The organism is Kribbella pittospori, assembly GCF_004331465.1.
Taxonomy (GTDB): domain Bacteria; phylum Actinomycetota; class Actinomycetes; order Propionibacteriales; family Kribbellaceae; genus Kribbella; species Kribbella pittospori.
Genome location: NZ_SJKB01000019.1, coordinates 1 through 54,663 on the forward strand (window position 1 = coordinate 1; position 54,663 = coordinate 54,663).

Annotated in this window: 60 protein-coding genes (1 of these 60 only partly in view); 35 read left to right on the forward strand and 25 right to left on the reverse strand. The window is 67.0% G+C overall.

Going from position 1 to position 54,663, the window contains the following annotated elements; translation table 11 throughout:
* Positions 1-1,155: 1,155 nt before the first annotated feature.
* Positions 1,156-1,641, forward strand: coding sequence for a DUF2975 domain-containing protein (locus E0H73_RS38555; RefSeq protein WP_131365055.1), 486 nt, complete (start codon positions 1,156-1,158; stop codon positions 1,639-1,641).
* A gap of 465 nt (positions 1,642-2,106) precedes the next feature.
* Here E0H73_RS38555 and E0H73_RS38560 read toward each other — a convergent pair whose 3' ends face one another.
* Positions 2,107-3,018: a hypothetical protein gene (locus E0H73_RS38560; protein ID WP_131365057.1), complete on the reverse strand. Its 912-nt coding sequence runs from the start codon at positions 3,016-3,018 to the stop codon at positions 2,107-2,109.
* 206 nt (positions 3,019-3,224) lie between these two features.
* Here E0H73_RS38560 and E0H73_RS38565 point away from each other — a divergent pair, with 206 nt between their 5' ends.
* Positions 3,225-3,989 carry an IclR family transcriptional regulator gene (locus tag E0H73_RS38565; protein WP_131365059.1) on the forward strand — a complete coding sequence of 255 codons (765 nt, stop codon included), beginning with the start codon at positions 3,225-3,227 and terminating at the stop codon, positions 3,987-3,989.
* Here the strand turns inward: E0H73_RS38565 and E0H73_RS38570 are convergent.
* From E0H73_RS38570 to E0H73_RS38600, 7 genes are all read right to left on the reverse strand, one after another.
* Positions 3,979-4,605 (reverse strand): NUDIX hydrolase, encoded by a 627-nt coding sequence (locus tag E0H73_RS38570; protein WP_131365061.1) that lies wholly within the window; start codon positions 4,603-4,605, stop codon positions 3,979-3,981. The genes E0H73_RS38565 and E0H73_RS38570 overlap by 11 nt on opposite strands.
* The gene (locus E0H73_RS38575; protein WP_202867773.1) at positions 4,605-4,898 is read right to left on the reverse strand and encodes a hypothetical protein; all 294 of its coding nucleotides are present in this window, start codon (positions 4,896-4,898) and stop codon (positions 4,605-4,607) included. The genes E0H73_RS38570 and E0H73_RS38575 overlap by 1 nt, the downstream gene beginning before the upstream one ends.
* A 427-nt stretch (positions 4,899-5,325) precedes the next feature.
* Positions 5,326-5,727, reverse strand: a complete 402-nt coding sequence (locus tag E0H73_RS38580; protein ID WP_420323448.1) for an arsenate reductase ArsC — start codon at positions 5,725-5,727, stop codon at positions 5,326-5,328.
* Positions 5,724-6,461, reverse strand: coding sequence for an aquaporin (locus E0H73_RS38585; RefSeq protein ID WP_131365063.1), 738 nt, complete (start codon positions 6,459-6,461; stop codon positions 5,724-5,726). Before E0H73_RS38585 ends, E0H73_RS38580 begins: the two co-directional genes overlap by 4 nt.
* Complete coding sequence (locus tag E0H73_RS38590) at positions 6,458-7,123, reverse strand: arsenate reductase ArsC (RefSeq protein WP_131365065.1); 666 nt, start codon at positions 7,121-7,123, stop codon at positions 6,458-6,460. Before E0H73_RS38590 ends, E0H73_RS38585 begins: the two co-directional genes overlap by 4 nt.
* A complete protein-coding gene (locus E0H73_RS38595; RefSeq protein ID WP_131365067.1) occupies positions 7,120-7,824 on the reverse strand; it encodes an arsenate reductase/protein-tyrosine-phosphatase family protein in 705 nt (234 codons plus the stop codon). The genes E0H73_RS38590 and E0H73_RS38595 overlap by 4 nt, the downstream gene beginning before the upstream one ends.
* Before the next feature lie 71 nt (positions 7,825-7,895).
* On the reverse strand, positions 7,896-8,264 hold the full coding sequence (locus E0H73_RS38600; protein WP_131365068.1) for an ArsR/SmtB family transcription factor: 369 nt from the start codon (positions 8,262-8,264) through the stop codon (positions 7,896-7,898).
* A 91-nt stretch (positions 8,265-8,355) separates the two neighbouring features.
* On the opposite strand from E0H73_RS38600, the gene E0H73_RS38605 reads away from it, so the two are divergent.
* From E0H73_RS38605 to E0H73_RS38640, 8 genes are all read left to right on the forward strand, one after another.
* Positions 8,356-9,753 (forward strand): FAD-dependent oxidoreductase, encoded by a 1,398-nt coding sequence (locus E0H73_RS38605; protein ID WP_131365070.1) that lies wholly within the window; start codon positions 8,356-8,358, stop codon positions 9,751-9,753.
* 281 nt (positions 9,754-10,034) lie between these two features.
* Positions 10,035-10,862: an LLM class flavin-dependent oxidoreductase gene (locus tag E0H73_RS38610; RefSeq protein WP_165555983.1), complete on the forward strand. Its 828-nt coding sequence runs from the start codon at positions 10,035-10,037 to the stop codon at positions 10,860-10,862.
* Between the two features lie 579 nt (positions 10,863-11,441).
* Positions 11,442-11,939 carry a Dps family protein gene (locus E0H73_RS38615; protein ID WP_165555984.1) on the forward strand — a complete coding sequence of 166 codons (498 nt, stop codon included), beginning with the start codon at positions 11,442-11,444 and terminating at the stop codon, positions 11,937-11,939.
* Positions 11,939-12,535, forward strand: a complete 597-nt coding sequence (locus tag E0H73_RS38620) for a sulfite oxidase-like oxidoreductase (RefSeq protein ID WP_131365075.1) — start codon at positions 11,939-11,941, stop codon at positions 12,533-12,535. The genes E0H73_RS38615 and E0H73_RS38620 overlap by 1 nt, the downstream gene beginning before the upstream one ends.
* Before the next feature lie 26 nt (positions 12,536-12,561).
* Entirely contained in the window at positions 12,562-13,257 is a 696-nt protein-coding gene (locus E0H73_RS38625; protein ID WP_238164556.1) for a ferredoxin reductase, read from the forward strand.
* A 5-nt stretch (positions 13,258-13,262) separates the two neighbouring features.
* On the forward strand, positions 13,263-13,520 hold the full coding sequence (locus tag E0H73_RS38630) for a DUF6510 family protein (protein WP_131365079.1): 258 nt from the start codon (positions 13,263-13,265) through the stop codon (positions 13,518-13,520).
* Positions 13,521-13,569: 49 nt separating this feature from the next.
* On the forward strand, positions 13,570-13,950 hold the full coding sequence (locus E0H73_RS38635) for a nuclear transport factor 2 family protein (RefSeq protein ID WP_202867774.1): 381 nt from the start codon (positions 13,570-13,572) through the stop codon (positions 13,948-13,950).
* Between the two features lie 46 nt (positions 13,951-13,996).
* Positions 13,997-14,767 (forward strand): SDR family NAD(P)-dependent oxidoreductase, encoded by a 771-nt coding sequence (locus tag E0H73_RS38640; protein ID WP_131365080.1) that lies wholly within the window; start codon positions 13,997-13,999, stop codon positions 14,765-14,767.
* A gap of 335 nt (positions 14,768-15,102) precedes the next feature.
* Here the strand turns inward: E0H73_RS38640 and E0H73_RS38645 are convergent, their stop codons facing one another.
* Positions 15,103-16,020, reverse strand: coding sequence for an NADP-dependent oxidoreductase (locus tag E0H73_RS38645; RefSeq protein ID WP_131365082.1), 918 nt, complete (start codon positions 16,018-16,020; stop codon positions 15,103-15,105).
* 489 nt (positions 16,021-16,509) lie between these two features.
* Between E0H73_RS38645 and E0H73_RS38650 the strand changes: the two genes are divergently transcribed.
* The 7 genes from E0H73_RS38650 to E0H73_RS46220 all read left to right on the forward strand — a co-directional run bounded on the left by E0H73_RS38650 (position 16,510) and on the right by E0H73_RS46220 (position 21,509).
* Positions 16,510-17,115, forward strand: coding sequence for an NADPH-dependent F420 reductase (locus E0H73_RS38650; protein WP_131365084.1), 606 nt, complete (start codon positions 16,510-16,512; stop codon positions 17,113-17,115).
* 250 nt (positions 17,116-17,365) lie between these two features.
* The gene (locus E0H73_RS38655) at positions 17,366-17,965 is read left to right on the forward strand and encodes a sulfite oxidase-like oxidoreductase (protein ID WP_131365086.1); all 600 of its coding nucleotides are present in this window, start codon (positions 17,366-17,368) and stop codon (positions 17,963-17,965) included.
* A 244-nt stretch (positions 17,966-18,209) separates the two neighbouring features.
* On the forward strand, positions 18,210-18,914 hold the full coding sequence (locus tag E0H73_RS38660; protein WP_131365087.1) for a VOC family protein: 705 nt from the start codon (positions 18,210-18,212) through the stop codon (positions 18,912-18,914).
* 466 nt (positions 18,915-19,380) lie between these two features.
* A complete protein-coding gene (locus E0H73_RS38665) occupies positions 19,381-19,587 on the forward strand; it encodes a hypothetical protein (protein ID WP_131365089.1) in 207 nt (68 codons plus the stop codon).
* Between the two features lie 342 nt (positions 19,588-19,929).
* Positions 19,930-20,529, forward strand: coding sequence for a hypothetical protein (locus tag E0H73_RS38670; protein WP_131365091.1), 600 nt, complete (start codon positions 19,930-19,932; stop codon positions 20,527-20,529).
* 502 nt (positions 20,530-21,031) lie between these two features.
* Entirely contained in the window at positions 21,032-21,298 is a 267-nt protein-coding gene (locus tag E0H73_RS38675; protein ID WP_131365093.1) for a hypothetical protein, read from the forward strand.
* 37 nt (positions 21,299-21,335) lie between these two features.
* Complete coding sequence (locus tag E0H73_RS46220) at positions 21,336-21,509, forward strand: hypothetical protein (protein WP_165555985.1); 174 nt, start codon at positions 21,336-21,338, stop codon at positions 21,507-21,509.
* Here E0H73_RS46220 and E0H73_RS48120 read toward each other — a convergent pair.
* The gene (locus tag E0H73_RS48120) at positions 21,496-24,483 is read right to left on the reverse strand and encodes a helix-turn-helix transcriptional regulator (protein ID WP_165555986.1); all 2,988 of its coding nucleotides are present in this window, start codon (positions 24,481-24,483) and stop codon (positions 21,496-21,498) included. The genes E0H73_RS46220 and E0H73_RS48120 overlap by 14 nt on opposite strands.
* Positions 24,484-25,085: 602 nt before the next feature.
* Between E0H73_RS48120 and E0H73_RS38685 the strand changes: the two genes are divergently transcribed.
* On the forward strand, positions 25,086-25,778 hold the full coding sequence (locus E0H73_RS38685) for a class I SAM-dependent methyltransferase (protein WP_165555987.1): 693 nt from the start codon (positions 25,086-25,088) through the stop codon (positions 25,776-25,778).
* An 81-nt stretch (positions 25,779-25,859) separates the two neighbouring features.
* Positions 25,860-27,005: a DnaB-like helicase N-terminal domain-containing protein gene (locus E0H73_RS47610; protein ID WP_420323450.1), complete on the forward strand. Its 1,146-nt coding sequence runs from the start codon at positions 25,860-25,862 to the stop codon at positions 27,003-27,005.
* Here the strand turns inward: E0H73_RS47610 and E0H73_RS46225 are convergent.
* Positions 27,002-27,175, reverse strand: coding sequence for a hypothetical protein (locus tag E0H73_RS46225; protein WP_165555988.1), 174 nt, complete (start codon positions 27,173-27,175; stop codon positions 27,002-27,004). The two genes, E0H73_RS47610 and E0H73_RS46225, sit on opposite strands and share 4 nt — an antisense overlap.
* 216 nt (positions 27,176-27,391) lie before the next feature.
* On the opposite strand from E0H73_RS46225, the gene E0H73_RS38695 reads away from it, so the two are divergent.
* Positions 27,392-27,802, forward strand: a complete 411-nt coding sequence (locus tag E0H73_RS38695) for a hypothetical protein (protein WP_131365098.1) — start codon at positions 27,392-27,394, stop codon at positions 27,800-27,802.
* A gap of 486 nt (positions 27,803-28,288) precedes the next feature.
* Here E0H73_RS38695 and E0H73_RS38700 read toward each other — a convergent pair whose 3' ends face one another.
* Entirely contained in the window at positions 28,289-28,933 is a 645-nt protein-coding gene (locus tag E0H73_RS38700) for a hypothetical protein (RefSeq protein ID WP_131365100.1), read from the reverse strand.
* Positions 28,934-30,021: 1,088 nt separating this feature from the next.
* A complete protein-coding gene (locus tag E0H73_RS38705) occupies positions 30,022-31,107 on the reverse strand; it encodes a serine hydrolase domain-containing protein (RefSeq protein WP_165555989.1) in 1,086 nt (361 codons plus the stop codon).
* Positions 31,108-31,445: 338 nt separating this feature from the next.
* Between E0H73_RS38705 and E0H73_RS38710 the strand changes: the two genes are divergently transcribed.
* Positions 31,446-32,282 carry a methyltransferase gene (locus tag E0H73_RS38710; RefSeq protein ID WP_202867775.1) on the forward strand — a complete coding sequence of 279 codons (837 nt, stop codon included), beginning with the start codon at positions 31,446-31,448 and terminating at the stop codon, positions 32,280-32,282.
* 195 nt (positions 32,283-32,477) lie between these two features.
* Here the strand turns inward: E0H73_RS38710 and E0H73_RS38715 are convergent, their stop codons facing one another.
* Entirely contained in the window at positions 32,478-33,428 is a 951-nt protein-coding gene (locus E0H73_RS38715) for an AraC-like ligand-binding domain-containing protein (protein WP_165555990.1), read from the reverse strand.
* Between the two features lie 168 nt (positions 33,429-33,596).
* Between E0H73_RS38715 and asnB the strand changes: the two genes are divergently transcribed.
* The 3 genes from asnB (at position 33,597) to E0H73_RS38730 (ending at position 38,138) form a co-directional block, all read left to right on the forward strand.
* Positions 33,597-35,411 (forward strand): asparagine synthase (glutamine-hydrolyzing), encoded by a 1,815-nt coding sequence (gene asnB, locus E0H73_RS38720; protein ID WP_131365108.1) that lies wholly within the window; start codon positions 33,597-33,599, stop codon positions 35,409-35,411.
* Positions 35,412-35,551: 140 nt separating this feature from the next.
* Positions 35,552-36,244 carry a zf-HC2 domain-containing protein gene (locus E0H73_RS38725; protein WP_165555991.1) on the forward strand — a complete coding sequence of 231 codons (693 nt, stop codon included), beginning with the start codon at positions 35,552-35,554 and terminating at the stop codon, positions 36,242-36,244.
* Between the two features lie 13 nt (positions 36,245-36,257).
* Entirely contained in the window at positions 36,258-38,138 is a 1,881-nt protein-coding gene (locus E0H73_RS38730) for a copper resistance CopC/CopD family protein (protein WP_238164558.1), read from the forward strand.
* A 9-nt stretch (positions 38,139-38,147) separates the two neighbouring features.
* Here E0H73_RS38730 and E0H73_RS38735 read toward each other — a convergent pair whose 3' ends face one another.
* From E0H73_RS38735 to E0H73_RS38750, 4 genes are read right to left on the reverse strand one after another with little or no spacing between them, the layout of a single operon-like run.
* Positions 38,148-38,798 (reverse strand): anti-sigma factor family protein, encoded by a 651-nt coding sequence (locus E0H73_RS38735; RefSeq protein ID WP_131365111.1) that lies wholly within the window; start codon positions 38,796-38,798, stop codon positions 38,148-38,150.
* Positions 38,795-39,316, reverse strand: a complete 522-nt coding sequence (locus E0H73_RS38740) for a sigma-70 family RNA polymerase sigma factor (RefSeq protein WP_165555992.1) — start codon at positions 39,314-39,316, stop codon at positions 38,795-38,797. Before E0H73_RS38740 ends, E0H73_RS38735 begins: the two co-directional genes overlap by 4 nt.
* A gap of 32 nt (positions 39,317-39,348) precedes the next feature.
* Entirely contained in the window at positions 39,349-40,056 is a 708-nt protein-coding gene (locus E0H73_RS38745) for a cytochrome b/b6 domain-containing protein (protein ID WP_202867776.1), read from the reverse strand.
* Between the two features lie 4 nt (positions 40,057-40,060).
* A complete protein-coding gene (locus tag E0H73_RS38750) occupies positions 40,061-40,576 on the reverse strand; it encodes a hypothetical protein (RefSeq protein WP_131365113.1) in 516 nt (171 codons plus the stop codon).
* Positions 40,577-40,680: 104 nt separating this feature from the next.
* Here E0H73_RS38750 and E0H73_RS38755 point away from each other — a divergent pair, with 104 nt between their 5' ends.
* Positions 40,681-41,238: an RNA polymerase sigma factor gene (locus tag E0H73_RS38755; RefSeq protein ID WP_202867784.1), complete on the forward strand. Its 558-nt coding sequence runs from the start codon at positions 40,681-40,683 to the stop codon at positions 41,236-41,238.
* The gene (locus E0H73_RS38760; RefSeq protein WP_131365115.1) at positions 41,222-41,932 is read left to right on the forward strand and encodes an anti-sigma factor; all 711 of its coding nucleotides are present in this window, start codon (positions 41,222-41,224) and stop codon (positions 41,930-41,932) included. The genes E0H73_RS38755 and E0H73_RS38760 overlap by 17 nt, the downstream gene beginning before the upstream one ends.
* Before the next feature lie 24 nt (positions 41,933-41,956).
* Here E0H73_RS38760 and E0H73_RS38765 read toward each other — a convergent pair whose 3' ends face one another.
* Positions 41,957-44,320: a family 43 glycosylhydrolase gene (locus tag E0H73_RS38765; protein ID WP_165555993.1), complete on the reverse strand. Its 2,364-nt coding sequence runs from the start codon at positions 44,318-44,320 to the stop codon at positions 41,957-41,959.
* A gap of 206 nt (positions 44,321-44,526) precedes the next feature.
* On the opposite strand from E0H73_RS38765, the gene E0H73_RS38770 reads away from it, so the two are divergent.
* Positions 44,527-45,126, forward strand: coding sequence for a YrhK family protein (locus E0H73_RS38770; protein ID WP_131365119.1), 600 nt, complete (start codon positions 44,527-44,529; stop codon positions 45,124-45,126).
* 90 nt (positions 45,127-45,216) lie between these two features.
* Positions 45,217-45,657 (forward strand): VOC family protein, encoded by a 441-nt coding sequence (locus tag E0H73_RS38775; protein WP_131365120.1) that lies wholly within the window; start codon positions 45,217-45,219, stop codon positions 45,655-45,657.
* Between the two features lie 19 nt (positions 45,658-45,676).
* Here the strand turns inward: E0H73_RS38775 and E0H73_RS38780 are convergent, their stop codons facing one another.
* On the reverse strand, positions 45,677-46,246 hold the full coding sequence (locus E0H73_RS38780) for a TetR/AcrR family transcriptional regulator (protein WP_131365122.1): 570 nt from the start codon (positions 46,244-46,246) through the stop codon (positions 45,677-45,679).
* Positions 46,247-46,510: 264 nt separating this feature from the next.
* Between E0H73_RS38780 and E0H73_RS38785 the strand changes: the two genes are divergently transcribed.
* Positions 46,511-47,092, forward strand: coding sequence for a hypothetical protein (locus tag E0H73_RS38785; protein WP_202867777.1), 582 nt, complete (start codon positions 46,511-46,513; stop codon positions 47,090-47,092).
* Positions 47,093-47,100: 8 nt separating this feature from the next.
* Here the strand turns inward: E0H73_RS38785 and E0H73_RS38790 are convergent, their stop codons facing one another.
* Together E0H73_RS38790 and E0H73_RS38795 are read right to left on the reverse strand one after the other, a co-directional pair.
* A complete protein-coding gene (locus tag E0H73_RS38790; protein WP_131365124.1) occupies positions 47,101-48,294 on the reverse strand; it encodes a sensor histidine kinase in 1,194 nt (397 codons plus the stop codon).
* Positions 48,291-48,956, reverse strand: a complete 666-nt coding sequence (locus E0H73_RS38795) for a response regulator (protein ID WP_131365125.1) — start codon at positions 48,954-48,956, stop codon at positions 48,291-48,293. Before E0H73_RS38795 ends, E0H73_RS38790 begins: the two co-directional genes overlap by 4 nt.
* A gap of 234 nt (positions 48,957-49,190) precedes the next feature.
* Here E0H73_RS38795 and E0H73_RS38800 point away from each other — a divergent pair, with 234 nt between their 5' ends.
* The 5 genes from E0H73_RS38800 (at position 49,191) to E0H73_RS38820 (ending at position 51,930) form a co-directional block, all read left to right on the forward strand.
* Positions 49,191-49,370 carry a hypothetical protein gene (locus tag E0H73_RS38800; protein WP_131365127.1) on the forward strand — a complete coding sequence of 60 codons (180 nt, stop codon included), beginning with the start codon at positions 49,191-49,193 and terminating at the stop codon, positions 49,368-49,370.
* Between the two features lie 65 nt (positions 49,371-49,435).
* On the forward strand, positions 49,436-50,374 hold the full coding sequence (locus tag E0H73_RS38805) for a GNAT family N-acetyltransferase (RefSeq protein WP_131365129.1): 939 nt from the start codon (positions 49,436-49,438) through the stop codon (positions 50,372-50,374).
* 38 nt (positions 50,375-50,412) lie between these two features.
* Entirely contained in the window at positions 50,413-50,775 is a 363-nt protein-coding gene (locus E0H73_RS38810) for an ArsR/SmtB family transcription factor (protein WP_131365131.1), read from the forward strand.
* The gene (locus E0H73_RS38815; protein ID WP_131365133.1) at positions 50,759-51,265 is read left to right on the forward strand and encodes an SRPBCC family protein; all 507 of its coding nucleotides are present in this window, start codon (positions 50,759-50,761) and stop codon (positions 51,263-51,265) included. The genes E0H73_RS38810 and E0H73_RS38815 overlap by 17 nt, the downstream gene beginning before the upstream one ends.
* Positions 51,265-51,930, forward strand: coding sequence for a dihydrofolate reductase family protein (locus tag E0H73_RS38820; RefSeq protein WP_131365135.1), 666 nt, complete (start codon positions 51,265-51,267; stop codon positions 51,928-51,930). The genes E0H73_RS38815 and E0H73_RS38820 overlap by 1 nt, the downstream gene beginning before the upstream one ends.
* On the opposite strand, the gene E0H73_RS38825 is transcribed toward E0H73_RS38820, so the two are convergent.
* Positions 51,927-52,721, reverse strand: a complete 795-nt coding sequence (locus E0H73_RS38825; RefSeq protein WP_131365136.1) for a GNAT family N-acetyltransferase — start codon at positions 52,719-52,721, stop codon at positions 51,927-51,929. The two genes, E0H73_RS38820 and E0H73_RS38825, sit on opposite strands and share 4 nt — an antisense overlap.
* A gap of 242 nt (positions 52,722-52,963) precedes the next feature.
* On the opposite strand from E0H73_RS38825, the gene E0H73_RS38830 reads away from it, so the two are divergent.
* Positions 52,964-53,887 (forward strand): GNAT family N-acetyltransferase, encoded by a 924-nt coding sequence (locus tag E0H73_RS38830; protein ID WP_131365138.1) that lies wholly within the window; start codon positions 52,964-52,966, stop codon positions 53,885-53,887.
* A gap of 13 nt (positions 53,888-53,900) precedes the next feature.
* Here E0H73_RS38830 and E0H73_RS38835 read toward each other — a convergent pair whose 3' ends face one another.
* Both E0H73_RS38835 and E0H73_RS38840 read right to left on the reverse strand, forming a co-directional pair.
* Positions 53,901-54,518 (reverse strand): TetR/AcrR family transcriptional regulator, encoded by a 618-nt coding sequence (locus E0H73_RS38835; protein WP_202867778.1) that lies wholly within the window; start codon positions 54,516-54,518, stop codon positions 53,901-53,903.
* Positions 54,519-54,541: 23 nt separating this feature from the next.
* Positions 54,542-54,663 carry the 3' end of a RidA family protein gene (locus E0H73_RS38840; RefSeq protein WP_131365141.1) on the reverse strand. It continues 247 nt past the right edge of the window, so the window shows 122 of its 369 coding nt (coding positions 248-369); its start codon lies off the right edge, out of view — the gene reads right to left on this strand; it ends in the stop codon at positions 54,542-54,544.

Sequence of the window (54,663 nt, forward strand, 5' to 3'; positions counted from 1 at the left end):
TCTTCGACAACCCCTCCATCAAGAACCGCACGAACTGCATCGAGGCGTTGCTCCACAACGGACAACACAACCAGCACCAATCCCGGCCTCCTCGAGTCCAACGCCCCACGGAGACGTCGTACTCAGGCTGCCGAAACATGCCCACGTTGCACATCAACCGGCGCACGAATGTCGCGCATCACCCGGCACAGGACACGGGCTTGCATCGCCAGACTGCCGAACTTGGCTCAGGTAGATCAAGGGTGCGCTGCCTCGATGACCCAAAAGCTCGGCGACATCATCGTCAAGTAGAAGTCGAGTGGCGCTGGTCAGATGGGCGCGGTGCAGCCGGTCGACGGGGGATCGGACGCACCCGTAATGAGCAGGTCAACCGGCTGCTTGCTAACGGATTTGCTAACAGGCGGTGTGGATCGCGGCGCACGGGCATGGACGAGGGAGCCGGGTTCCACGCTCAGCGCGGGCTCGCAGGTAGGTGGCATGGAGCCGGATGGACGGGCGGTCGGCAACTTTCAATCTCAGGGATCGGTCCCCCGGGGTGCCCCCTGAGTTGCCCCGAGGAGGACGATGAACAGCCGTCAAGGGCCCGCGCCACTGAACACCATCCGTGGTCCGGCTACGGGATCGTCGGGCTGTTGTCCCAGCACAATGGACTCGTAATGAGTCGCTCATGGCCGTGAGGCCAGGCCGGCGAGCATGGTCATGTCGGCCGCCACTTCGGCCTGCTGATGTGCTGACACACGACCGAAATTAAAGGGGCACTGATGCCCTAGTAAACAGCCTCTCTAGGCCTCAGAAGTCCCTGTTCGAAGGGACTCTGGCCCCACGAACCGACCCTTTCCGACTCCATTTCGCACCACGAATGATCCCACGGCGGGGATGGATCGCAGGCCCACGTCGTCGACGGGCCACGCTGTGGCGAGGCACAGTCGAGGCTGATGTGTTGACCGGACGAGCCTCCTAGGTCCGCGTGACCCACGTGACGGTGCCACTGACCAAGGCGATGGCGAATCCGATCATAGTCAAGGTCGTCATCGCCGACGGGAACGCGAGGCGCTCATCAACCTTGTGCGAAACCGCCATCCGCGCTGATCCCAGCCTTGCTACACCTATCGAAGGTCGATATATTCCCATCGCAAGCCGATGGGAGGACGGGCCATGGGAAAGCTGACGGTGCGTGCGCTGCGCGGCGTGCTCGTGGTGGTGCTCGCCGGCACCGTGTTCGTACAGGCATCGATGGTGTGGGCGTTGGCCACCGACCCTGAGGAGGGGTCGGTCCCGCTGACCCCGCTGCGCGTGATCACGATCCTGGGCATGGTGTCGGTCCAGGTCGCCCTGGTCTGTGTATGGCGGCTGGTGACGATGGTGCGGCGCGGAACTGTGTTCTCCAATGCCGCCTTCCGGTACGTGGACGTCATGATCGGCGCGATCGTGGCGGCTGCCCTCGTGTGGTTCGCGGTCACGATCCTCAATGCGCCGGGCCAGCGTGCCGACCCCGGCGTGACCGTCATCATGGGCGGGGTTGGCGTGGCCATTCTGGGGGTCGCGCTCATCGTGCTCGTGCTGCGGCTACTGCTCGCCCAGGCCGTCGCGCGCGACGTCGAAGCGGCGCAGCTGCGGGCCGAGTTGAACGAGGTGATCTGATGCCGACGCCCGACATCGCGCAGGCTGAAGTAGGGCTTCCACCCGGGAGCCGCACTTGCACCCCATCTGACCTTTCTGCCAACGCTGTTTGACTCCAGTTGGTCACGACTGGCCCCACGCCGTCGACGCATCGGAGGAGCTGCTAACCGACCTGACCTGGGCGTTCAGATAGCGGTCGTGATGGTGGACGTCGTGCGCAGACTCAACACTGCCAGATCGCCCGGCCTGTCTTCACATAGATCGTCTTGCCGGTGGTCATGTCAGGTTGTGTGACCTGTGCCGCAGGTACTGCCATGTCGTTGGGACCGCCCTGGAGCCGGATGACCGGTCCCCGGTCGGCGGGCGCCGAATCTTGTATCTCCACCGGCGTCGAGGATGTCCTTCACCGCCGGCGCTCCTTCTCCACTTAGGCGGTAAGGGCGTTGTCACCCGCGGGAGGCCGCCGCAGGTTGCCGGTGTCTTGGGCTAGCTCGCAGAGCGTTCGGAGCTCTTGGCGTTCTGTTGCGCGGCTTCGTCTCGCTCCGTTGGCGTGACGCAGATGTGGTCGACCGAGGTGGCCTCGCGCCAGACGAATCCCTCGACGCAGGAGCCGTCGCCCCGGTCTCGGTGCTCATCCTGGTGTGCCTGGTTCTGCTGCAGCGCTTGCTCGTGCTCAACCGACGTGACGCAGACGTTGTCGTCGGCCGTCGCGCGACGCGGTTCGAAACCGTCTCGGCACCCGTTCGAGCTGCCGGCGATGCCTTGGCCGACGAGCCCGACGACTCGGGAACCGTTCGGGAGCTTGACGATCACCTCGGCGCTCCGGTCGCCTTCGGCCGATGGGGTGAACTTCAGCCGGATCGAGCAGGCTGTGCCAGGTTTGAGTGTGCCCTTGCATTGTTTGGTGATCCGGAAGTCGTCCTGATCACGGCCGTCGAGGGTGGCTCCGCTGACGCTGACGGTTGTGGTGCCTGCGGGTTCCAGTCCGAAGCGGCAATCCGACGTGCTGTGCACCTCTGTCGCTTTGCACTCCACCTGGTCTGGTGCCGAGAGCGAGGAGGTGTTCCCGGACCTCGAGCCCGAGCTCGATCCGGGAGCCTTCCAGAAGGTGCCGTCCCGGTCGGCGACGGGTGACTCGCCGTCCCGGAGTACGTCGGAGATGGTGAAGCCGCTGACGGTGAGCAGAAGGGCGAGCGCTGTCAGAAGGACGATGCTCAAGCCCCGGCTCGCGCCTCTGCCTCTGGTGGTGAACACGGCCGTGATCAACGGTGCGATTCCTGCGCCGACCAGTGTGCCCGGACGCCCGGCGTCGAAGAAGCCGGTGAGCACGGTGCCGACAACAGACGCCAGTACTGCGAGCATCAGTTGGATCGCGCCGAGGGCTCGTGAATCCCTCATCTGCTGACCAGACGGCCGATCGGTCGACGTTCGCATCGCCATAGTTCCCCCCAGCTCACAGCCCTACGTTGAGATTCACAGCTGCACTCAGGGGTTGCCAGCCCTGCGAGTCACTGAGTGACACAGCGGTTACGTTTCGGCTGGAACGATCCGCGGGGACATGTCATCCTGTCGTCGCACGGTCCTGCAGTGACTGGGGGAAGCACATGGACGATCGCACTGTCGCGGGCCGCGTCGCCGCGATTCTCGACGCTGTCGCCGGTGGGCAGGACCACACACCACTCGCGAAACTCGCGGCCGAGACGGGCATCCCCAAGCCGACCGTCCGGCGGATTGCCAACCAGCTTGTCGATCTCGGGATCCTCGCTCGTACGCCGAACGGCTACCGCCTCGGCCTGCACCTGATCGAGCTTGGCCTTGCGGCGGCGTCACAGCTCGGTACGGCGGAGGTCGCGGCACCCTATGTCCACGAACTGCATCAACGGACGCGCCAGATCGCCTGGGTAGGTACGGTCAACTCGGACTCTTTGGTCTTCATCGACACGGCCTTCGCTCGCGAACACGCCTCAGCCGTCGCCGCCGGCGATCTCGGCCGGATGCCGATTCCCATGACGACGGCGACCGCCGGCGGGCAGCTCATCCTTGCGGCGCGGCCTGACAGCCTCGGGCCGATCCTGCGCCGGGGACTGACCCGATTCACTCGCTACACCGTCACCAACCCGCGGGCGTTCTTCGACCGCCTGCAGCGCGTCGCCGAAACCGGTGTGGCCCACGAATACGAGGAAGTCGGCCTTGGCTGGTGGTGCTGCGCGACGCTGGTCCCATCCCCAACCGGAACCTACATCTTCGGCCTCACAGCGGAGACCCGCGGCATCTCACCGGCCCGTGGGATGCCTCAACTGCAACGAATCGCCCAGCAACTCGGACACGAACTGACTCGTCCGCAACCTGCGGATCGGGTCACTCAGTGATACGCAAGCATTCTTCCGTCGATGTGCACCCGGCCAGACTGACTCCGTCGGCGCAGACACGTGTGGGGGTGCACCATGGCGAAACAGAGCTCAGGAGGGCGGCGTCGAACGTGCAACGGCGGCTTGGTGCCGCGGGCGGCCAGTCGAAGTACAGGGTCGCGGCCGGTTCGAGGTAGTGCGCGATGCGGCGCTGCATCGACGCGTCCATCTGGAGCGTGCTGAGGTCGGCCTGGGGGACCCAGTGCACCTTGGTGCTTTCGCTGCTGGTGGTGGGTTGGCCGCCGGTGGCTCGGCCGCGGAGGAGGATGGAGAACTCCTGGCGGGCCTCGCCGTTGCTGGTGTAGAGGATGATGTGTTTGGGGTCGGTGTAGATGCCGATGACGTCGACGATCTCGCAGTCGATGCCGGTCTCTTCTTTGGTTTCGCGTACGCCGGCCTGCGACATGGACTCGCCGAGGTCGATCGCGCCGCCGGGCAAGGCCCAGTTGCCGTTATCGGAACGCTGGATCAAGAGGATCTCGCCGGCGTCATTCTCGATGACGACGTTGACGGAAGGGACCATGCTGTTGGCGGCGGGGGCGTTGGGGTCGTCGTAGTAGTCGATTCGCTTCGGCATCAAGCCTCCGTCATCGGGGTCGCTTCGTTCCAGACTCGCTCGAAGCTGTCGAGGTAGTGGCTGGCGAGTTCGCCGCCGGGCATCTTTCGGAGGTGCCAGACCGGTGCCTGCGCGGCGGGTGCGCCGTACACGTGAGTGTTCACGAACAGGCGGTCATCCGCGCGGTAGATCGAGTTGTACAGGACGGTCCGATGGAACCGGAACTCGATGCCCGGGAGGTCGAGCAGGCTGCGGTAGAGGACGAGCGCGTTGTGGATCTTGGCCGCCACCGCATTGCCGACGCCTTCGTCCACCAGGCGGCCGCCTCGGAGTTGGCCGGCCTGCTCGAAGATCCAGCGCTCGGCGATGCTCCTCGCTGTCGCTTTGGGCGGCCTACTTCGAAGTCGATTTCGGATTGAGAGCGCGGCTGGTGTTCCTGGCCATCGAGTATCGGCACGGCCGATCTCGTCACAAGACGGCTGTCTTCGTCCGTGGCATGCCACCCGGCCGTACTGGTGTTGAGGTCGGTATGGCGAGGTGACCGTCACTGTGGATTCAAGGGCAGTCTGCTGGCCACGTCATTGGCAGGGGTGTCTGCCTAGGACGCCAGCGCACGAGCACCGCCAGCGCCTAGTTCCCCTGGTTTGCCGCTGGTGACACGCTTCTTACCGGCGACCCTAATGGGACGCCCGGGCGAGAGTGGTGAGGTTGATGGTTCCCACCAGCAGGCTCGGGAATGCGCTACGCGGCTTGCAGTTCGGCGACGAGTTTCTCGACGCGGTCGCGGATGTCGTCGCGGACTTCGCGGACGACGTCGATGGGTTGGCCCGCGGGGTCGGTGAGTTCCCAGTCTTCGTAGCGTTTGCCGGGGAAGATGGGGCAGGCGTCGCCGCAGCCCATGGTGATGACGACGTCGCTGTCGCGGACCGCTTGGGTGTCGAGGAGTTGGGGTGTGCTGCCGGTGATGTCGATGCCGACTTCGCGCATGGCTTCGATGGCGACGGGGTTGATCTGGTCGGCTGGTTCGGAGCCTGCGGAGCGGATTTCGACGGTGTCTCCGGCGAGGTGGCGCAGCCAGCCTGCGGCCATTTGGGAGCGGCCGGCGTTGTGGATGCAGACGAAGAGTACGGCGGGTTTGCTCACGTGGATGCCCCTGCTTTGGTGGTGTCGGTGTGTGGGGTGACGACGTCGTCGGCGGCCTGCCCGGCGTTGGGGTAGAGGACGACGACCAGGGCGGCGCCTAGGATGGCGCCGAAGGCCTGGAAGACGATGAAGAGGGGCACCGAGCTGGGTGCGATTCCGGCGAAGGTGTCGCTGAAGGCGCGTGCGATGGTGACGGCTGGGTTGGCGAATGAGGTTGACGAGGTGAACCAGTACGCCGAGCCGATGTAGGCGCCGACTGCGAGCGGTGCGAGGTGGGCGCGGCCGGACCAGGCGAGCGCGAAGATCAGCAGGATCAGGCCCGCGGTCGCGACGGTCTCCCCGATGTAGAGGTGGCCGGCTGATCGGTGGTGGGTTGACCAGGAGATCGCGGCTTCGCCGTACATCAGGTTCGCGAGGATCGCGCCCGCGATGCCACCGGCGATCTGGGCGGGCAGGTAGGCGGCGAGGTCGCGGCCGGGCAGGCCGGTGCCGGAGCGTTGGCCGAGCCACCAGTCGACCACGGACACGACGGGGTTGAAGTGGGCGCCGGAGACCGGGCCGAGCATGAGGATCAGCACGGCGAGCCCGAGCGCGGTCGCGAAGGAGTTCTCCAGCAGTTGCAGCCCGACGTCGCCCGGTGAGAGGGATGCGGCGGCGATTCCGGAGCCGACAACGACGGTGACCAGGAGTCCGGTGCCGAGTCCTTCGGCGAGCGCTTTGCGCCAGAGGCTCATGCGCGGCTCACCGGTACGGCGAGTTCGTCCAAGAGCACCCGGACGCGGCGTTCGATCTCGTCGCGGATCGGGCGTACGCCGGTGACGTCGAGGCCGTTGGGGTCGTCCAGGTCCCAGTTCTCGTAGCGGGTGCCGGGGAAGATCGGGCAGGCGTCGCCGCAGCCCATGGTGACGAGGACGTCGGCGGCGCGGACGATCTCGTCGGTCCACGGTTTGGGGAACTCGGTCGAGATGTCGATGCCGCGTTCGGCCATGGCGGCGATCGCAGCGGGGTTGATCTCGATTCCGGGTTCGGAGCCGCCGGACCAGGCGACGGCGTTGTCGCCGGCCAGTTGCTGGAAGAATCCGAGTGCCATCTGGGAGCGGCCGGCGTTGTGCACGCACAGGAACAGCGCGACGGGTTTGCCGTCGTCGTGGTGGCCCTCGACGCGGGCGAGTGCGTGGAGGCGTTGCCGGGCGAAGCGTTCGGCCAGCAGGGGCAGGAAGTTCGGGATCGTGCTGCCGGTCGCGAACCGGTCGTAGCTGGAGTGCAGGAACCGCTCAATCGTCTCGGTGCCGTAGATGTCGGAGAACTCGTCCGTGAGCCGTGCGGCGGCGGTGTTCAGTGCGAGCTGCTGGTCGATGGACAGGTCTTCGCGCCGGTGCCAGGTCAGTTCGGTCATCGGGTGCTCCCGGTGGTGTCTGCCGCTTGGGGTGACAGGGCGGGTGCCAGCCGATCGATCCGGTCGGCGAGTTCGGAGTAGGCGGCCTCGAAGGCCGCGTCGGTATCGACGGGTGCGGGGTCGGGGATCGACCAGTGCAACCGGGCTCGCTGCTCGGGCGGCAGGTGTTCGTGGGCGTTGTCGCACACGGCGATCAGCAAGTCGTCACGCCGTACGACGTCACTGAGGTGCACCGTGCGCCAACCGGAGGTGTCCAGATCGTGGCGGCGGGCAACCTTCAACGCACGGGGATGGACCCGCTCGGCTGGTTGGGTTCCTGCCGAGACAGCAGGCACGTGACTGCGGCGCGACCAGATCGCCGCGGCGAGCTGCGACCGAGCCGAGTTCTGCGTGCAGACGAACACCACCCGCTTCGCCGCCAGCAACGCCGGGGTCGCGATCGCGGTCAGCGCGTCGGGTTCGAGCCGGACATAAGTACGTCGACGGTCGCCCTCGGATCGGGTGCGCATGACCAGGCCGGCCTCTTCCAGCACCTTCAGGTGATGGGCGACCAGGTTGGTCGGCAGGTCCAGCGCCGTACCGAGTTCACCCGGAGCGGCGTCACCGGCGACCAGGGTGTCAACGATCGCGAGCCGCGCCGGATCGCCGAGCGCCGCGTGGATCCGGGCTCGCTCTGCCAAGGTGAATCGCTCAGTGTCCATTGACTCAATGATCACTGAGCTACCTGAGGAGGTCAAGCGACAGCACCTCGGTCGAGCCGAGGCACATCGGGTCAGCTTGCGGCCGAGGCCTCGGGGACCGTGAGCAGGGTCGAGATCCAGCGCAACCGGTCGGGCACGGGCCAGTAGTAGACCCAGGTCCCGCGCCGCTCGCAGTCGACCAGGCCGGCCTCCCGCAGCACCTTGAGGTGATGCGAGATCGTCGGGCCGCTCACGTCGAACTGCGGTGTCAGGTCGCACACGCAGATCTCGTCACCGGCAGACGTGATGATCGAGAACAGCCGGAGCCGGATCGGATCGGCCAGCGCCTTGAACACCGCCGCACCCTCGACCGCCCCGACCGGATCCAGCGCGGCGTCAGAGATCGGCGCGCAGCAACCGCTACTGGCGAGGGGTGTCAGCACGATCTCCTGTTTCGACATGGATCTATCTTGACTCCTGTCTAATCACGAGGCAAGCTGACTGTTGTTTCGATGAACTTCTAGACAGCGGAATGAGATGGGGACGGGAATCATGATCGAAGCTCCGGTGGTGGTCATCGGCGCAGGCCCGATCGGCCTGGCCGCGGCGGCGCACCTGGCCGAGCGCGGGATCGACTTCACGGTGTTGGAGGCCGGCCAAAGTGTCGCGGCGGCGATCGGCGAGTGGCGGCACGTGAAGTTGTTCAGCCCGTGGCGCTACGACATCGACTCGGCCGCGCGTCGGCTGCTCGAACAGGCCGGCGGCTGGACCGAACCCGAGCTGGGCGTGCTGCCGACCGGTGGTGACCTGATCGACGACTACCTCGAGCCGCTCACCAAGACCCCGGAGCTGTCGGGGCGGGTCCGGTACGGCGCCGAGGTCGTCGCGGTGACCCGGGTCGGGTTCGACCGGATCCGCACCGCAGGCCGCGAGGACGCGCCGTTCCTGGTTCGGTTGGCCGATGGCGCGGAGCTGCTGGCCTCGGCGGTGGTCGACGCCGCCGGCACGTGGCGCCGTCCGAACATCCTGGGCGGTTCGGGGATCCCTGCCCGGGGTGAGGCCGCGGCGTCCGGCCACATCGCGTCGGCGCTGCCCGACGTACTCGGCCGTGACCGTGAGCGGTTCGCCGGCCGCCGTACTGCGGTAGTCGGTGCCGGGCACTCGGCGTCGACAACGCTGCTCGAACTGGGCGAGCTGGCCGAACAGGTCCCGGGCACAGAGGTGCTGTGGGTCGTTCGGGGCACCGACCAGGCGCGCACCTACGGCGGCGGCGCGGCCGACGAACTGCCCGCCCGCGGCGCGCTCGGCACGCGGTTGAAGAAGCTGGTGCAGTCCGGCCGGGTCGAGCTCGTCAGCGGCTTCCGCACCGAGGAACTCGCGCTGACCTCGGACGGCCGGGTCGAGCTGATCGCCGGGGACCGGCGCGTGGTGGCCGACACGGTGGTGAACTCGACCGGATTCCGCCCCGACCACGACATGGTCGGCGAGCTGCGCCTCGACCTGGACCCGATCCTCGGATCGACGCGCGCACTCGCTCCGCTGATCGACCCGAACAAGCACTCCTGCGGAACCGTGCCACCGCACGGCGTCGACGAACTCGCCCACCCCGAACCCGGCTACTACGCCGTCGGCGCGAAGTCCTATGGCCGGGCGCCGACGTTCCTGCTCGCAACCGGCTATGAGCAGGCCCGCTCCGTCGTCGCCGCCCTGGCCGGGGACTGGGAGGCAGCGCGCGACGTCCAGCTCGACCTGCCCGAGACAGGCGTGTGCTCGTCCAACCTCGCCTACGGTGACAGCGACTCGGAGGCGGCCGGCGGCTGCTGCGGCCCGGCACCACAAGCCGTCGAGATCACCGCACCCACCAGCCGCGGACTCGCCACCGGTATCAGCGGCGGCCTACTCACCCTGATCGAGGACGCCCCCACCAAGCAGTCCGGCTGCTGCAACTGATGACAGCCACCACCTCCGCGACCGGGACCAACCTGCCCGGTCGCGAAGGTATCCGGCGAGAAGTCATCGCCGCCCGTAGAGACTTGAGGAAGTTCAGTGAAGGTAGCCGTCCCAGGTGGCAGGTGCCCCAGCGCTGGCTGCCCAGGTCGCCGTCGCCGATCTCGAGCAGGTCGCCACGTGCACGGCCGAACCAGCACGCGCGGCCCGGCAACGCGGCCCCGCAACGCGGCCCGGCAACGCGGCACGATAGGGCCAATAGGTTGGGTCGGAGGAGGAGTTCGATGCGGTTCGGGTTGGACGTTCCGGTTAATGGAGCTTTTGCGGATCCGCGGTTGTTGGGACGGCTGGCGGGAGAGGCAGAGCGGGCCGGGTGGGACGGGTTTTTCGTCCAGGACATCCTGAGCTCGGTGGACCCGGTCGCGGATCCATGGGTCGCGCTGACCGCGGCTGCGCTCGCGACCGAGCATTTGGCGATCGGATCCCTGCTCACACCGCTGCCGCGACGGCGGCCGTGGGAGGTTGCCAGGCAGGCAGCGACGCTCGATCGGTTGAGCGGCGGTCGGCTGATTTTCGCGGCTGGGCTCGGAAACGCGGAGCAGGACTTCACGCCGTTCGGCGATCCGTGGGATCCGGTGGTTCGTGCGGAGCTGCTCGACGAAGGACTCGACATCATCCGTGGGATGTGGTCGGGGGAACCGTTCAGCTACAGCGGCAACCACTTCGAACTGAACGAGGCGCTGTTGCGGCCGAGCCCAGTGCAGGCGCCGCGGATACCGGTCTGGCTAGCCACGGGCTGGCCTCGGCGCAGGCCATTGCGCCGGGCTGCACGCTGGGAGGGCGTCTATCTGATGACAGTACGGCAAGACACCGGGCAACTGCTCTCACCGGACGACATCACGCAGATCGCCAATTTCCTCAGGGAGCAACGCGGCGACGGTACGACCGGCGACATCGCCTTCAACCCTGAGCAGGCCGCAGACGCCGCACGAACCCGAGACCATGTCCAGGCCTTCTCGGAAGCCGGCGCAACCTGGTGGATCGACATGGGCCCCGACGGCGGACCCGACGCCTACCTCACCCACATCCGCAACGGTCCACCACAGCCCTGAGCAAAACTGACGCCCCGCAAGTCTCGGTGGCGATGTCGTACAGCACTTCCATGTGATGCCGACGATGCGGTTCGCCCCGTCGCACTTGCTGTAACGCCAGACGCCGGCCGCGCCACCAGCAGACGCCCAGATCTCAGCTCACGTCGCCGGACGGCACCCGATTCGGCGGCGCCAGCGCGATCCCCTCCGCCTTGTCCTTCGAGCGAATCGCGTCCTCGCAGCGGCCAAGTTTCACGATCATCACGCCCACGGGGGTGCTCCCGGCTGCCAGTCAGGTAGCTGTTCGACTTGTTCCTGGGTCGACTCCCGGCCGCTGTTACGGCCGGTTGCCGTGTCCGGCATCGGTTGCTCCTGCGTCGATGGTCGTTACCTCCACCCCTGGAACTCAGTGGAAGCCTGGATCTGCAGGACGGTTGGGTGCCGGTCGGTGAGGCCCGCCGCAGCCTCCGGACCGCTCTGGTCGAAGCCGGCTACCTGCCAGACCAGCAGCTCGATTGAGCGACGTACGCCGCCTGAGGAGGAATGTCCGGCTCGTGAGGAAAGGTCCGGTGGCGGTCGTGACACTGGGGAGGTATGGCTATGGAATCTGTTGCGAACTCGGTGCAGTTGCCGCCGTTGGACAATCCGAACGAGCGGTCGGCGGTCGGTGCGGAGCTGCAGGTCGTGCTGCAGGATCTGATCGATCTGTCGCTGATCGGCAAGCAGCTGCACTGGAGTGTGGTTGGGGCAGCTGCGCATAGTGTGCACCTGTTCCTCGACGAGTTGGTGGGGGAGTGGCGCGAGCTCGCGGACGTTGTCGCTGAGCGAGCGGTGACGTTGGGATTCGTCCCCGATGGGCAGAGTTCGGCAGTGGCGGCCGGATCGCGTGTCGAAGCTGTCGAGGTGCAGTCGTTGGCTGATCACGCGGTGGTCTGGGAGCTCGGTCGGCGGGTCGCGGCGGTGGCGGAACGGATCCGTGAGCGGCTGGGCTCGATCGGTGCGGCGGATCTGGTGACGCAGGACGTGCTGATCAAGGTGGTCGGGATGTTGGAGAAGCACCAGTGGCTGCTGCGTGTGCAGCTGGGGCAGAAGGCCTGATGGCCGTCACCAGGGGATTCCTCGGTCGGCGGCCTGCCGACTCCGCACGCGTACCTCCCGGGCAGTACCTGACACGGGACTTCCCGGTGCTGTCGGCCGGGCCGACCCCGTACACGCGACTGGACACGTGGGACTTCACGGTCCGTGGACTCGTGAACCGGCCGGTCTCGTGGTTGTGGCAGGAGTTCCAGGAACTGCCCCACGAGAAGTTCACCGTCGACATCCACTGTGTGACGAAGTGGACGAAGCTGGACACGACCTGGTCGGGTGTCTCGCTCGACACCTTGCTCGATGCTGCCCCCACGCAGGCGTCGCATGCGGTGGCGTTCTGCGACGGCGGCTACACGACGAACGTCCCGCTGGCGGATCTGCGGGGTGGAAAGGCCTGGGTCGTCGACGAGTACGACGGCCGGCCGCTCGACCCGGAACACGGTGGGCCGGCACGACTTCTCGTACCGCACCTGTACTTCTGGAAGAGCGCGAAGTGGATCCGTGGCCTGGAGCTCCGTGCAGCGGATCAGCCCGGGTTCTGGGAGATGTTCGGCTATCACAACTATGGAGACCCGTGGAAAGAGCAGCGCTACCAGGGCGACTGACATGGCAGACCGCGACGGTGGTCTCGATGACCGTCGAGACTCCGCGGGTGACCACCATCGCGCTTGCCATGCAGGATCGGCCCGGGCACCGCGCGGGTCAGCACGTCGACGTACGGCTGACGGCACCCGACGGGTACCAGACGGAGCGGAGCTATTCGATCGCGTCGGCACCTGAGGACGCGTACGTGTCGCTCACCGTCGAGCGACTCGACGACGGTGAGGTGTCGCCCTATCTGGTGGACGAGTTGCGACCAGGTGACGAGCTCGAGTTGCGGGGCCCGGTCGGCGGATACTTCGTCTGGGACAACGAGTTCGGTGGTGATCCGTTGTTCCTGGTCGCGGGCGGATCCGGACTGGCTCCCTTCCGGTCGATGCTCCGGCATCACCGCGCGAGCGGCAGCGGGGCGCCTGTTCGCGTGCTGTGTTCGGCGCGGTCGCTGGAGTTGTTGATCTACCGTGAGGAACTCTTCAAGCTGGCGGCCGACGACTTGGTCGATGTCTCGGTCACGCTGACTCGTGAGGTCCCGGACGATTGGCGTGGCTATCGCGGACGCATCGACCTGGCACTCCTGGCCACCACCGGATGGTCGCGCAAGGAGGAGCCGCGCACCTACATCTGCGGACCGACGGCATTTGTCGAGACCGCGGCCGCAGGCATGGTTGCTTTGGGGCATGACCCGGGCCGGATCCGGACCGAACGCTTCGGCGGGACAGGAGTGTGACGACGATGCAACCTCTCGATGGCAACGCGATGGCGGGCGTCATGCATGACCTCTTCGGGCGAGACATGACGACCATGGGATACAGGTGCACCGGTTGTGGGAAGACCGGTGTGGTGGCCGAGATGGCGGTGTACGCGTCCGGGCCTGGCACGGTCGCTCGGTGCAGGGACTGCGACACGATCCTGCTGATGCTCAGTGAACGGCGTGGCATGTACTGCATCGATGCGCCGGGACTGACAGAGCTGATACTCCCGCCCGTCTAGTCCTGATTAACGACAACCTGCTGTTCACCCTCGACGTGGAAGGTGCCAGATGACGATCCAGACCCCGCCCGACCCGACCGCAGACGAGATGGCCATGCACCTGCCGCAGGCCATCAACAGGTTCCTGCGTGAAGCAGATCCGCAGCACAAGGCGAACGCGCACGACCTGCTCGCGGCCTTCGCGCCCGACGCCGTTGTGATCGACAACGAGAAGACCTACACCGGTCACGACGAGATCCACCACTGGCGTGAAGCGGAGTCCACCAAGTACACCTACACGGCCATGGCGACCCACGTCGAGAAGTTCGATGACGGCCACTACGTGGTCACCAACCGCCTCGAGGGCGACTTTCCCGGCGGTGTCGTCGATGTCATCTACCGCATCAAGCTCGCCGATGGCCTCATCACCAGGCTCGAGATCGCTCCCTGACTCCTCGGCATCTAACATTCGCGATCCGACGGAAGGGCCAACAGTCATGAGTGAGAGCTTCGAAGGCCGCAAGATCGTGGTCGTCGGCGGTAGCAGCGGTATCGGTCTCAAGACCGCGGAGAATGTGATGGCAGCGGGCGGCTCCGCAGTGATCGTCGGTCGCCCCGGGCAGAAACTCGACGACGCCGTCGCAGGTCTGTCCAGGTCGGGCTCCGCAGGGGCGATCCCAGCCGACCTGACCGACTGGGACCAAGTGCTCGACGCCCAGAAACAACTGGCGGAGAACCACGCCGATGCCACGCTCCTCGTCAACTCAGCGGGCCTGGTCCGGCTCAAGACGTTTCTCGACCACGACGTCGCGGACTACGACTCGTACCACGACCTCAACCGGGCGACGTACTTCCTCACCCAGACCGTCGTCCGAGGCATGGTCGCCGGCGGCCGGGGCGGCGCGATCGTGAACGTCGGCGCGATGTGGGCACACCAGGCCCTCGCCGCGACGCCGTCATCGGCCTTCTCGATGGCCAAAGCGGGCCTCCACGCACTCACGCACAACTTGGCCATCGAACTCGCCGGCAACGGCATCCGGGTGAACGCAGTGGCCCCCGCCGTCACTGACACGCCCCACTTCGACTGGATTCCCGCGGACCAGCGCGCAGCCACGCTGCAGCAGATGGCCGGTCTACACCCGCTCGGCCGCGTCGGTGCTCCACAGGACGTGGCTGCCGCGATCATGTTCCTCCTGTCTCCGGCCTCGGACTGGACCACGGGTGCAATCCTCAACGTCGACGGCGGTGTCATGGCCGGCCGCAACTGATCCCGACACGAACCGACGGGACCCGCGCTGTACGCGCGGGTCCCGTCCGGAACTCTGACTCGAGAACTTTCCGGATGCGGCTCAGGCGCGAAATGGTGTTCGGTCATGGCCGAGGCGGTCGGTCCAGGTCGAAGGCCACGTCAGCCCTCAACGCCCACCCCGAACATGCCGACGTTCTCGACCCGGCACACCCCGGTGCACACATATCCAGGCACCGGAACGCGCACTGAACGTCCGGTATGGCGCCTGCACGCCCGCCGCACGATCTCGAGCCCACGGCTGCGGACCTGGCGGCTGAAACTGATCCGCCAGGCGCGCCGGCCGTCGGGCGGTCCTTATGAGCGAACTCGGATGATGGTCTTTCCCTTGGTGCGTTCGGTGGAGTTGAAGGTGGCTACGGCATCGTCGAGGGCTGCCACGGTGCCGATGTTCGTGCGTAGCCGTCCGTCGCGGACGCGTTGGACGATCTCCACGAGCTGGGCACGGTCGGCTTCGACGACGAAGTCGATCGCCAGGCCGTCCGCGGGGCGTGACTCGGGTGGTCCGACGACGGTGACCAGGGTTCCGCCGGGGCGAACGAGTGCTGCGGAGCGCTTCTGGACGTCGCCGCCGATGACGTCGAACACCAGGTCGACCCCGCCGACATCCTCCAGTGACTCACTGTCCAGGTCGACGAAGGCGTGGGCGCCGTAGTCGAGCGCCTTCTCGCGGTCGGCAGCGCGTCCGGTGCCGATCACGTACGCGCCGAACTCACGCGCGAGCTGCGTCACCATCGTCCCGACCGCGCCGGCCGCGCCGTGGGCGAGCACGGTCTGACCGGCTTCGAGGCGGCCGTGCTGGAACAGTCCCTGCCACGCGGTCAGTCCGGAGATCGGCAGGCTCGCGCCGACCGAGAAGTCGACGTCGCCGGGGAGCGGCGCGAGGTTGCGTGCCTCGATCGCCACGTACTCCGCGAGCGTGCCGTCGCGGTGCCAGTCCGCGAGGCCGAACACCCGCTGACCGACGGACAGTCCGGTCGTGCCGTAGCCGAGCGCGGCGACGACGCCGGCCAGCTCGTGCCCGGGGATCGACGGTGTCCGGTCGCGGTCGGCGCGATCGATCCACGTCGACGGCCAGGTCAGCTCGGTCGGAACGTAGCCCGAGGCGTGGATCTCGACGACCACATCGTTGATCGCCGGCGACGGCTGGGGACGCTCGGCCAGCGTCATACCACCCGTCCCCGCATTCTCGTCCGCCACCACAATTGCCCTCATCCGGCACCTCCCCGTATCCAGCTCTCGCTTGCACCGCATTTGCGGTTCACACGCGTTGGCGGCACCACACCCTCGACGTCTTACCACACAGGTCGAGTTCGATGCGGGGCGTGCGACTCCCGAGTCGCACGACCACTAACGGTCATCAGAACGGGCTGCTGACCCGCGTGATGTCGGGTGCGATGAGGCGATGGAGGCGCTGTCCACCGGTGCCGGCAGCCACGTCGTCCTCGGGCATCGGTGCGTTGTCCGCGACGGTCTGGGCCTATCACAGGTGGCCCGGGCGTTCGAGGCGTGGTTCCTGATGTCTGCACGTACTTCTGCGAGCGCGTCCATGCGGATCTCGATTCGTGGGGAGTAAGAGTGGCGCAGGGCGGCGACACCGTCTAGCTGGGACGAGGTCGGCGTACTCGGCGCGCCTTCGTATCAGATCGGCCGACCTTTCCGAGTTCGTACGGCGCGGTATCCGAGGGAGCCAGGAGGTCAGTGATGGCGGCGACGATCGGCATCGTGGGCTCCGGTGCGGTGGGACGGGCGCTCGCCGCTCATGTCGTCGCGTCGGGGCGGAACGTCGTACTGTGCAACAGCCGCAGTCCGGCGACACTGGAATCCGCGGTGGACGACCTCGGCCCCAGGGCGAGTGCCCTCGAGACGAGTGCTGTTGCGGCCGCGGACCTCGTCGTCCTCGCGATCCCGTGGCACGTGGTCGTCCCGTTGCTCGAGCAGCTGCCGCCGTGGCACGGCCGGACCCTCATCGACGCCACGGCGCCCGCGAGCCACCTTCGTCTGCCGCAACCGCACGACCTCGGCGGGCTTACCTCGAGCGAGCTCGTCCAGGCATCCGCCGCCGGCGCCAGGGTGGTCAAGGCGTTCTGCACGTTGCCGGCTTCGGTCCTCGCACTGCCGCCCGCGAACGCAGCCGGGCGGCGGGTCATGTTCCTGTCCGGCGACGACGCGGAGGCCCGCGCGGTGGTCAGCGTACTCATCGACGACATCGGCTACGCGCCCGTGGACCTTGGGAGCTTGGCTGCTGGCAGTGCGCTTCAGCAGCCCGGGGGTCCGTTGGCCGGCTTGGATCTGCGGCGTGCGGACTGACGGCTCAAACAGGACGATGGCAACCCGTCGACGAGAAGCTGACGGCGAACCAACGGATGGTCTTTGTCGCGCTGGTGCTGAACGGGATGCCCACCGACGTACTCGCCGATCAGCTCGGCGCGACGCACAATGCCATCTACAAGATGATGCCCGTCGCAGGCTGCGCCTCGCTCTGATCGAGGCCGGCTACCTACCGGAACAACAGACCGCATGACGGTGCAGTAGGAGATCGTCGGACGAGGAGACCCTTATGGCAATCGTGAACCGCGGGTTCGAAGGTAGGGGCGGCTCAGATGATCAGCGGCTGCCACCTGGCCAGCATCTCACCGATGGCTTCCCGGTGTTGTCGGCGAGTGTGACGCCACTGATCCCCAAGGACAAGTGGGAGCTGACGGTCACGTCGGAGACCGGCACGCAGCGAACCTGGCGATGGCACGACCTGCTCGCCCTTCCGTTGGAGTCGCCGGTGGTCGACATCCATTGCGTCACCAGATGGTCCAAACTCGGGACCCGCTGGGAAGGAGTACCGGTCGATGCCGTCCTCGCCGATGTGGATACCGAGGCGACACACGTCATGGTCAGCTCGTACGGCGGCTACACGACGAACCTGCCGCTGACCGACTTACGTGGTGGGAAGGCCTGGATCGCCTACCGGTACGACGGACAGGAGCTCGCCGCGTTGCACGGCGGCCCGGCCCGTCTACTCGTACCGCACCTGTACTTCTGGAAGTCGGCCAAATGGCTCAACGGATTGCGACTGATGCTCCGCGACGAGCCCGGCTTCTGGGAGGGGGCCGGCTACCACAACCACGGCGATCCCTGGCGCGAGGAACGCTACGAGTTCGACTGAGACGGGTCGGGCATCACCGGTCTGGCCGGCCGCAGCGTCGTACGAGAGGCCGTGTCTCGACAACGTTGCCGTCACCGTCGGGTGAGTCGCGCTGAGATGCAAACGGCATCCCGAGATCCAGCAGTGCCGCTGGATCTCGTCGGCGAAGTGTTGCAGGCAGTCCTCCAACGCGAAATGTCGGCAGCCTCTTCGATCTCTGCGCAAACCAGTCGCCAAGGCCATGAGCCCGCCCTAGGTTGTAGAGGTGGCTCTACGACTGGAAGCAGTGGTCTTCGACGTGGCCGACGCGACCGCGGTGGCGGCCTTCTGGGCCGGGCTGCTCGACCGAGAGGTCCGCACGGAGCCTGGCGGCGCGTTTGTACCAGGTGACAAGACGCAGGTCGGGCTTCGCTTCGTCACCTCCGACACCGTGCAGGTTGGCCCGCGACAGCTGCATCTGCACCTGACCAGCACCAGCCTTGAACACCAGCAGCGAACCGTCGAGACAGCGCTGCGCCTGGGCGGCCGCCACATTGACGTGGGCCAAGGACCCGATGTCAACTTCGTCGTACTGGCCGACCCTGGCGGCAACGAGCTCTGTGTGATCGAGCCGGGCAACAACTATCTGGCCGGCACCGGCTACCTCGGCGAGGTCACCTGTGACGGAACACGAGACGTCGGCCTGTTCTGGCGCGACGCGCTGGGCTGGCCGCTGGTGTTGGACGAGCAGGAGCAGACCGCGGTCCAGTCGCCGCTCGGCGGCACCAAGATTTCATGGGACTCATGGGGCGGACCGCCGATCCAACCCAAGAACGCAAGGAACCGGCAGCGCTTCGACCTGGTCACCGCGGACCCCGCCAGGGAGGCGGAACGACTGGTCTCACTCGGTGCGACCCGTCTTGCCGACCGGTCTGACCGCGTCGAAATGGCCGACCCGAACAGCAACGAATTCGGCCTCCACACAGCCTGAGTCGCAAGTCACCGTCTCCAGCCGCGCGCCGGTCAGGCATCCGCGTAGAGCCCTACCAACCCCCTTCCCCTGGTGTCTGGGTCGACGGCGACCATGTCGATCTCTCCAATGCCGCGGCCGGGGTTCAGAACGCATCCGTCCCCGCATGCCCATCACCGGCGCGTCGTTCAATAGTCCGGTCAGCGGGCTGGTGCTGTTCTGCGCCACCAAGATGCGTTCTGCCACCCTCTACCGCGTTCTCGCGGCGGCTCCTCGTGCTCATCGCCGCTGCTCTGGCAGCGCACCACCTCGACACTCTGCCTACGCCAGACCTGGCTAACGCCGTGCGGATCCCGGTCGGAGTCGCCGCGGGACTGGCCGTCGGCGTCGCCGCTGCGCTTCGGGGCGTGGCTGGCCGGCGAACTGCTCATCCCCACCATCGTGCTGCTGTTCGGCGTTGCCATCACCGTCGCCGACAGTCTGTCCCTTGCGGTGTCGTTACCCCACCATGCTGGTCGCGTTCGCCCGCTACAGCAGCTTCACCAGCCTCCGCGCCAACCTCGGCTTCGTCGTCGCGATGACGGCCGGAACCATCCTCGGCGGCCTGCTCCTCGGCCTGGTCTCCGCGAGCGTCCTCATCCCGTTACTCGCGCTCTTGCTGATCCTGTCGGCCGTAAAGGCCTGGCGGCACTGACCTACCGTATAGCGCACGGTTCAGATACCGCTCGTTGCCAACGCACAGCATCGACCTGACACAGACCGACGTCGAGACACCGCCGACCTACCGACCCGGGCCGGGATGGCACGGTTACGGGTCGCGTCTCCCCGCCGGCCTGCAGGCTGGCCGGTACCACTAGCAACGGGAGTGCCTCGAACTCCGACTCGAACCCCGCGCGGTAAATCCGGCTCTGACTTGGCGAGTTGACGCCAGCTCGGCCGACTCGATCCACACCCGGATCAGGGTGGAGCTGACGGACTAGTCCGCGAACGGTCCGACCCGCGGCCGACGCGGAATTCTGCTAAGGATGGAGTGTTGATGAGATTGTCCTTCTCCACACGACGGTTCGGTGTTGCGGTGGCCGTTCTGGCCGCCGGCCTCGCGTTCGGCACCACCACGTCGTCGGCGTCTGCCGGCCCGGACGGCGGGCAAAGCGCGGCCGCAGCGACAGCTTTGGCGTCGACTCTTCGGGCTCAGACGGAGGCCAACCACCTTTCGTCCCAGGAGGCTCGGTCACTGCAAGGTCAGGTCGACCAGGTGGTCGCCCGTACCGGCGGCACCCAGGTCGCGATCAACCGGGTCGTCTGGGATGGGGGCGACACGCTGATTCCGCTGCCCGGTGAGGCCGTGGCTCGAGAGCTCGGCGCCACGACGTTGGCCGGGGATGTCTACGGCTGCCACTACTACCAGTTCTGCACCTATCAGACGCAGAGCTTCACCGGCATGGTCGACCGGATGTCGAGCTGTACGTGGCACTACACCCCCTCGTGGTTCGCGTCGTACGTGAACAACCAGACCCCAGGCCTGCGCGCCAAGTTCTACGACCACGGCAAGCACTACCTGGCCCAGACGATGGAGGCTCCTTTCCACGGCACAACCTCGTTCGGTGGCGACACGTACTGGATCGTTCCCTGCTGACTGGGGGCATGGTGGTTCGTGCTGCTGAGGGCGTATCTCGGTGAGGGTGCAAGATCCCCGCCTGGCCACTGGGCGGGAGCGTGGTGTCGGCGGGCTAGATGCCTTGCAGATTCGACTTCCTCGCGGCGCCGGCCCAGGGAGGCGCGGCTACGGCTTGCGTCTCCCGGGGCTGGTTTCGTCACGCTCTGGCGGGCGAGCTGGATGGCTTTGATGCCCTGGGGTTCGACCTCGTTCCGACGAAGGACAACCCAGCGGTCATCGCCCATATCGCGGATGACGTCGACGAGGACGCTGGCCCGGTACGGGCACTCCGGGCGTTTCGCTGGGGCCTTTGACCGAACCTGCGGACGTGTAGCGAGGGGAGCCGTACGACGTATCCACGCAAACCCTTAGTGGCGGGCTGATCTGAGGAGGTTTGGCCCTTGGTCTGAGGTGATGAACCGGATGTGTGGCGCAGCCTGCGCGCAGACCATGAAGGGAGCATGGACTTCATGGAGAAGTCATGAACCGCAGGAATTCAGCCATCGCAGTATCCGCACTCGTGTTGGGCGCCGCCGCGTTCACTGCGACCGAAGCGTCGGCACAACAACCCCCGGAGCCGAGGTCTGGGGACACCACCGCACCGGTGTCGGTGACCCAGCGGGTGCAGGTGCCGGTGGACGACGCAGCCGTCGAGGCCGTCCAGGCCGGCGCATCCGCGGTCGGCGGTGCAGGCCTGGCTCTCGGTGGGCTGTGGCTGTACCGGCGTCGCCAGGCGCCTGCCATCTAGGTGGATCGCCGTACCTACACCCTCACACGTACGCCGGTTGCCGATCATCCGCGTGATCCTGGACAGCTACACGCAAGCGATGTTGGCGTTCATGACAACGTCGATCGTCGTGCTCGACCTGCCCCGCAAACGGCATTCTGAGGCACCCGCGCACATCGCATTGATGCCGGAGGTCCACCAGCCCGAGCCGGGGTGGTTCAGTCCTGGTTGACTGTGGGCCGACCTAGTCTCAGCGCGAGCGCGGATACATCTTGACGCGACGATGTTCCTGTCTTGCGCAGCAAGTTCGACACATGGGCGCTGACTGTCTTCTTGCTGATGAACAGGGCGTCGGCGATTTCTGCATACGTTCTCCCCGCGATGAGATACGAGAGTACCTCCAGTTCTCGTTGCGTCAGAGCGGCGAAGGGCGCCGGCAGCGCGTCGCGTTGCTGCGTCGGCGCCGGTTCTTCGAGCGAGATCTTGCCGAGGGCCGCCAGTCCGGCTGCCTGTCGCTGCAGGGGGTGGGCCTCAGATGCAGTTGCGAATTGGTGCACTGTTCTGAGTGGCGCGGCGACGGTGGAAGGACCTGCTCCCTCGTCCAGCAGGGCCTGCGCCCATCGCCAGGCCGCGATCATTTGCTCCCATTGCAGGCCTGCGGCTTCGCACGAAGCGACGGCCTTCTGCCAGGTTGAAGATGCGTCCGTCTTACCGTTGCATCGCCGCGTCTCCGCGTTGAAGAGTGTTTCCATCGCCGGTTGGACACGGTCCTCGGCGACCAGCACCTCGAACGGCCGCGGAGGGAGGTCATTGCGTAATGCAACGAGGTGGTCGAGGGCGGTTCTCGCCGTAGTGGCTCGGTCGCCGTCGTGTCGGTCTCGGGCGTCCTGCGCCATGTCGGCTGCAGCACGCGCACCCCACATCAGCATCTCGTCGGCAACCCGGGGATCTACGGACTGGACCGCAAGCGTCCGCGTGAGCATGTCGAGAGCCTGGTCGGGATGACCAGCTGCCACGAGGTACTCGGCCAGGATCGGCGGCGCCACTAAGCCGGGGCGGTCCTCGAGGTCCGGTATCGCTTGTTTCGCCCGTTGTACGTGCAGCCGCGCGACCTCTAGTTCTCCTCGCCGTGTGGACAGCAAGGCGGCGGCGAGCCGTACGTCAGCTGTTCTCTCCGGCCCATCCGCCAACGCCAGGCCCTGGCGGATGACGTGGCCGGCCTCCTCGAAGCGCCCGAACATGAGGAGCTGGCACGCCAGGACACGCGTGAGGCCGGAGACCCCGCTCAACGCGCCTGCGCCGAGGACATCGCTGAGCCCTTCGGCCATGAGCTCGGTCGACTCGGCGACACGGCCGCGCGCCTCGAGGTAGTCGGACCTGACCATACGGGCGTCCTCGAGCAAGGAAGGGTCATCCGTCATCCGGGCGAATCGCAAGCACTCGGCTGAGTCGCGATCGGATCGGTCCTCCCGGATGAACGCCAATGCCCGTGCCCTGTAGGCGTGCGTCAGTGCTTCGGTGGACCCGGACCGATGCGCTGCCTGGACTGCTTGCTCCGCGTACCGTCGCGCCACGTCGGGGGCGTTCATGAACGTGTGAGACTCGCTCAGATCGGCGAGCGCGTCGGCATACTCCCTGCTGTCAGCGCACGCACGGGCCAGTTCGACAGCGCGCTCGAGCTCATGGACCGGTTCGCCCGTGGCTCGGCCCGTTGACCGAGCGCTAAAGGACCGGCGCCTGATGATCCAGCTCGCCCGCAGTGGATCGGCTCGTTCATCGACCAAGTCATGCGCCCGATTCCACGCCGTGAAGATTGACTCGTCGTCACCTGCCAGCCGGTGCGCCCCAGCGGCGCGCTCCAGCAGGTCCAGTTCTTGGCCCACCCTCTTGGCGTCGCCGCGATGGACGGTAGGCCAGAGGCGCGCCGCCCGGCTCAGGTGAAGCGCCTCCTCGCGAAGCGCCCTGACATCTCGCGCGAGATCGGCTGCGCGTAGCGACGCCTCGAGGCAGGACTCCGGGTCCCCTGCCCCTTGGTAGTGCAGCGCTAGGTCGCCCTGCCGACGTACCTCGTCGATGCCACTGCGGGACCGAGACTCGAGCGCCTTCGCCCATGCCGCATGGATTGGGCCTGCCTCGCCGGGGACGAAGGTTCCGTACAGTACGTCGGCCAGTAGAGGATGCCGGAACCAGCACATCTCAGCGCCCAGTGCTACGCAGATCCCGGAGTCCGTCGCCTCGACCAGCGCGGCGACGACATCCTCGGCGCCGATGCCGCGTGCCGCGGCGACCTCGGTCAGATCGTCGATCAGTACAGGCCGTCCGCCAACAGCCAGCATCCGCGTGACCTCACGCGCCCGCGCCGACAGCCGGTGCCACGCCCCGAGCAACGCTCCCGCCAACTCCGTGGGCAGTTCAGCAGGAAGGCCGTCGTCCGCGAGCGTGGCCCCACCGACGAGCAGTTCGCTGAGATAGGGATTGCCGTCAGACCGACGTATCACGTCAGCTATTAGGCGCGGATGTGGTCGGCCCCCCAGCAGCAAGGCGAGCTGCTCCTCGGTATCGTCCCGGCTCAGCCTGTTCAGCCGCAGAGATGAAACCGACGGCAGCCGGGTCAGGTCGGCCAGCCAACTGTGCAGCGGATGCCCCGCCGCGAGTTCCTCGTCCCGATACGTCGCCAGCACTGCCAGCCGCTGGCTCCTGAAGCCCGCAACCAAATAGGTGATCGCATCATGCGACGCCGGATCCGCCCACTGCACGTCATCCACGACCAACACCGTCGGCCGCCGGGACGCGATCGCCATCACCATCCCATCGACCACCGACAGCAGCCGAACCGCACCCAGTGAGGCCTGCCCACCCAACGAAGGCAACAACTCAGCAGCGGCCGGAACAGCGGCCAACACCTCGGACACCTCCGTAGGCGCGGCCGACTCGAGCCAGCCCTCCAGGGCGTTGACCAGCGGCAGATATGGCGAGTCGACAGATCCAAAATGGACGCACTGCCCCCACAGCACAACAAAGTCCCGCCCGACAGCAGCGTCGCAGATCCGCCTCACCAGGCAGGTCTTGCCCACGCCCGCCTCGCCGTGCACGAACATCGCACACGGCCGACCTTCAGCCGCCCCCTGAATCGCCGCACCGAGGATCCCCTGTTCCTCGACCCGCCCCGCAACGAGGGGTGGCCGCGCAACTGCCGGCCCACCCACGCCACCCAGTCTGCCCCGAGCCCGCCGTATTGTCTCCCTCGACCTGGCCCGGGCCGACCAAACGGCGCGAAGATATCAACGCCGCGCGGAAACGGTCCACGAGAAGCCCGCGTAGCGGCGCGCGTTCACGTCGCGGCGGGCGCTAAGTCCGGTCGACGCGTTCTACGAGTGACTGGAGACCGACGAGGTCGGCAAGTCGGGCAAGAAGCTCAAGCAGCCGTTCGTGCTGTGGCCGGCGGACGGGTCGACGCTGGCGCTGGCCGGGTTGTATGACGTCTCGTACGACAAGTCGCTCCACGACGACGACCCGGACCGGGTGGTCCCGACGTACACCACCTCGGTGTCGTCGAGCTGGTGCAGGCGGGATCATCACCACTACGGCGACGGACAGCGTCGGCTCGCTCGACATGTACGCCGGCTCCAAGGCCGTGAACACCGTGAAGGACAACGGGCCGGAACTGCTGGAGCCGCTCCCGGCTGCCCAGTGACGCAGACAATCAGGGGAACCGGTCGACGTCGACCGGTCGAGGCCGGCCCTCGGCCGGATCATGCGAAGCGGGTGTCGCATCGGCCGGCCTGGAGTGCGGCTCTACCGTGGCACGATGGACGACACGGTTGCCGAGCAGATCGAGTACTACCGGGCGCGCGCAGGCGAGTACGACGACTGGTGGGTCCGTCGAGGACCGTATGCGCTGCCACCCGAGCTCGAGCGGCAGTGGTTCCACGATGTCGCCCAGGCCGAGGCAGCGTTGCAGGATTTCGCTCCGACGGGACGGGTGCTCGAGCTGGCCTGCGGCACCGGGCTATGGACCCGGCACCTGGTCGGACACGCCGAACACGTCACCGCCGTCGACGCCTCGCCGGAGGTCATCGAGCGCAACCGCGAACGACTCGCAGGGGCACCACTCAACATCGAATATGTAGTAGCCGATGTGTTTGGCTGGCGACCGGATCCGGCGTCGTACGACGTTGTGATGTTCACCTACTGGCTGTCGCACGTCCCCGACGGTCGGCTGGCAGGGTTCTGGGCCGGAGTTCGGTCAGCGCTGAAAGCCGGCGGTCGGGTCTTCATCGTCGACAGCGCTTCACTGTCGCCCCAACCGTCCGGCGGGCGACCGGAGCAGCGCCAGCTGGCCGACGGGCGCCAGTTCACCGTGATGAAGCGGTACTGGACCGTCGACGAGCTCGAGGCCGACCTGCGCTCCCGGAGCTGGACCCCGACGGCGTACATGACCGACAACCACATGATCCTTGTCGCGACCGCAACCGCCACCGGTCTTGAGCGCGGTGACTGAGTCGCCATCGCGGCATACGGCCGGTGCGCGTGGCCGCGCCCCAGTGGTGCCGAACCTCGTCGATGACGACTTCGCCGCCGGCTGCGACACAGTGATCGCAACTCGCTCGCGGACGTGATCGAGACCCTGCGCAGTACCGAGTTCTACCGGCCGGCGCACGAGATCGTCTTCGACGCGATCACCGACGTGTACGCCCGCGGCGAGATGGCCCGGATCGGCGGCGCGCCGTACGTGCACACGCTGGTCGCTTCCGTCCCGCTCGCGGCGAACGCCGGGTACTACGCGCATATCGTCCGGGAGAAGGCGATTCTGCGCCGCTTGGTCGAGGCCGGTACGAAGATCGTCCAGCTCGGGTATGCCGGTGAGGGCGAGGTCGACGACGTCGTCGACGAGGCGCAGGCGGAGGTGTACTCGGTCACCGAGAAGTGGACCGCCGAGGACTACGCGCCGCTGAAGGACATCATGAGGGCGCCCTCGACAAGACCCTTACCGACCTACAGTGCCAACCGTCGCCGCTGGCGGCGCGGCGATCGGCAGGCTCTTGCCGAAGTCGCGCAACGTCAGCCGCAGGTGGGTAGCCAGCTCCGCGCCGTCGTCCAGCACGAACTCGATCCGTCGCAGAACGTCCTCGGCGTCGAATCCTCGGCCGGATTCTTGCTGCCCGGGTTCAGCCGTGCCCACGGGCGCTTCGTGCTGCCGGTCAGCTTGTGGTCCTTCACGTACACCGCATCGCCGATCCGGACTACTGGAGGGTCTCCGGCCGGGATGGAGACGTCGGTCCCGGCCCCGGTCAGGCGCACGTTAGCTGTGAAGGTCGCTTGGTCGCCCGCCCTTCGGAACCACGAAGGCCTCCACGCTGAAGCTGCGCTTCGCCCAGAGCGCATCCAGCACCCGTGGGACGAAGGTCTCCTGCGTGAGCCCGGCGGGCGTGACGGACACAAGACTCTGCTCGGCATCCGCGTCCTCGCTCATGCTCCCGCAGGCCACAGACAGCAGGAGCACTGCGCTCAACGCGATGGCGCGCGGCAGGGTGATACGCACAGCAAGCTCCTCAGGGAGGTCGGAGGTCGTGCTGCCAAGGAGGTACAGACAGACCCGAGGAGTGATGCTGACACATCCTCCGCCCGGGCGCAGTATGCAGAACCTGCAATTGCGCGTGAGTCAGTGGGCAGCAGCCCTCGAGGTCGGCGCCGGGCCAGGCCTGTGCGGAGAGCGGGCCCGAACTAGGCGACGAGTACGTCGTCTCTCAGTACGCCGTACCGCATCGCCGATCGAGCCCGACACCCGGCCGGCTGGCAGTCACGAAGGCCGCCCATTACTGCGCTGCCCCATTCCTCTTCGCCCTCGTACTCATCGTTGCCGCCTGAGTTGCCGCCGAACAGGGCACGGTCCATCATGAGCATCTCGCCGGCAGCTGTGGTGAAGGTGACCGGCCCAACGGGATCTGCGGGTTCTGTACGTCCGAAGTGCCTACGCTGCTGCCGCAAGGTGCGACCCTTGATGTTCGAGCTCCTGCCGGGACGGTGCCACGCACGGCGAAGTGGGGCAACAGTCGGACGTTCGTGGGCAACAACGCAGATCCGAAGCCATGGCCTCGATAGGAGTGGAACCACGTGTCCAATGAACGAGCGCTCGTCGCTGCGACTTCGGTGGAGACAGGCCGGTTCGCTGCCACCGAGCAGTTGGTCGACCGAGACGACTTGGTTCGCCTGGTTGACGAGTTGTCCACGATCGATCAGGGGTACGTCGAGGTTCGACGGGCGGACGACGATTTTCCAGCGCTTCTTGTCGGATTCCGGATGGGGTTCGCTGTCGTGCAGTGCATGTCGGGGCCGGAGTCGATAGCCCTTCTCACGGGGGATGGTTCGGTGGTCGGTTCGGACTTGGTGGACGTGCTGATCATGGACGATCTTGCGACCTTCTCTGGGGACTACGTGCTGGAGTCCGCGCGAGCACGGGACGTGCTCCGGAAGTTCGCAGATGGTGCCGATGTGCGTTGTCTCGGGGAATGGCATGACCTCTGAACTCAGCTGACGTTGATCTCTCGGGCAACCGGCTGGAGGTTTTGTTCGTGTCAGCGACGACGCGCAGCCTCCGGCCGCGGAGTGACCGCTGTTACCAAGTGGAGCTTTGGCTTCTTCGGCCGATGGCTTCCACTCTGACTTCGTTCCGCACGATCGATTCCAGTCGCAATCGTCGGGCGCCGGCCGCGGTTGGCCGTGAGCTGCGTCCAGCCGGTTCTCACTGGCCGGTGCACGATCATCGCGACCTCGCAGGTCACGACGTCTGGTTGCCTTGACGAGACGCGTGGACCCCGGCTGCCGCTTTCGCGGCGCGGCATTTGTCGGTCCGCCCGAACAAGTCCCTGGGACGGAGAACCGCCCGATTTCTGTTACAGGTTCCAGCCATCCAGATCCGCGAGCTACGCGGCGATGTCCGATGGCTTGAATGTCGGGTCGCCTGCGCGCCCGCGCAGTCTGCTCGATGGCCGATCGGCGGTGTTGCTCGCATCAGTTGCTCGCACTGGGGAAGCGGGCCCAGTAGTCCTGGCTGGCTCTGCGGACCCTGCGATATGCGACGGCGCCCAGCAAGGCCAGGGTCAGCACAGCCATCATGCCGCTGACGACATTTTGAACCACCGTGTCAGCACCTGCGGAGCGACAGATCAATCCTGTCAGTACGCCGACCACGGCCACGTCGATGATCCCGACGATGACCGGCGATCCCGACAACCAGTGCGTTACGCCGACACGGCCACGAAAGCTGTACGTCTGGAGAAGACCGGGCTCGTCGTCGTGATGACTGGCAACAAGGTAGGGCTCGATCTCCGGTGCGAGTTCAACGTAGGCATGCCGTAGCCGGTTCATACCGATCACCAGCCATGCGTCCTCGATATCGGCTTCGACCAATCGAAAGTACGTGCCGATCCCCACTAGGAGGACGAGGGGGAGAACCAGCAGGGCGAAGGTCCGGAAGTCTCTGCCGAAGCCGGTCGCGTTGGCAACCAGCGAGAGTGCGACGACCGTCGCCGACAGCACAGTCAGGTAGGTCCCGGTGCGGCTGAAGATCTCGTTCCACGTCATGCTCCGCGTGGCGAGCAAGCTCCAGTGCTCAGTGGCGAGGAACTGCGCGTGTGGGCCATCGGAGATGTCCAAACCTGCGATGGACGGCGGTCTCGTTCCAGCCGGTCGTTGCCCTGTCCGATGTCTCATGGAGTCACCTCTCCTGCAGTCGCTCGATGCCCGCGGCAGTGCACGAGCGACGTCCCTGAGATGCGTCGCGGGCATTCTCCGTCGCCACACTTTCAGTTCACTTTCATCGAATGACAGGAGCTCATCAAGAGGCAGCGGTGTTGTCGGTCCGCCATGAAGCCTTGGTGACCGTCGTGGTTGGATAGCGGGCGTGCTAGTCGCCGCTGTACTCGATCCAGGTCTGATGTGCGGCGCTGGGCTTCAGGCCGAGACGCAGACGGCGAGCAGCCGGAACTCGTTGGCGTGACCCATCCCGGGGGTGAACCAACCCCGGGCAGTCTCGTCGCTCGTCTCTTCTCGATCGAATAGGTAGTGGGACCGTCATCGCCGGTGCTGAACACGTAGGTGGCGAGCAGCCACCAGCCGGCGATCAGGGCAGCGATCGCGAGGGCCGCGAGCAGGCAGCCCAGCGCGAACCTGCGCGGCGTCACTCGACCTTCGTCCACTCGCCGCCGGCCGGTGCTGCGGTGATCGGAATTCGGCGTGTTCTCATCGTGCCCTCCTTGGGCTGCTGGTCGGCTGAAGCGCAGCGCCAGCTTCGCCCTTTCCGGGCACGGACCAGTTCGGTGGCGAGAACTCGTCACCGAGGAGCTGGACCTCGCATCCAAGAGAACGAAGGAATGACGCTGAGGCCCGTCCAAGCAGTTGGCGCGTGTCTTGGAGCAGGGCAGGCGCCGGTCCGGGTCGCCGCACCGGCTCACACCGTGCGAGGGTCGCAGTCGTCGCTTCGGGACGCCTTCACAAAGCTGCGCGGTGTCGTCGATGACCGACCAGCTTGACGGCCGGCATCTGCACCCGAGACCCAAGTTCGGCCACCTGCTGCTGCACGGCCGCGGGCACGGCATCGTCAGAACCCATGGAACTGATCCCCGCAGTTGTCGCCTTCTACCGGTCCGGCGCCGAAGCAAGCCTCGACCCGTGGCGTAGGCCCGGCGGTGGTGCGGTCCCTTGTTGGATGTGGATTCCAGGCCGAACGTCGATCGGGTGCTTGGTTATTGGAGGAGGGTGCTGGTCGTGGTGAGTAGTTCGGTGAAGAGTGTCTCGGTGCTGACTGGGGTGCCGGGGACGAGTAGGCGGTTGCTGCCGAGGGCGAGGGCGATGCCGCGTCCTGGTACGAAGCCCACCGCGCAGCCGACGTACCCGGGATGGCCCAGCACGGTCACGGTCTCGCCCGGCAGGTCGAGACGATAGCGCCGGAAGCCCAGCGCTTGTGTCTCGTCCGGCCCCGCCGTGAAGAACTCCCGGGCGACGTCCGGCTGCCAGAGGACGTCGTGCTCTTCGTAGTCGGCAAGCGCTGTGGCCCAGCGCAACAGGTCGGGGACGTTCGAGAAGAGGCCGGCATGGCCGGCGACACCGCCGAAGGCGTGGTACGCGTTGCAGTCGGCAACTTCCCCGTCGATCGAGTGCTGTCGCCAGCCGGTGAATTCGGTGCTGCGGTGCGGCACCGGGTAGGGCCGGCCGGTGTCGAGCATCGTCATCTCGATCCGATCGTCGCGGGCACCGGTCGCCACTGGTTCGCCGGCTGGGTGAGCGAAGCGGGTGTTGATCAGCTCGAGCGGTGTGGTGACCAGTTCGGTCACAGCCCGCTCCAGATCGCCACCGAAGGCCGTTGCGATGATCCGGCCGAGCAGGATGAAGCCGAGATCGGAGTAGTGACGCTCCTGGCGAGGTTCATATCGCCGCGGGAGTTCCTCCACCTGGCGCGGACTGATGTAGAGCGGGTACCACTCCCAGAGGCCGGCTCGATGGAGGAGGAGATCCCGCACCGTTGCGTCGCCGGTGAAGTTCGGAAGATAGCGACGTACGGCGGAGTCGAGGTCGACGAGGCCCGCGGACACCAGCCGGATCAGCGCGGTCGTGGTCGCCACGACCTTGGTGACCGAGGCGAGATCGTGATAGGTCTCGACTGTCATCGCCGCTACCCCGTGCCGCACGTCGCCCTCCCACCGGACGGTTCGATGGCCGGCACTGACCGACGCCTTGATGCCCGGAGTGTTGATGCCCAGGACGACGCCCGGGGGAGCTCCATCACCGGCGTCGCTGATCAGGCGTGCGGCCGTTGCCTCGAGAACACTCACGACTGAACCTTCCGTGCTGCGCACAGGTCTTCGGTCAGCCAGCACTCTAGTGGCCGACTGGGCTGGCGGGGATCCGCAAGCATTGGGCGGTGCGCGGCAACGACACCCGTTGCGGTCTTGCCTAGCGTGGCTGGTCTCACCGGAACAGACGATGCAGCTAGGAGGAAATCGCCATGATGCCCAGCGCGCTGGAAAGGGCCATGTTCGGTGTGGTGTCGACACCGATCCTGAACCTTGCCGACAAATGCGGGGCCTTCGCCTATCTGATCGACAAGGGGCCATCACCAGCTACACAGGCGGCCACTGCGCTCCAGGTAGACGCGGAAACACTGGAACGGATGCTGCTGGCGCTAACGGCGTTCGGGATCCTTGACCGCACAGCAGAGGGCCGGTACGGACTCAGGACGGAGATTCGCCCGTACCTCGACCCCGCCGACGAACACTACATCGGCGGTTTCGTCGACCACCTGGTCAACGAGACATCCGACCAGATCACCCGGCTCAGTGCCTATCTCGAACACGGCAAGGCCGAAGTCGACAACAACCTCCCGTCGCCGTTCGAGACGTTCTACCGCAATACCCACGCGCTGGCAGAGTTCATGACGGCGATGTGGAGCCTGTCGTACGCACCGTCCAAGGAACTTGCGGTCCTTGCCGACCTCAACCACGTGCGCACACTGGTCGACGTCGGCGGCGCGAGCGGACCGTTCTCCGTTGCCGCGTTGCAGCACTACCCCGATCTGCGGGCGACCATCTTCGACCTGCCCCAGGTAGGCGACTTCGTGCACCCGACCCGCGCGACCTACGACCTGGCCGACCGACTCGACTTCGTACCTGGTGACTTCTTCGCCGACGAACTCCCCAGCGGCGAGGCGATTGCCTTCGGCTACGTGCTCTCGGACTGGACCGATGCCACCTGCGCTCAGCTGCTGACCAAGGCCTACCACGCCTGCGAGGCATCCGGCCGCGTGCTGATCATGGAGCGGCTGTTCGACGACGCACTGAACGGCCCGCTCGCCACCTCAGTCATGAATCTGACCATGCACGTCGAGACCCAGGGCCGCCACCGCACCGCGGACGAGTACCTCTCCATGCTGCAGGACGCCGGTTTCAGCGACTGCGCAGTACATCGCTCGAGCGGTGACAAGCACCTGATCATCGGCCACAAACGCTGACTGTCCCCAGTGCCCGCCAGGAGGATCCGATGTTGCGCCTGCTGCCGTGTCCTGATCCGGACTGTCGCGCGCCTGCTGAGGTCATCGACCGGTCCATCCTTTCGTCGACCTCCGGACCGATCGAGCACGTGAAGACCCGGTGTGTACGTCGGCATGTCTTCCTCATGCCCACGCCGGCTGGGCCGCCCCGCGCGGTCAGCCTGCCTGGAGGCTCAGGCGTCGGTACTCGCCGGGCGGGACGCCGTACTTCACGCGGAACGCCCGGCTGAACTGAGCCGGGTCGGGAAAGCCCCAGCGAGACCCGATCACGCTGGCCGCGACCCCGGCGTTCGCGGGGTCGATCAGGTCGCGGCGACAGTGCTCCAGTCGCCGAGCTCGGATGAGACCGGCCACCGAGGTCGCCTGCGGCTCGAACAGCCGGTACAGGTACCGCGGCGAAACGTGATGAGCGGCCGCAACCAGGCCGGGCGTCAGGCCCGGGTCTGCGAGATGCTGCTCGATGAACGCCTCGATGCGCAGCATCAGGACGTGCCGCCGCTGCACCGGCGCCAGGGCATCCCGACCGGTCCACGCCGCCAGGGTGGCCGTGATCAGATCGAGTACCGCGGCACCGATCCGAGCGCCGCCGGCGTACTCATCGAGGTTGTCGGCTATCTGGCGGACCAACCCGGCGACCAGCGCTGCGCCGCCGCGGCGCCCGGGCAGACGGACTCCGACCAGGTCCCTGGTGTCACCACGGGACAGCGGTAGCAACGCTCGCGGGAACATCACCGAAACCTGTCGGTGGGCCGATCCGGCGACCCGGGAGGTATGCGACAGGTCCACGAAGGCGAGGTCGCCCGGGTGCACGACCGCCTGCCGATCGCTCTGCTCGACCACCGGATGCCCACGCAGTTGCACGTGGACGGTGCACAGCTCCGGATCCGACCGGCGGATCTGCCGGACACCACGCACGGCCTCGCTGTCCGGTGCGCTGATGTCGACGAACCGGAGCGCGCCGATGTCGGCAGTGCGGATCTCGCACCGGAAACCGGTCTGGTCCTCGGGACGCAGCTCGAACGGGACGAGGGAGTCGGCGACCGCATGGCTGATGTATTCCATTCGGGCGCCCGGAGACTGGTCGTCGGACCGCCACACGGTCGTCATACCTCCTTTGTTACCACCCGTTTGCTCGTTGGCGCGACCCATAAGAAGGGCGTGCGTGGATCGTCAAGGAGTGGGCAGCGGCGGCCAATGACCCAGCCGGCGGGCGATTACTACCGTGGCCGCAACGACTGGAGCGGGCGAACCGAAGACGCGCGAACAGGGAGAGTCATGTGTGGCATTGCCGGATGGGTGGACTTCGACCGCGATCTCACCGGCGAACGCGCCGTGGCACACGCGATGGCCGAGACGATGGGCTGTCGCGGCCCCGACGATGGGGGACTGTGGCTGCAACCCCATGTGGCGCTGGGCCATCGGAGGCTTGCGGTCATCGATCTCGAGGGCGGCAAGCAGCCTATGGCTGCCGACGACGCCGCGGTCATCAGCTACAGCGGCGAGATCTACAACTTCGGAGAACTCCGCGCCGCGCTCGAATCGAAGGGGCAGCGTTTCCGCACCCGGAGCGACACCGAAGTACTCCTGCGCGGCTACCTCGAATGGGGTGAAGACGTCGTCGACCGGCTGAACGGAATGTACGCGTTCGCGCTGTGGGACATCCGGCGGCAGGAGCTGCTACTGGTCCGCGACCGGCTGGGGATCAAGCCGCTGTACTACTACCCGCTACCCGGCGGTTTGCTGTTCGGATCGGAACCCAAGGCGATCCTGGCGAACCCGCTGGCCGATCGCGCAGTCGACGCCGACGGCCTGCGTGAGCTGCTGGCCATGGTCAAGACCCCGGAGCAGGCAGTGTTCAAGGGAATGTACGAGCTGCGCCCCGGTCAGCTGCTGCGGGTGCGTCCGGAAGGTCTGACCAAACGCCGATACTGGGCCTTGCCCGCACGCGAGCACACCGACGACCTGGACACCACCGTCCACACGATCCGGGAGCTCCTTGACGACTGCGTGGGCCGGCAGTTGGTCTCCGACGTACCGCTGTGCAGCCTGCTGTCGGGTGGGCTCGACTCCAGCGCTATCACCGCGCTGGCAGCCAAGCACGGACCGATCCGCTCGTTCGCCGTGGACTTCGCCGGGTACGCCGACAACTTCCGGCCGGACGAGCTGCGCGTCGACCCGGACGGACCGTTCGTGCAGGACCTGGTTCGCCACGCCCGCCCGGATCACCGCGACATCCTGCTGGAAACCGGCGAGCTGGCCGACCCACAGGTGCGTTCGACGGTCGTGCGCGCGTGGGACCTGCCGCAGTTCATCGGCGACATGAACACCTCGCTGTACATGTTGTTCCGCGCGGTCCGCGAACAGTCCACTGTCGCGCTGTCCGGCGAGTCCGCCGACGAGTTGTTCGGCGGCTATGCCTGGTTCCACCTGCCGGCCGCCGTCCACGCCGGCACCTTCCCCTGGCTCGCCCTGCTGATGCGCGAGCACACCCCCGCCGACCTGCTCGACCGCGATCTGCGCGAGCGGCTCGACCTGCCGGCGTACACCGCCGACAGCTACCGCACCGCCCTGGCCGAGGTCCCCCACCTTTCAGGGCAAGACGACCTGGAGCGGCGGATGCGCGAGGTCAGCTATCTGCATCTGACTCGCTTCCTGCCGGCGCTCCTCGACCGCAAGGACCGGATGAGCATGGCGGTGGGCCTGGAGGTACGGGTGCCGTTCTGCGATCACCGATTGGTCGAGTACGTGTTCAACACGCCCTGGGTCATGAAGACCTTCGACGGACGCGAGAAGAGCCTGCTCCGCGCGGCCGTCAAAGACGTGGTACCGGAATCGATCCTGGAACGCGTCAAAAGCCCCTACCCGGCCACCCAGGACCCGGCGTACGAACAGGCACTGCGCGATGAGCTGCGTGCACTCCTCAGCGATCGCGACACGCCCATTCACTCCCTCCTCGACCGCACCGCCGCCAAGCACGCCGCGACAACCCCGGCGGGCGAGACCACCTCGACCGTGAGCCGGTACGCCCTCGAGATGGCCCTCGACCTCAACGCCTGGCTCCAGTCCCTCGGAGTCCGGCTCGACCTGTAGACAGTCTGGAGCACAGGCCCACGGGTGGACGGGCCATGGTGAACCATGCAGCCTCGGTCGGCGTATTAGCACCATGTGACGGATGTGCCAGAGGCCGAGACAGCGTTCGGGCGCTGTCCGACTGCAGATTTGGCACGCCGATGATGTGTCCGGAGACGAGGTCGGTCGCGCCGTACGTGCTGGGTGCGCTGGATCCGCCGGAGCAGGTCGAGATGGAGTGGCACCTCACCAGTTGCGAGATCTGCCGCCAGGAGCTGATCGAGGTGGCCCACCTGCCTGGGCTCATGCACAGACTTTCGCTGGATGACGTCACTCAGGAGGCGCCTGTACGCAACCTGGAGGCTGAGTCTCGACCTGACCTGGTCCCAGGATCCGAGGTGGCAGGACTGTTGCCCGAGGCCACTACTGTCGAGGCTGTGCGTCGCCGGCCCTGGTCGCACGTGCTCGTGCTGGCGATGATCGTCGTCCTGGTCCTGGCAACGGGCGGCGTGGCGAGCGCGGAGCTCTGGACCCATCAGCCGTCACCGGGGGTTGCGACCTGGACGTCGACGGATGCGGTCGGCGGAATCGACACGGTCGCACGCCTTGCCGATCGGTCCTGGGGCACAGACATCCGGCTGTGGATGGAGGATCTCCCACCGGGGCTGACGTGCCGATTGGTTGTGTATCCGCGGACCGGTGGTGCTGAGACGGCGGGCTGGTGGTCGACCAACTACGAGGCGCACCTGATGATCACGGGCAGTACGTCGATTCCGTTGTCGCAGCTCGATCGGATCGACGTGATCCGATCCGACAAGACCTTGCTGGCCACCCTGACCAGCACCACTCGATAGGAGAGGAAGCGATTTGAGCGGACGGCGATGGGTCCTCGTCGCATGCCTGGCGCCGGTCCTGCTGTTCGTCACGGCATCACCGGCAAGTGCGCACCCGACGCTGCTGACTACGACGCCGGCTGCGGGCTACTCGGTCGCTTCCACGCCTTCCGCGATCACGATGGTCTTCGATGAATCGGTCAGCGTTGCCCCGCACGGCGTACGGGTCGAGGACGGCAGCGGGCACGCTGTCGCCACGTCCAACGTGGGCCTCGAGCAAGGCGGACGCCGAGTCGTCGTGAAGACCCTGGGCGTTCTGCCTGCGGGAAGGTATGTGGTCCAGTGGGAGGTCACCGCGCAGGACGGCGACGTGGTTGCCGCCGACTTCGACTTCGCTGTCGGAACCACAGCGGTCGAGCTGAGCGGAGCGGAGAGCGGCAGTTCGGCGGGATTCCCGCTGATCGCGTTGCTGCGGTGGCTGTTCGTCCTCAGTCTGATCGCTCTGTTGGGCGGAGCCGTCGGGGAACGGATCGTGCACCGCGCGGCGCCTGCGGCAACCCGCCCGCGATCGCTGGTGCGGTTCTCGGGAGCCGTTGGTTCGCTCGCGGCAGCCTCGCTGCTCTTGTACGTCGTGGTCGCGACCGGCGGGTTCGGTCGGGCCGGGATTCTCCTCGCTGTCGAGGCCGCCGTTCTCGCCGTGCCGGCAGTGCTCGGTCAGCGCATGCGTCGGGGGATGGTTGCAACCACGGCGCTGGTACTGATCCCGGTAGAAGCCCTGCGCAACCACCTCGGGAGTCAACACGGAGTCTCCGGTGTACTGGTCGTCGCCATCCACCTGGTGGCTCTGAGCGTTTGGCTGGGGGCGCTGTTCCATCTACTCCGGGTGGCCAGGGCCAACGTGGGTGGTGTCCCGGTACGACGAGCCTTCGCGGCGTACTCGCGTCTGGCCCTGGCGCTCTTCGTTGTGGTTGCCGTCTCCGGCGCAGTCGGTGCGTTCATGGTGGTGCCGAGTCTCGGGGCGATCACCGGTACGGCGTACGGGCGGACGCTGCTCGCAAAGGTCGCCCTGGTCGCGGCAGTTGTGGTCCTGGCTTGGCGGGCCCGGCGACGATTGCTGTCGGCAACTGCATCCTCGTTTACCCGGGTGGTACGAGCCGAGATCGTGGTCCTGGTGGTGGTCCTGGCCGCGAGCGCAGCACTCGTGTCGCTGCCCTCCCCGGCGCCGGCCACTGCAGACCTGGGCTATCCCACGCCCGCCGTCGGGCCGGTGATCCGGCTGGGCGGCCTGGCCGGACAGATCGCCGTCGGTATCGCAGCCGGCGAGAACCGGCTGGAAGTACGGCTCCATACGCCGGATGGCGATACCGCTACGAACGACGCCAAACCGCCGGTGTTCCACCTGGCAGCGAAGCTCAGCGGCCGGGGCGAGGCCGTCGTTCTCCAACCGTGTGGTCGTGGATGCTTCGTCGGCCCAGTGGCGTGGACCACAGGACTCGAACACATCGAACTGCGTGTCGATGCGACGGGGTGGCACGGCGGCATCGTCAGCTTCCCGATTCGATGGGCGCCACAGCTGTCCCGGGATGCGCTGCTGCGCGTGCGCAAGGTCATGCTCGCGCAGAAAGCCTTCCGGGTCGTCGAGTCGATCACCAGCGATACCTCCGGTCCGACGCCGGCGGCACAGTCGGTGACCATCGATGGACCGGAGTTCATCGACAGCGATCCGTACGCCGGTCCGCCGGACCCCGACGTCGTCGTCGAGCCTCGGCCCGGCGGGCACCAGTTACTCACCTTCGGCCTGCCCGCTGAAGGCATCCACGTCGAGCTCGAGGTGGACGCGTCGTACCGGATCGTTCGCGAGACCCTGGCAGACCCGAACCACCTGGCGACACGAACCTTCAAGTACGCGCGCTAGTTGTCAATGTCACCGTGTCGCGTCCGTCAGAGATGCGATCACGGTCTGGTCTGCTCTGACGACGTCAACGCGAGCGATCTCCGAGAGGGCGAACGACGAACTGGCAGGGACATCTGCTTCCTGGATCGTGGTTGTGGTCCACCAGCCGGTGACCTCCGACTGCCCGCTGCGGGTGTGGATCACCAGCATGCATCGCTGGCCGGGAGCAAGGTCGTTCATGTGGATCTGAATGTCTGTTCCCCAGCTACGGCTGCTCAGCTGCACCTGCGTGTCGACCCCACCCACGCCATCTGTCGCCGACCAGGTGACACCACCCCGGGCTTGCGACGGAGACTCAGGTAGCTGGCGACCGATCACCCCGCCGGTGACCAGCAAGGCGATCGCGGCGGCGGCGAGAAAGGCCCGCTTCGGCGTATGTCGACGACGTCTGACCGACGATCGTTGCCGGTCGAGCTCCGGATCGGGGTCGTCGTCGAACCGCAGCGCGGTGACATCGTCCAGCGTGAGACTGTGCAGCACCGCTGGCAGATGGGCGAACTGCTCGACGGCCTCCCGGCACTGCGCGCAGTCCTGGAGGTGTTGCTCCATCGCGAGGCGTTCGTCGCCATCGAGTCCCCCGAGCACGTAGAGGCCGATCGCGTCGGATTGCGGACACGTCATGAGCCGGTCACCCCTCGCTCCTCCAGAGCCGCTCGCAGCGCCTGCAGCGCATAGAAGCTTCGCGATTTCACTGTCCCGATCGGAACGCCGAGGTGATCGGCCGCCTCTCGGACGGTCCGCCGGCGGTAGAACAGTTCGATGATCACCTGGCGATGGTCCCGGCTGAGTCCCCGCAGAACCTCTGCGACCTGCCAGGCCTGCAGGACCCGGTCGATGTCGTCGTCCGCCGCCGCGAACTCTCGCTCGGGCATGGGTACCTCGGTCGGCCGCGCCGTACGTCGGCGGTGACCGGAGATGACGAGATTCCGAGCGACCGTGAACAGCCAAGGTCCGGCTCGCTCCGGGTCAAGGGCAGGCGAGTTCCGCCAGGCGCGCATCATGGTCTCCTGGACGACATCTTCGGCGTACTGGCGATCGCCGCTCACCGACTGCAGGACATAGCCCAGGAGCGGCCCGCGATACCGGTCGTACAGCACCTCGAGGTCCGCTTCGCTCCCGGATCCACCATCCGTCGACACACGCCTAGATACGCATCCCGTACCCGGATGGTTCAGTCCGGACTGTCGCCGGCCGGCCTGGGCTGCTGGTCGTCCTCATCGTCCTCTGCGAGCCGGCGGTCGAGCCAGCCCGGCCACACCCGGCGCGCTGTGTCGATCCGGAGCCGCCCGCCCAGATGCATGGCGCGGGCGACACCGCGGTACCCGGGCAGCAGACCGGCGGCGATCAGGATGTGCCCGGCGAGCACTGGGGTGATGAGGTAGGTGGCCCAGCGATGCACGCGTTGCAACCACACGAATCCAGGGCCGCCAACCACCATCGTGAGCCCGACGCCGCTGGCCACCAGGGCAGCGAGCAGGGTCACCAGTACGAGGTTGGCGACGCGCTGTCCGGGATCGAAGTGGCCGCGGTGGTGGGAGAACCGGCCGGTGACGACGGCGACGGGCCAGCGGATGAACCACCGGAGGTCGCCCTTGTCGACGCGCACCGACTCCACCATGAAGGTCCGTGCGGCGCGTGCACCGAGGGTGACCGCGACCGCCGTGAGACCGGTCAGCACCCAACCCGCGTAGGTGTGCAGCGTGACGTCGGCGACGCCGGTGAGCCGGGCGGCCGGGCTCGGTTGGCCCTCACGACCGGTCAGCAGCCACCAGCCTGTCCCGAGCAGTGCGAGCACGGTGATGTAGACGGCCGCGTGGTACCACCGGGTCCGTCGGGTGTACCGCTCGACCGTCCGGACCCGGTGCTTCGTCATCGCCATGGCGTCAGTAGTCGTACGGGTCCTCGGAGCTGGTTTCGGGCTCCGAGGGCGCGGTGGTCGTCGGTGCGGCGCCGGTTCCGGTTCCGACCTTGATGGTCATCTCCGTATCCACCCCTGCCGCCGAGTGGTTGGCGTTGCGCAGCGAGACGTGGATCGTGTGCGTACCGGGGGAGACCCCCAACGGTTTGCCGGACAAGGTTGCCTTCTGCCCGCTGGTGATTTCCGCGGTGTCCGACTCGACGACCAGGTAGTCGTTCGCGTGGTTGTCGAGCCACAGGTGCACGTGGTGCTTGCCGGATTCGGTCGGTCCCAGCGGCACGCCCGCGTCGACCTTCACCGTGAACGGAAGGCTGACGGTGGCGTCCTTCGCCGGCTCGGCGATCGAGAGCGACATGCCGCCCGCGTCCGCCGACTCGTCGTTGCTCCCGCACGCGACCAGCACCGCCGGCGCCAGCAGTGCGGCAGTTGCCGCGGCGGCGCGGATGCGGCGACCGGTGAACTGCGTCTTCCTGTCGAACATTCTCAGCTCCCTCGAATGGCTTCTTGCGGTACTACGGGCCGAGCAAGCCGAACGGATCTCGTTTCGAGAGAGCCAATCGGGGGTCCCGGCGCGTAATACCCGCCATGGGAGTGAGCGACGAGGCGCTGCTCGCCGGCATGGCGGCCGGAGATCCGCAATCGGCGACAACGTTCGTGCGGCGCTACCAGTCCCGGGTGTACGGCTTGGCGGCGGCGATCGTCGGCCGGTCGGCCACCGCGGATGATGTGGCCCAGGAGGCGTTCGTACGGGCGTGGAGATTCGCCGGCGGCTACGACGCGCGGCGAGGCAGCGTCCTGTCGTGGCTGCTGACCATCGCTCGCAATGCGGCGATCGATACGATCCGGCTGCGTCGGGATCAGCCGTACGACCCAGATGTACTCCTGGCGGTGCTGTCGGCTGATGAGGCGTCGGACGACCACCAGATCGAACAGCTCGCCGATACCGACCAGATGCGCACCGCGCTCCGGCGGTTGCCGCGAGAACAGGCCGCGGCCGTGGTGCTCGCTACGTTCTACGGCTTCAGCGCCAGGGAGATCGCCGAGCGGGAGCAAGTGCCGCTGGGCACCGCCAAGACCAGGATTCGGCTTGGCCTCGCCCGGCTGCGCGACCATTTCGAGGTGAGCGATGACAAGACCGCATGACTGTCCGGCGACGCGGTCGCTGCTTGCCGAACTGGCCACGGGCGCGGCCTCCGGACACGAACGGGCCTGGGCACTCGGCCATGTCACCAGTTGTCCGAGCTGCCGGGCCGAGCTGGATGAGTTGGCGAAGGTTGCGGACGGCCTGCTGATGCTCGCACCGCCGGCGGAGCCGCCGCCGGAGTTCGAGAGCGCCGTACTGAAACGGCTGGGCATTGCGGGATCGCGAACGCCCGACCGGCGCCGCCGGTACTCGCGCCGGATGATGCTCGCCGTTGGTGGAATGGCGGCCGCCCTGCTGCTCGTTTCCGGCGGAAGTACCACAATCGTCTACCAGCAAGGAGAAACGGACCGCGCGCTGGCCGACCAGTACCGGCAGGCCCTGTCGATCGCCAACGGCCGCTACCTCAAGGCCGCGCGGCTGAACACGCCGTCCGGCGCGCAGTCCGGCACGGTCTTCCTCTACCAGGGAAACCCGTCCTGGCTGCTGGTCAGTATCTCGTCCGCACCGACGGACGGCCGATACGAGATCCACGTCCGGGATCGCGACGGCGTACTGCGCACGATCGGCGCCTGCCAGGTGAAAGACCACTCCGGCACAACCGGATACCAACTCGCCATCGCGGTCGCACAAGTCGCCGACATACAACTCACCCAGAACAACCAGACCCGCCTCACAGCAACCCTCCCGAACTGAACGAGCCCGTATCCAGGAGGGCCTCTACGACCCGGACGGCTGGTACCAGCGTAGGTAGTCGAAGTGGGCTTGTTGGGCGCGGTCGCCTCCGTGGGCGAAGAGGCCGACTCGGGTGCCGGCGGCGTCTGCTGCGGGGAGGGTGTAGGTCATTCCCCAGACCCAGTGCCGGCCGTCTCGGCTGATGGCGGCGCGGTAGCGGCCCTCGCCGGTCGATGGGTCGGTGGTGTGGGCGATGCGCATCCAGGTGGTGGGTGCCGCGCCGGCGAGGCTGAGCACGCTGCCGGAGTTGGGGCCGAGGTTCTGGACGCTCTCTTTGCCGTATTCGGTGGTTCGCGTCCGGCCGTGCCCGCGGAGCGAGAGTCGCAGGAAGTCGTCGTCGTCGCGGTACACAATCAGACCCGCCTGCGGGAACCGCTTGTCGAGCACGGCCCCGAAGTCCAGCGTCAGTTTGGTTTCCACCACCCAGTCGCCTGGGGGAGGTTCGCGTAACAGCACCGATGCGGAGTCCGTGTCGCCGGTCAGATCGCCGGCCTGGACGGGGAAGTCGAGGCGTCCGTCCAGTACGTCGGCCGCAGGCTCGCGGACCCAACTCCAGTCCGATCCGAGCGGCCCGTCGAACTCGTCGCTGCGCGCCGGGTCGAGTCGGCCGACTGCCGGGTCGGGCTCCCGGGTGGTGATCGGCTGGTACAGCTGCGCCGCGGTCACATCGTCCACGTCCACCGGCGCGCCGGCGGCGACCAGACGCACCGAGCCGGAGTGCAGGGGCCTCGGCAGCTTCACCTCGACGCGTGCCTGCGGGTCGTACAGCCCGGCCTCGCTTATCTCGACCACCAGTTGCCGACCGCGTATCCGGACGTCCAGTTCGTGCCAGCTGCCCGGATCTGTCGCCGCAGGCAGGGCGACCCGTTTGATCTCGCGTGCTGCCGGCGTCGTGTCGGTGACGACGAGCGCCCGCCGGTCGGCGTCGAGTGTGACGCGGACGCCTGCGCCCGGCCGGAACTCGCCCAGCATCAGCCCGACCTGGCCGCGGCCCAGTGGTGCCCGGACCGACGCTCTGGCCCGCAGGTCGGTGTTCATTGTTTGCCGCGCCTGCAGGTGAAGTTCGCCTCCGGTGGCCTCAGCGTGCAGGTATCCGCCGGCCTGCTCGCGACGTACCGTCCAACCTTCGGCGCCGACCCAGGTGTTCGGGTCCGGGGTGCTGATGCCCTCGACCGGATCGGCGATCAGGGCTGGTTTCGGAGCGGCTCCGTTCTCGCTCGCGAACTGGCCGGCCCGGACCACCGGCCAGCCGTCGATCCAGTCCAGCTGATCGGCAAACATCGAACGCACCAGTGGCTTCTGCGTTTGCATGTCGTACCACGGTCGGTTCCGGTCGATGCCGTGGTACAGCAGCCAGTCCTGCCCCGAGGCGTCGGTTGCTTGAGTGCTGTGTCCAGTCCCGACCCAGGCGTTGCCGTTCGGCGTGAGCACCGGGGTTCCACCGGGATAGGCGGAATTGGCCTGTGCGCCGGTGCGGTCGACGAACGGCCCGCGCGGGCTTCGCGAGCGAGAGACGACGACCGTGTAGCCGCTGTTGGGACCGCTGCAGCAGTTGCCGGTCGAGTAGAACAACCAGTACCAGCCGCTGCGGTAGACGACGTACGCCGCCTCGTAGGCATCCTCGGCGACGACCCGCACGGGAGCGCCGATCCGTTGCCTGACCTGGCCGTCGACCTCCTGGACGAAGATGCCGCCGTTGAAGCCGCCGTAGTACAGGTAGCGCCGGCCGTCCGGTGCGGTGAACAGTTCGCTGTCGATGATTCCTTGCATCCGCGGCGGTTCGTCCGGGAACGGTTGCCAGGTGCCGGGCGGAATGACCGGCGCTGGATCGGCGACCCACGGACCGGTCGGGGTGGGCGCGCTCGCGACACCGATCGATCGGTTCGGGTTCGGTGCGACGGCGGTGTCGATCGCGCTGAACGTGAGGACGTACCGACCCTCGAGCCAGGACACGTCGGGAGCCCAGATCGTCGAGGTGTCGCGGAACCACTCCGGACGGGTGGTGTCGGTGAAGACCGTGCCGGCGGGCTCCCAGCTGATCAGGTCCTTGGACCGCTGGATCGTGATGTTGCGGGCCGTCGTGAAGCTGTACCAGAAACCGTCACGGCCGCGGATCACGGACGGATCGGCAAGGCTTCCGGGTGGCGTTGCGGAGACGGGATTCTGGAAGGTCGACTCGGCCGGCGCCGCTTCGGTCGCACTCACCGGAGCCGTGCCCACCGGAGCCACGACGCCGACGGCGGCCAGCAGAGCGAGCCAGACAACCGCTAACCGACGACCGGACCGAGCAAGCTTGCGGCAGTACGCCGTCACGGGGATCTCCTCCGGTGCAGGGGCAGTGCGCCCCATCTTCGGGCACTCATTACAGCGCTGCAACCCTTTCGTGCACAGGTAAATCCGGAAGGCGACATCGCTGCTCATCCGCGCCGGGGGAGGAGCGCGTTCCGGGGCCTGCCGTACGGTCGGCGGGTGGGGGTGGTGCGCACGTGATTGGCCACGCGCTGGTTTCCGTTCCCAGGCCGGCCACCCGGAGGGGTTGGGACCTAGCGATCGCCGTGGGGTTCGCGGTGGGGTCGGCCTGCTTCTTCATCGGGCCGTTCCCTGGGTTCGTCCAGCTCGTGGGTGCCGCAGCCGACGGCGTGGTGTTCTTCGTCGGCTCCGTCTTCTTCACCCTCGCCGCCGCGATGGAGTTGCGGGAGGGAACCGTCCGGCGCGGGCATCGCTGGGGTCGTGACCCGTCCTGGTGGAGTGCCGCGGTCCAGTTCGTCGGCACTCTTCTGTTCAACCTCAGTACGTACTCCGCCTTGCAGGAAAGCCTGTCGACGCAGCAGGAGAACCGGCTGATCTGGACGCCCGATGTGTTCGGCTCTGCCTGCTTTCTCGTGTCCGGCGCGCTGGCCTACCGAGTCACGGCCGGACCGCGGCTCCTCCCGGCTCGGATGGATCGGGCGTGTACGACGGCCGCCGTGAATCTGCTCGGCTGCGTCCTGTTCGGAATCTCGGCGATCGCCTCGTTCGTCGTACCCTCAACCGGTTCGATCCTCGACCTGGCCGTCGTGAACTGGTGCACCGCGCTCGGCGCCCTGTGCTTCTTCATCGGCGCGCTCCTGACCCTGCCCTCGTCGTCCGACGCCCACTCGCCCGCGGCGACCTAGTGCCCTCCGTCGGAGGGCACTGGGCTGTCACAGGTGGCGACGCTGTCCTGTCAGTAGTGAAGGATTCGACGACTGGTAGGGAGATATCGAATGGCGGAGCAGAACGACTTCCCGGCACCGGAGCAGGGTCTGGTTGTCACCCACTTCCTGACCGTGCGCGATGTCCGGGTGTCGCGCGAGTTCTACGCGGACGTCTTCGGTGGCCGGGTGGTGATGGCCGAGAACCCGGCCGTCGTGAAGGTCGCCAACACGTGGATCATCATGAATCCCGGCGGGGGACCGACACCGGACAAGCCGGACGTCACGCTGACCCCTCCGGAGCCGGGCGATCCGGTCTCGGCGTTCCTCAATGTCCGGGTCGCCGACATCGGTGCGTTCTACGCCGCTGCCCGCGCCAAGGGGGCGTACTTCCTCACCGAACCCCAGGATCGCCAGAGCGAGTTGCGCTGCTACCTGCGTGACCCGGACGGGTACCTCATCGAAATCGGCCAGACGACCGGCCTCCTCAAGGGCATCTCCGCCACACCTTGAGCGCTTGCAGCCTTGAGGATCAGCCGGCCGGCTGGCGACTGCGATAGGTGAGCAGGCCTTCGATTCCGCGCAGGAATGTCTCACCGATGGGTTTCGGATCGGTCAGGCAGCCGGCCGCCATGGCGCCGTCTCGCAGCATGACGAAGTGCCGGGCGGCCGGTTCTGGGTCGATCTTCCCGGTTCCGGAGAAGAGCTCGATCAGGGTTTCCAGAAACCACTGCCGGTGCTTGAGAACTGCCTGGTGGACCGGATGGCGCTGGTCGGGATACTCGGCGGCGGCGTTGAGGAACGCGCAGCCTCGGAAGCCGGTTCTTTGGATGTCATCGGCGATGGATCTGCCGACGGCTCGAATGATGTCGTCGGAGTCGGCGCCTTCGGCCCGCGCGGTATCCACCCGCGTCCGGACTGCCTCGTCGGCTTGTGTCAGGTAGGCGACGATGAGGTCATCCTTGCTCGGGAAGTGCCTGTACAAGGTGGCGCGCGTCACCTGTGCGTCAGCGATGACGCGGTCGACTCCCACGGCATGCAGGCCCTCGGCGTAGAAGAGCTCAGTGGCAGTGCCGAGCAGTCGAGCCCGTGCTTCCGACATCCGTTTCCCGTCCGATCTCTTGAAGTGCTGTGCCGAGACTAGCAGACAGAACGATCGGTCTTGACAACGATCGACAGTTGCTGTCAGTGTTCGCAGTACCGATCGTTCTGTCTACACGGTCAGCACGGCACGGTCAGCACGGCACGGTCAGCACGGCACGTCGCGGGAGCATTCGCCCAGACGACAGCGCATCCGGTGCAGCGCGGTCCGTCCGTCGTCGGTCGGCTCGGCGAGTGCTGGTTCGTCCATCTCGAGAGGAATCTGGTGTCCACTTCATTCGAATCCATCGGCGCCACCGGCTCAGTGACTGATGCCGCCGGCAGCACCAAGACCCTGCGAACCCTGTACTACGTCCGCTTCGGATTCGCCCTCGTCTGGGCGATCCTGATGATGGCGGTCGACACGAAGATCAACCCGGGAACAGTCGTCCTGCTGCTGATCTACCCACTGTTCGACGTCGCCGCGGCCGTCATCGACTTCCGCTCCTCGGGCTCCACCCGGCCGAAGGCTCCGCTCTACCTCAACATGGGCTTGAGTCTGCTCACCGCCGTCGGGTTGGCCGTCGCGGCCGCCTCCGGCATCCCGAGTGTGCTGCGGGTGTGGGGCGTCTGGGCGATCAGTGCGGGCATCGTCCAGTTGATCGTCGCGGTCCTGCGCTACCGACTCGGTGGCCAGTGGGCGATGATCCTCAGCGGCGGCATCTCCGTCCTCGCGGGCGGCAGTTTCATCGTGATGGCCGGCGGGCCGAACGCCTCACTGACCACCGTCGCCGGCTACGCGATCCTGGGTGGGATCTTCTTCCTGATCTCCGCGATCCGCCTGCATCGCCTTGCTCTGAAGGGCTGAAGGCGCCGTTAGGCCAGTGGGACCTCTACCTCGGCGACTGTGCCGTGGGGGTCGGCGTCCCGCAACCGCATCCAGCCGCCGGCTGCTTCCACCCTGATTCGCCGCGACGCGAGGCCGAGGTGTCCGTTCCTCAACCGGGCATCGAGGTCCACCCCGCCCAGCCCGCGGCCGTCGTCGATGACCTGCAGCCGGGCAACGGCCTCGGTGCGCGCGAGCTCGACGACGACCTTGCGGGCGGCGGCATGTTTCACCACGTTCGTGAGCAGTTCGCGAACCGTCACCAGCAACAGTTCGTCGACTGTGGTGCGCGTCGACTCGTCCCAGTCGTGCGTCACCACGTCGATGGAGAACCGGCCACGTGACCGAGTAGCGTCGGCGACGTCCTTCAGCACCGGCAACAGTCCGGCCGATTCCAGCGCGGCCGGATGAAGCTGCGACATCGTTGCCCGCAGCAACCGGGTCGTCTCCGCCAACGCGAATTCGACCCGTTCGAGACATTCGGCGTCACCCGCTAGCGCCGGCTCGACGTCCTGCCGAGCCGCCAGCACGTACTGCAGAGCGCCGTCGTGAAGTGTCTCAGCCAGGTCCCGTTGTTCCCGCTGCTCGATCTGAACCATCTCCTCCAGCAGATGGTTCCGTTCCTGCAGCAGTCGGGCGATCGTCAGAACGCGGGCGCGCTGCAATGCCGTCAACAGCACGCACGCAAGCCCGACGACGGCGAGCAGCAGGGCCCGGAGTACGACGTACGAGATCGGCTCCTCGTCGATCGGCCGGATCAGCAGCCCGGAGACGAGATAGGCAGCCACCGTGGGCGCCGTGGCGAGCGCACAGACCAGGGGACTGAGCTGCGTCGCTGCCATCAGCGGCACCACGAACAGCCCGTTCAGCAAGGTGTACGCCGTCCACGTCGTGTCTGCCGACTTGTCAGCGACCAGCGTCAGCCCGGCGAGGGTGAATACGTCGACCGCCAGGGCCAGCCAGGTGTACCGCAGTACGCCCGGCCCGCCGATCCGCAGTACGACCGTGGAGGCCACACTCCAGAGCACGTAGCTCAGGACGATCGCCCAGCACAGCAGGAGGTGGGCGGACGGTGGTTGGGTCACCAGGACCGCCACCAGGAACCCGGCGAGCAGTAATCGCAGCAGGGCTTGGATCCGCGCACCTTCGTGCGGCAGTCCGGCGACCTGCTCCGACGCGATCATTCGAGCAGGCCTCGTCGCATTCCTTCGGCGACGGCAGCGGCCCGATCCGAGACCCCCAGCTTCTGGTACAGGCGTTGGGCGTGCGTCTTGACCGTGCTCACGCCCAGGTACAACTCGGCCGCGAGTTCGGGGATCGAGAGGCCGCGGGCAAACCCGGTCAGCACCTGCTGTTCGCGTTCGCTGAGCACAGGACCAGCAGAGGCCGCACGCAGCCTGATCTGATCGGCCAGCCCCGCGGCCAGTTCCGGCGGGACCACAGTCTCGCCCTGGCTCACCCGCCGGACCGCATCGACGATCTCCGAACGGCGAGCCTCTTTGGACAGATAGCCCTGAGCACCTTCCTCCAGGGCCCGGAAGACGATCGCGCTGTCGGTCACGGCCGACAGGATCAGCGCCTTGGTGGGCAGTTCTTGCCGGACCATCGCATGGACGACGTCAAGTCCGGTCAGGTCAGGCATCTGGTAGTCGAGAACGGCCACGTCCGGACGCTCGCCGACGATCACCTCGAGGCCTTCCCGGCCAGTGGAAGCCTCACCCACCACCTCGAGGTAGCCGCTTTCGCGCAGGCCCCGGATCAGCCCGTCCCGGAAGAACGGATGGTCGTCCACCACCACGACGCGTGCCGACTCCCGCGTGCTGGTACTCCGCCCGCTCCCCACCATGTCCGCTCCCAAGCCCCACCTCCGGCGTACGGAGGCCATCTCCAGCATGCCGGTCACTTATCGCACTGGTCCAGAGCGCGACTCTGATCGGCGCCAGCCCGGTCAGCCGATTGGAGGACAGCGTGATCAGCCGGTGCGGGGGCTGTTCGGCGGATGGGATCGACGCGGCGAGCGAGCGAACCTGCTGTGTGTGAGGCCGAGACCAGCTCGGCCACTGGGAACGGAGGGGTTCCGATGAATCGCAAGAACAGGGATGGCCGCACTGGTCACGCGCAGTGGTTGGTCGCCGAGGACACCGTGACGTACGTCGATCTCCGCCCGCGGACCGACCAGCTGACGATGGCCGCCAACCGCGACCCAGCACCGGCGCGGCAGAAGCCCGCGAACGCCACCATCACCTGGCCTGCCGTCTGACCGGTGGCGGGCATGAGCGGTGTATCCGGAAGCGGTACGTCCGGAACGGGGCCTAGCATCTGGCCATGGAGCAGGAGTTCAGCGGCACGATCATCGAGTGGCGGGGTCCGGCGCCGTACTACTTCGTCCCCGTCCCTGAGCAGGAATCTGCCGCGCTGCGCGCGGCGGGCTCGGCCGCCAGCTACGGCTGGGGGACGCTGCCGATCCGAGCTCGGATCGGCAGCGCCGAGTGGAAGACGTCGCTGATGCCGAAGGACGGGGGCTACCTCCTCCCGCTGAGGGACGCCGTACGCAAGCCTGCAGGACTGAACGCAGGCGACGCGGTGGACGTTCGGCTCACGTTCGACGCGCCGCCCCGTCAGCAGAAGCGTCCGGCCAAGCGGGTGCACGTTCCTCGCCCGACGGGCTCGCGGGAGCCGGTCGGCGCCGAGCGGCTCACGATCGTTCGGGCCAACCAAGCGACGTGGGAGGACCTGCAGGCAGTCTTCGGTACGACCGGCGACCCCGCACGGTGCTGGTGCCAGCGGTTCCGCATGCTGCCCAAGGAATCCTGGGCATCTGAGGGTCCCGAGGAGCTCGCCGCTCGGCTCCGAGACCAGACCGCCTGCGGAAACCGCAAGGCGCGGGCGACGAGCGGCCTTGTCGCGTATCTCGACGGCGAGCCTGTCGGCTGGTGCGCCGTCGCACCGCGGGCCGACCACCCGAGGCTGCTCCGCGACTTCCGCGTCCCCTGGCTGGGTCGTAACGAGGACAAGGCCGACACGACCGTCTGGGCCGTGACCTGCTTCGTCATCCGTGTCGGCTACCGGCGCCGGGGAATCAGCCGCGCACTCGCCCGCGCCACCGTCGACTTCGCCCGTGAAGGCGGCGCCCGCGCTGTAGAGGGTTATCCGGACTTCGTGGACGGCGGATCGGTCGGCACTCTCGCGATGTTCGCCGATGCCGGGTACGCCGAGGTGAGCCGGCCGGGCAACCGTCGCGCCGTCATGCGCATCGACTTCTAGGGCATTGACGCATGCCGATATAGGCATATGATGGGGTCATGGCACGAGCGGCAACGACCTCGGACGCGTTCAACGCGATCGCCGAACCGCGGCGGCGGGAGATCCTGGTGCTGCTGCGGAGCAGCGAGCGGCCGGTGACCGACCTGGCGCGGGACCTGGGGATGACCCAGCCACAGGCGTCCAAGCACCTGCGCGTTCTCCGGGAGGTCGGGCTGGTGCGGGTCCGCGGGGAGGGCAAGCAGCGGCTGTACGGCCTGGACGCCCGCGGGCTGCGGCCGGTCCACGAGTGGGTGGGCGGCTTCGAGCGGTTCTGGAGCGAGAGCTTCGACCGGCTGGACGAGTACGTGCAGGAGTTGAAGCAGACAAAGCAGGAAGGACCATACGATGACGACGATCAGTAGCGGCGGCGAGCCTGCGCACGCGACCGCGGACCGCGAGGTCGTGATCTCCCGGGTGATCGGCGCCCCGCGGGAGTTGGTGTTCGCGGCGTTCACCGAAGTACGGCACCTGTCGAGGTGGTGGGGACCGGACGGGTTCACCACCGCCACGCGGGCGTTCCAGTTCCGCGTCGGCGGGGAGTGGGACTTCGTGATGCGCGGGCCGGACGGGACCGACTATCCGGAGTGGATCACCTGGCGGGAGATCGTCCCGCCGGAGCGGATCGCGTTGCTTCACGGCGAGTCTCGCGACGACCCGAACGCCTTCGAGTCGGTCCTGACCTTCGAGCCGGCCGGCGAGCAGACCCGGATCGTCATGCACACGGTGTTCCCCACCAAGGAAGTCCGCGACGAGGCGGTGGAGAAGTACCACGCGATCGAGGGCGGCGAGCAGACGCTGCACAACCTGGCGGCGTACGTCGCCGAACTCGCGTCGAAGGGAATGGAGAGCTGATGGCAGGAAAGGTGTTCTTCAGTGTGACGATGTCACTGGACGGCTTCACGGCGCCCGACGCCGTGTCGGTCGAGGACGTGTTCTCGCCCGGAGGGCAGGACGACCCGAGGGTCCAGCGCTGGATGGCGAAGTGGTCGGAGCTGCAGGCCTGGCTGTTCCCGCAGCGGTTCTTCCGGGAGAACCTGAAGCTCGGTGAGGGCGGCGAGGAAGGGCTCGACAACGACATCGCGCGGGCGACGTACGAGCGCACCGGCGCGAGCGTCATGGGCAAGCGGATGTTCGACGGCGGCGAGCTGGCCTGGCCGGAGGACGCGCCGTTCCACACCCCGGTGTACGTCGTCACCCACACCAAGCGCGACCCGTGGGAGCGGCCGGGCGGCACCACCTTCCGCTTCGTCAACGACGGCATCGAGAACGCGCTGCTCCAGGCCCGCGAGGCCGCGGGGGACCGCGACGTTCGCATCGCCGGCGGCGCCGAGACCATCCAGCAGTACCTGAACAGCGGTCTGATCGACGAGTTCTCGATCACGCTCTCGCCCGTGCTGTTCGGCACCGGCATCCGCCTGTTCGACCGCGTGGACGCCGAACGCATCTTGCTGGACCAGGCCCGCTCGGACGCATCCTCCCGGGTGACCCACCTGACCTACACCGTCGGGAAACGCTAGCTACTGCCAGAGCCGGAGTTCTGGAGCAGGTCGCCGTACTCGGGGTTCTTCTCGATGTAGCTGCCCACGATCGGGCAGAAGTTCGAAACGGCCACCATCTTGGTGCGGATGTCGTCGAGCGCGTGACGGATCAGCATCGCACCGAGACCTTGTCCGCGGTGGGACTCGGCAATCCACGTGTGGGTGATCGTCAGCTTGGTGCCGATCACGTGATAGACCAGCATGCCGACCCGCTCGTTGCCGCTGGTGATTTCGTAGTACTCGTCCTCGGGGTGATCGAGGATCGCGATCATCTGGTCGTCGTGGTCTGCCGGGGTGGTCATGTGTGCGCTCCTGTGGAGGTTTCGAGGACAAGCCGCCGGGGAGACGTCGTCGACCTCGAGTGTCGCTGTGAGGGGTGCCGAGAAGCGGTCGGTTCCGTCCAGGCCGGGGCGGGCCAGGCAGCGCCAGGTCAGTTGCCGGCCGGCGCTGTCGGTGAACCACAAGCGAATGTGCCAGTCACCGTCGACGCACATCGCGGGTGCCGGGGTGCCTTCGATCCAGATCTGAACGCTTGCTGGAAGGGCATCGAGGGGGAGGGGGTGCGTCGTCAGCGGGAGGACCGAGTCCGCGGCGGGATCGCGGCCTTCCCAGTTGGCCAGCATCACCTCGAGATCGAGGATCCGGGCGGTCACGCTGACAGCGCTTCGTCCCTTGTGCTGACTGGTTGCCCGCCCGGTGACGTTTCCGACTCTGAGCTCACCGCCGGTGAGCCGGTAGCTGCCCGGCAGGTGTTTGGAGTTGTCACTCATCGTTTCGTGCCTGTCTGCTGCTCTTCGTGGACCACATAGTCCATTCGTGCGTTAGGCTACACGGCTGCCTTCTTGGGTCAGACGGTCGGGTGGCCAGACCGTCTAGGGCAGCTCTGAGCTTCTTTGACAGGCGTAGCAGTGGACTGTATGGTCCTCATCGGCATGTGAGGCGCGCCGGCGGTTGTACTGCGCGGGCGCATGGGCAAGTGGCATCGCAACGAGAACGCTGGAGGAGCCGAACGGTGAGCAGCGACCTGCAGGTACGCGACAACCCTGAGGCACGGCAGTTCGAGGCGATTGCCGACGGACACGTCGTCGGGCACTTGAAATACCGGCAGCATGGAAAGCGCGTCATCATCACCCGCACCAGCGTCGACCCGGATCACCGGGGCGCCGGCATCGCGACCGAGCTCGTCCGCGTCGCCCTCGACGACGCCGCCGCGAAGATGCTGACGCTGACGAACTACTGCCCCTTCGTGGCGGACTACATCGCAGCCCACCCGTCGTACCGGCCCGTCGTCGACACCGAGCATCCGGGGGCGGCGCTGGTTCCGGACCGGGCACCGCGAGCCGGCGTGAACGAGGAGAAGGCCTCGACTCCGGTGCTCGACGTACCGAAGATCGAGGGGCGGCGCATCCGTACGCCGCGCCTGCAGCTGGCCCCCTGGACCACGGACGACGCCGCCGGGGCCCTGCGGATCTTCGGCGACGCAGAAGTTGCTCGGTGGCTCGCCCCGGCGCTGGGCCGGATCACCACCGAAGCTGAGATGCGGGATCTGCTTGCGCAATGGGTCGCCGAGGACGCGACACTGCCTGCGCCGCTCGGTCGGTGGAAGGTCGACGACGTCGAGACCGGCAAGACGATCGGCGCGGTGGCGCTGCTCCTTCTCCCGCCGTACGACGTCGACTACGAGATCGGCATCCAGATCGCGGCAGCCTACTGGGGCCGTGGCGTGGCCGCCGAGGCCGGGCATGCGCTCGCGCACTACGCCTTCGACGCCGGCGTCGATGAGGTCTTCGCTGTCTCGAGGCCGCGAAACCGACGGGCGGCGGCCGCGGCCCGTCGGATGGGAATGGAGTGGGTCGGCGAGACCGACAAGTACTACGACGTTCTGCTGGACGTCTATCGCCTGCGGCGCGGCGATCTGGACCTTCCGCTCTGGTGAGGCTGTTGTGAGCTCAGCTGCGGGCGAAGGATTCGATGTGGTCGAGGGCCATGTCCAGCGCGACGGCCATCGGGTCGGAGTTGTGGGCGTTCTGTGCAAGCACGTAGCCCCCTTGCAGGGCGGCCAGCAGTCCAGTGCCGAGGCGTAGTGGATCCGCCTCCTCGGTGAGGACGCCGAGGACGCGGAGCCGGGCCAGGGTTTCGACGATCAGCCGCTGCCAGGCATCGAATGATGCGTTGAGCGCTTTTCGTGACTGCTCGTCGTTGTCCGACAGTTCGATCGACATTGCGCCCAGCGCGCACCCGTATGACCCGTCCTGCAGTGAGTTGGCCTGCACCAGAGCATCACGCCAGCGGCGCAGACCGCTGAGGGTTTTCACACCCCGCAGCCGCTGCTCCTCACGGGCGAGGACGAACTTCGACTGTACGTCGATCACGGCGTGGATCAGCGCGAGTTTGTCCTCGAAGTGGTCGTACAACTGGGACTTGCTGGTGCTGCTGGCCAGCCGTACGTCGTCGAGGGTTGTCGCGTTGACGCCTTTGACGTAGAACAGCCTCGCTGCAGACACGACGATCCGTGCACGGGTCTCCAGGCCGCGCGGCGTGCGGCGTGTAGTGGTGGTTCCGGGCACGGAGTCTCCCTCGGGCTTGTTGCTCACTCGTCCTGTCTGGCCGCCGGGCGCGTCACCACCGCGGTGACCTCGATCTCCAGGCGGAGATCCAGCCGGATCAGTCGTGGCACCACTGCGAGCATATAAGCCGGTCGGTGAGAGACGA

What these genes read in the sequence shown, in the direction of transcription:
- E0H73_RS38640 (WP_131365080.1), top strand. Translation starts at nt 13,997, where the DNA reads ATGAGTGAGAGCTTCGAAGGCCGCAAGATCGTGGTCGTCGGCGGTAGC.
- E0H73_RS38655 (WP_131365086.1), top strand. Translation starts at nt 17,366, where the DNA reads ATGGCAATCGTGAACCGCGGGTTCGAAGGTAGGGGCGGCTCAGATGAT.
- E0H73_RS38760 (WP_131365115.1), top strand. Translation starts at nt 41,222, where the DNA reads ATGACAAGACCGCATGACTGTCCGGCGACGCGGTCGCTGCTTGCCGAA.
- E0H73_RS38590 (WP_131365065.1), bottom strand. Translation starts at nt 7,123, where the DNA reads ATGACCGAACTGACCTGGCACCGGCGCGAAGACCTGTCCATCGACCAG.
- E0H73_RS38600 (WP_131365068.1), bottom strand. Translation starts at nt 8,264, where the DNA reads ATGTCGAAACAGGAGATCGTGCTGACACCCCTCGCCAGTAGCGGTTGC.
- E0H73_RS38765 (WP_165555993.1), bottom strand. Translation starts at nt 44,320, where the DNA reads ATGGGGCGCACTGCCCCTGCACCGGAGGAGATCCCCGTGACGGCGTAC.
- E0H73_RS38820 (WP_131365135.1), top strand. Translation starts at nt 51,265, where the DNA reads ATGGCAGGAAAGGTGTTCTTCAGTGTGACGATGTCACTGGACGGCTTC.
- E0H73_RS38710 (WP_202867775.1), top strand. Translation starts at nt 31,446, where the DNA reads ATGCTGCTGGCGCTAACGGCGTTCGGGATCCTTGACCGCACAGCAGAG.
- E0H73_RS38805 (WP_131365129.1), top strand. Translation starts at nt 49,436, where the DNA reads ATGGAGCAGGAGTTCAGCGGCACGATCATCGAGTGGCGGGGTCCGGCG.
- E0H73_RS38620 (WP_131365075.1), top strand. Translation starts at nt 11,939, where the DNA reads ATGGCCGTCACCAGGGGATTCCTCGGTCGGCGGCCTGCCGACTCCGCA.
- E0H73_RS38795 (WP_131365125.1), bottom strand. Translation starts at nt 48,956, where the DNA reads ATGGTGGGGAGCGGGCGGAGTACCAGCACGCGGGAGTCGGCACGCGTC.
- E0H73_RS38645 (WP_131365082.1), bottom strand. Translation starts at nt 16,020, where the DNA reads ATGAGGGCAATTGTGGTGGCGGACGAGAATGCGGGGACGGGTGGTATG.
- E0H73_RS38555 (WP_131365055.1), top strand. Translation starts at nt 1,156, where the DNA reads ATGGGAAAGCTGACGGTGCGTGCGCTGCGCGGCGTGCTCGTGGTGGTG.
- E0H73_RS38630 (WP_131365079.1), top strand. Translation starts at nt 13,263, where the DNA reads ATGCAACCTCTCGATGGCAACGCGATGGCGGGCGTCATGCATGACCTC.
- E0H73_RS38585 (WP_131365063.1), bottom strand. Translation starts at nt 6,461, where the DNA reads ATGAGCCTCTGGCGCAAAGCGCTCGCCGAAGGACTCGGCACCGGACTC.
- E0H73_RS38735 (WP_131365111.1), bottom strand. Translation starts at nt 38,798, where the DNA reads ATGACGTGTCCGCAATCCGACGCGATCGGCCTCTACGTGCTCGGGGGA.
- E0H73_RS38670 (WP_131365091.1), top strand. Translation starts at nt 19,930, where the DNA reads ATGAGATTGTCCTTCTCCACACGACGGTTCGGTGTTGCGGTGGCCGTT.
- E0H73_RS38755 (WP_202867784.1), top strand. Translation starts at nt 40,681, where the DNA reads ATGGGAGTGAGCGACGAGGCGCTGCTCGCCGGCATGGCGGCCGGAGAT.
- E0H73_RS38565 (WP_131365059.1), top strand. Translation starts at nt 3,225, where the DNA reads ATGGACGATCGCACTGTCGCGGGCCGCGTCGCCGCGATTCTCGACGCT.
- E0H73_RS38610 (WP_165555983.1), top strand. Translation starts at nt 10,035, where the DNA reads ATGCGGTTCGGGTTGGACGTTCCGGTTAATGGAGCTTTTGCGGATCCG.
- E0H73_RS38825 (WP_131365136.1), bottom strand. Translation starts at nt 52,721, where the DNA reads ATGAGTGACAACTCCAAACACCTGCCGGGCAGCTACCGGCTCACCGGC.
- E0H73_RS38625 (WP_238164556.1), top strand. Translation starts at nt 12,562, where the DNA reads ATGACCGTCGAGACTCCGCGGGTGACCACCATCGCGCTTGCCATGCAG.
- E0H73_RS38570 (WP_131365061.1), bottom strand. Translation starts at nt 4,605, where the DNA reads ATGCCGAAGCGAATCGACTACTACGACGACCCCAACGCCCCCGCCGCC.
- E0H73_RS38650 (WP_131365084.1), top strand. Translation starts at nt 16,510, where the DNA reads ATGGCGGCGACGATCGGCATCGTGGGCTCCGGTGCGGTGGGACGGGCG.
- E0H73_RS38745 (WP_202867776.1), bottom strand. Translation starts at nt 40,056, where the DNA reads ATGGCGATGACGAAGCACCGGGTCCGGACGGTCGAGCGGTACACCCGA.
- E0H73_RS38725 (WP_165555991.1), top strand. Translation starts at nt 35,552, where the DNA reads ATGATGTGTCCGGAGACGAGGTCGGTCGCGCCGTACGTGCTGGGTGCG.
- E0H73_RS38560 (WP_131365057.1), bottom strand. Translation starts at nt 3,018, where the DNA reads ATGAGGGATTCACGAGCCCTCGGCGCGATCCAACTGATGCTCGCAGTA.
- E0H73_RS38810 (WP_131365131.1), top strand. Translation starts at nt 50,413, where the DNA reads ATGGCACGAGCGGCAACGACCTCGGACGCGTTCAACGCGATCGCCGAA.
- E0H73_RS38635 (WP_202867774.1), top strand. Translation starts at nt 13,570, where the DNA reads ATGACGATCCAGACCCCGCCCGACCCGACCGCAGACGAGATGGCCATG.
- E0H73_RS38685 (WP_165555987.1), top strand. Translation starts at nt 25,086, where the DNA reads ATGGACGACACGGTTGCCGAGCAGATCGAGTACTACCGGGCGCGCGCA.
- E0H73_RS38780 (WP_131365122.1), bottom strand. Translation starts at nt 46,246, where the DNA reads ATGTCGGAAGCACGGGCTCGACTGCTCGGCACTGCCACTGAGCTCTTC.
- E0H73_RS38750 (WP_131365113.1), bottom strand. Translation starts at nt 40,576, where the DNA reads ATGTTCGACAGGAAGACGCAGTTCACCGGTCGCCGCATCCGCGCCGCC.
- E0H73_RS38605 (WP_131365070.1), top strand. Translation starts at nt 8,356, where the DNA reads ATGATCGAAGCTCCGGTGGTGGTCATCGGCGCAGGCCCGATCGGCCTG.
- E0H73_RS38815 (WP_131365133.1), top strand. Translation starts at nt 50,759, where the DNA reads ATGACGACGATCAGTAGCGGCGGCGAGCCTGCGCACGCGACCGCGGAC.
- E0H73_RS38800 (WP_131365127.1), top strand. Translation starts at nt 49,191, where the DNA reads ATGAATCGCAAGAACAGGGATGGCCGCACTGGTCACGCGCAGTGGTTG.
- E0H73_RS38715 (WP_165555990.1), bottom strand. Translation starts at nt 33,428, where the DNA reads ATGACGACCGTGTGGCGGTCCGACGACCAGTCTCCGGGCGCCCGAATG.
- E0H73_RS38790 (WP_131365124.1), bottom strand. Translation starts at nt 48,294, where the DNA reads ATGATCGCGTCGGAGCAGGTCGCCGGACTGCCGCACGAAGGTGCGCGG.
- E0H73_RS38615 (WP_165555984.1), top strand. Translation starts at nt 11,442, where the DNA reads ATGGAATCTGTTGCGAACTCGGTGCAGTTGCCGCCGTTGGACAATCCG.
- asnB (WP_131365108.1), top strand. Translation starts at nt 33,597, where the DNA reads ATGTGTGGCATTGCCGGATGGGTGGACTTCGACCGCGATCTCACCGGC.
- E0H73_RS38775 (WP_131365120.1), top strand. Translation starts at nt 45,217, where the DNA reads ATGGCGGAGCAGAACGACTTCCCGGCACCGGAGCAGGGTCTGGTTGTC.
- E0H73_RS38675 (WP_131365093.1), top strand. Translation starts at nt 21,032, where the DNA reads ATGAACCGCAGGAATTCAGCCATCGCAGTATCCGCACTCGTGTTGGGC.
- E0H73_RS38595 (WP_131365067.1), bottom strand. Translation starts at nt 7,824, where the DNA reads ATGGACACTGAGCGATTCACCTTGGCAGAGCGAGCCCGGATCCACGCG.
- E0H73_RS46225 (WP_165555988.1), bottom strand. Translation starts at nt 27,175, where the DNA reads ATGATGGACCGTGCCCTGTTCGGCGGCAACTCAGGCGGCAACGATGAG.